General features: G+C 49.4%; 49 protein-coding genes, 1 riboswitch and 1 other annotated feature (1 of these 51 running past the window's edge). Of the genes, 14 read left to right on the top strand and 35 right to left on the bottom strand.

Annotation, left to right across the window (positions count from 1 at the left end):
• Positions 1 to 187 precede the first annotated feature (187 nt).
• Positions 188 to 835: a transcriptional regulator gene (locus ACETK5_RS03640; protein WP_100538670.1), complete on the top strand. Its 648-nt coding sequence runs from the start codon at positions 188 to 190 to the stop codon at positions 833 to 835.
• Positions 836 to 1925: 1090 nt separating this feature from the next.
• Here the strand turns inward: ACETK5_RS03640 and ACETK5_RS03635 are convergent.
• The 4 genes from ACETK5_RS03635 to ACETK5_RS03620 all read right to left on the bottom strand — a co-directional run bounded on the left by ACETK5_RS03635 (position 1926) and on the right by ACETK5_RS03620 (position 7784).
• Positions 1926 to 2537 carry an SRPBCC family protein gene (locus ACETK5_RS03635; protein WP_100538672.1) on the bottom strand — a complete coding sequence of 204 codons (612 nt, stop codon included), beginning with the start codon at positions 2535 to 2537 and terminating at the stop codon, positions 1926 to 1928.
• Positions 2538 to 2617: 80 nt separating this feature from the next.
• Positions 2618 to 3586: a helix-turn-helix transcriptional regulator gene (locus ACETK5_RS03630; RefSeq protein ID WP_100538673.1), complete on the bottom strand. Its 969-nt coding sequence runs from the start codon at positions 3584 to 3586 to the stop codon at positions 2618 to 2620.
• Positions 3587 to 3894: 308 nt separating this feature from the next.
• Positions 3895 to 4818, bottom strand: coding sequence for an NAD(P)-dependent alcohol dehydrogenase (locus ACETK5_RS03625; protein ID WP_100538674.1), 924 nt, complete (start codon positions 4816 to 4818; stop codon positions 3895 to 3897).
• A gap of 149 nt (positions 4819 to 4967) precedes the next feature.
• On the bottom strand, positions 4968 to 7784 hold the full coding sequence (locus ACETK5_RS03620) for a LuxR C-terminal-related transcriptional regulator (RefSeq protein ID WP_394054313.1): 2817 nt from the start codon (positions 7782 to 7784) through the stop codon (positions 4968 to 4970).
• 223 nt (positions 7785 to 8007) lie between these two features.
• On the opposite strand from ACETK5_RS03620, the gene ACETK5_RS03615 reads away from it, so the two are divergent.
• Positions 8008 to 8880, top strand: a complete 873-nt coding sequence (locus ACETK5_RS03615) for an AraC family transcriptional regulator (RefSeq protein ID WP_100538676.1) — start codon at positions 8008 to 8010, stop codon at positions 8878 to 8880.
• A gap of 157 nt (positions 8881 to 9037) precedes the next feature.
• On the top strand, positions 9038 to 10108 hold the full coding sequence (locus ACETK5_RS03610) for a hypothetical protein (RefSeq protein WP_243390809.1): 1071 nt from the start codon (positions 9038 to 9040) through the stop codon (positions 10106 to 10108).
• Between the two features lie 90 nt (positions 10109 to 10198).
• Here the strand turns inward: ACETK5_RS03610 and ACETK5_RS03605 are convergent, their stop codons facing one another.
• From ACETK5_RS03605 to ACETK5_RS03495, 23 genes are all read right to left on the bottom strand, one after another.
• The gene (locus tag ACETK5_RS03605) at positions 10199 to 11287 is read right to left on the bottom strand and encodes an NAD(P)H-dependent flavin oxidoreductase (RefSeq protein ID WP_100538677.1); all 1089 of its coding nucleotides are present in this window, start codon (positions 11285 to 11287) and stop codon (positions 10199 to 10201) included.
• A 306-nt stretch (positions 11288 to 11593) separates the two neighbouring features.
• Positions 11594 to 12853 (bottom strand): tyrosine--tRNA ligase, encoded by a 1260-nt coding sequence (gene tyrS / locus ACETK5_RS03600; RefSeq protein ID WP_100538678.1) that lies wholly within the window; start codon positions 12851 to 12853, stop codon positions 11594 to 11596.
• Positions 12854 to 12943: 90 nt separating this feature from the next.
• Positions 12944 to 13174, bottom strand: a binding site (T-box leader).
• A 118-nt stretch (positions 13175 to 13292) separates the two neighbouring features.
• On the bottom strand, positions 13293 to 14108 hold the full coding sequence (gene tetB(58) / locus ACETK5_RS03595; protein ID WP_100538679.1) for a tetracycline efflux ABC transporter Tet(58) subunit B: 816 nt from the start codon (positions 14106 to 14108) through the stop codon (positions 13293 to 13295).
• A complete protein-coding gene (gene tetA(58) / locus ACETK5_RS03590; protein ID WP_100538680.1) occupies positions 14105 to 15136 on the bottom strand; it encodes a tetracycline efflux ABC transporter Tet(58) subunit A in 1032 nt (343 codons plus the stop codon). Before tetA(58) ends, tetB(58) begins: the two co-directional genes overlap by 4 nt.
• 307 nt (positions 15137 to 15443) lie before the next feature.
• Entirely contained in the window at positions 15444 to 16391 is a 948-nt protein-coding gene (locus tag ACETK5_RS03585) for an ArsR/SmtB family transcription factor (RefSeq protein ID WP_100538681.1), read from the bottom strand.
• Positions 16392 to 16638: 247 nt separating this feature from the next.
• Positions 16639 to 18036 (bottom strand): family 43 glycosylhydrolase, encoded by a 1398-nt coding sequence (locus ACETK5_RS03580; protein ID WP_100538682.1) that lies wholly within the window; start codon positions 18034 to 18036, stop codon positions 16639 to 16641.
• 89 nt (positions 18037 to 18125) lie between these two features.
• Complete coding sequence (locus ACETK5_RS03575) at positions 18126 to 19868, bottom strand: glycoside hydrolase family 2 protein (protein ID WP_394054312.1); 1743 nt, start codon at positions 19866 to 19868, stop codon at positions 18126 to 18128.
• A gap of 66 nt (positions 19869 to 19934) precedes the next feature.
• The gene (locus tag ACETK5_RS03570) at positions 19935 to 20939 is read right to left on the bottom strand and encodes an aldose 1-epimerase (protein ID WP_100538684.1); all 1005 of its coding nucleotides are present in this window, start codon (positions 20937 to 20939) and stop codon (positions 19935 to 19937) included.
• Positions 20940 to 20951: 12 nt separating this feature from the next.
• Entirely contained in the window at positions 20952 to 22730 is a 1779-nt protein-coding gene (locus ACETK5_RS03565) for a glycoside hydrolase family 2 protein (RefSeq protein WP_394054311.1), read from the bottom strand.
• Positions 22731 to 22779: 49 nt separating this feature from the next.
• Positions 22780 to 23715 (bottom strand): carbohydrate ABC transporter permease, encoded by a 936-nt coding sequence (locus ACETK5_RS03560; RefSeq protein WP_100538685.1) that lies wholly within the window; start codon positions 23713 to 23715, stop codon positions 22780 to 22782.
• A gap of 15 nt (positions 23716 to 23730) precedes the next feature.
• Positions 23731 to 24702, bottom strand: a complete 972-nt coding sequence (locus ACETK5_RS03555) for an ABC transporter permease (protein WP_100538686.1) — start codon at positions 24700 to 24702, stop codon at positions 23731 to 23733.
• Positions 24703 to 24731: 29 nt separating this feature from the next.
• Entirely contained in the window at positions 24732 to 26465 is a 1734-nt protein-coding gene (locus tag ACETK5_RS03550; protein WP_100538687.1) for an extracellular solute-binding protein, read from the bottom strand.
• A gap of 627 nt (positions 26466 to 27092) precedes the next feature.
• Positions 27093 to 28046, bottom strand: a complete 954-nt coding sequence (locus tag ACETK5_RS03545) for a glycoside hydrolase family 43 protein (protein ID WP_100538688.1) — start codon at positions 28044 to 28046, stop codon at positions 27093 to 27095.
• A gap of 310 nt (positions 28047 to 28356) precedes the next feature.
• Positions 28357 to 29007 (bottom strand): formylglycine-generating enzyme family protein, encoded by a 651-nt coding sequence (locus tag ACETK5_RS03540; RefSeq protein ID WP_207797511.1) that lies wholly within the window; start codon positions 29005 to 29007, stop codon positions 28357 to 28359.
• Positions 29008 to 29067: 60 nt separating this feature from the next.
• Complete coding sequence (locus ACETK5_RS03535; RefSeq protein WP_100538690.1) at positions 29068 to 29436, bottom strand: DUF4180 domain-containing protein; 369 nt, start codon at positions 29434 to 29436, stop codon at positions 29068 to 29070.
• 2 nt (positions 29437 to 29438) lie between these two features.
• Positions 29439 to 30098 (bottom strand): TetR/AcrR family transcriptional regulator, encoded by a 660-nt coding sequence (locus ACETK5_RS03530; RefSeq protein ID WP_100538691.1) that lies wholly within the window; start codon positions 30096 to 30098, stop codon positions 29439 to 29441.
• A gap of 285 nt (positions 30099 to 30383) precedes the next feature.
• Complete coding sequence (locus tag ACETK5_RS03525; RefSeq protein ID WP_100538692.1) at positions 30384 to 31841, bottom strand: ABC transporter substrate-binding protein; 1458 nt, start codon at positions 31839 to 31841, stop codon at positions 30384 to 30386.
• A gap of 70 nt (positions 31842 to 31911) precedes the next feature.
• Positions 31912 to 32808, bottom strand: a complete 897-nt coding sequence (locus tag ACETK5_RS03520) for a carbohydrate ABC transporter permease (protein WP_100538693.1) — start codon at positions 32806 to 32808, stop codon at positions 31912 to 31914.
• Positions 32808 to 33734: an ABC transporter permease gene (locus ACETK5_RS03515; RefSeq protein ID WP_100538694.1), complete on the bottom strand. Its 927-nt coding sequence runs from the start codon at positions 33732 to 33734 to the stop codon at positions 32808 to 32810. The genes ACETK5_RS03520 and ACETK5_RS03515 overlap by 1 nt, the downstream gene beginning before the upstream one ends.
• A gap of 32 nt (positions 33735 to 33766) precedes the next feature.
• Positions 33767 to 35032 carry a Gfo/Idh/MocA family protein gene (locus tag ACETK5_RS03510; RefSeq protein ID WP_243390810.1) on the bottom strand — a complete coding sequence of 422 codons (1266 nt, stop codon included), beginning with the start codon at positions 35030 to 35032 and terminating at the stop codon, positions 33767 to 33769.
• A gap of 47 nt (positions 35033 to 35079) precedes the next feature.
• Positions 35080 to 36171 carry a DUF4832 domain-containing protein gene (locus tag ACETK5_RS03505; protein WP_100538696.1) on the bottom strand — a complete coding sequence of 364 codons (1092 nt, stop codon included), beginning with the start codon at positions 36169 to 36171 and terminating at the stop codon, positions 35080 to 35082.
• The gene (locus ACETK5_RS03500) at positions 36134 to 37477 is read right to left on the bottom strand and encodes an acyltransferase domain-containing protein (RefSeq protein ID WP_100538697.1); all 1344 of its coding nucleotides are present in this window, start codon (positions 37475 to 37477) and stop codon (positions 36134 to 36136) included. The genes ACETK5_RS03505 and ACETK5_RS03500 overlap by 38 nt, the downstream gene beginning before the upstream one ends.
• The gene (locus tag ACETK5_RS03495; protein WP_100538698.1) at positions 37455 to 38819 is read right to left on the bottom strand and encodes a DUF4832 domain-containing protein; all 1365 of its coding nucleotides are present in this window, start codon (positions 38817 to 38819) and stop codon (positions 37455 to 37457) included. Before ACETK5_RS03495 ends, ACETK5_RS03500 begins: the two co-directional genes overlap by 23 nt.
• A gap of 357 nt (positions 38820 to 39176) precedes the next feature.
• Between ACETK5_RS03495 and ACETK5_RS03490 the strand changes: the two genes are divergently transcribed.
• Both ACETK5_RS03490 and ACETK5_RS03485 read left to right on the top strand, forming a co-directional pair.
• Positions 39177 to 40199 carry a LacI family DNA-binding transcriptional regulator gene (locus ACETK5_RS03490; protein ID WP_100538699.1) on the top strand — a complete coding sequence of 341 codons (1023 nt, stop codon included), beginning with the start codon at positions 39177 to 39179 and terminating at the stop codon, positions 40197 to 40199.
• Positions 40200 to 40410: 211 nt separating this feature from the next.
• A complete protein-coding gene (locus ACETK5_RS03485; protein ID WP_100538700.1) occupies positions 40411 to 42393 on the top strand; it encodes a DUF4832 domain-containing protein in 1983 nt (660 codons plus the stop codon).
• A gap of 138 nt (positions 42394 to 42531) precedes the next feature.
• On the opposite strand, the gene rpsN is transcribed toward ACETK5_RS03485, so the two are convergent.
• Genes rpsN through ACETK5_RS03465 form a run of 4 tightly spaced genes read right to left on the bottom strand, consistent with a single transcriptional unit; the run spans position 42532 to position 44306 of the window.
• Positions 42532 to 42801, bottom strand: a complete 270-nt coding sequence (gene rpsN / locus ACETK5_RS03480) for a 30S ribosomal protein S14 (RefSeq protein WP_100538701.1) — start codon at positions 42799 to 42801, stop codon at positions 42532 to 42534.
• Between the two features lie 27 nt (positions 42802 to 42828).
• Positions 42829 to 43641, bottom strand: coding sequence for an AAA family ATPase (locus ACETK5_RS03475; RefSeq protein WP_100539496.1), 813 nt, complete (start codon positions 43639 to 43641; stop codon positions 42829 to 42831).
• 48 nt (positions 43642 to 43689) lie between these two features.
• The gene (locus tag ACETK5_RS03470; protein ID WP_100538702.1) at positions 43690 to 44022 is read right to left on the bottom strand and encodes a DUF3024 domain-containing protein; all 333 of its coding nucleotides are present in this window, start codon (positions 44020 to 44022) and stop codon (positions 43690 to 43692) included.
• 35 nt (positions 44023 to 44057) lie between these two features.
• A complete protein-coding gene (locus ACETK5_RS03465; protein ID WP_100538703.1) occupies positions 44058 to 44306 on the bottom strand; it encodes a type B 50S ribosomal protein L31 in 249 nt (82 codons plus the stop codon).
• A 257-nt stretch (positions 44307 to 44563) separates the two neighbouring features.
• Between ACETK5_RS03465 and ACETK5_RS03460 the strand changes: the two genes are divergently transcribed.
• The 4 genes from ACETK5_RS03460 to ACETK5_RS03445 all read left to right on the top strand — a co-directional run bounded on the left by ACETK5_RS03460 (position 44564) and on the right by ACETK5_RS03445 (position 49971).
• Positions 44564 to 45271, top strand: a complete 708-nt coding sequence (locus tag ACETK5_RS03460; RefSeq protein WP_100538704.1) for a response regulator transcription factor — start codon at positions 44564 to 44566, stop codon at positions 45269 to 45271.
• Positions 45272 to 45402: 131 nt separating this feature from the next.
• Complete coding sequence (locus ACETK5_RS03455) at positions 45403 to 46728, top strand: HAMP domain-containing sensor histidine kinase (protein WP_243390811.1); 1326 nt, start codon at positions 45403 to 45405, stop codon at positions 46726 to 46728.
• Positions 46729 to 46824: 96 nt separating this feature from the next.
• Complete coding sequence (locus ACETK5_RS03450) at positions 46825 to 47589, top strand: ABC transporter ATP-binding protein (RefSeq protein WP_100538706.1); 765 nt, start codon at positions 46825 to 46827, stop codon at positions 47587 to 47589.
• Positions 47590 to 47595: 6 nt separating this feature from the next.
• Positions 47596 to 49971: an ABC transporter permease gene (locus tag ACETK5_RS03445; protein ID WP_100538707.1), complete on the top strand. Its 2376-nt coding sequence runs from the start codon at positions 47596 to 47598 to the stop codon at positions 49969 to 49971.
• Between the two features lie 76 nt (positions 49972 to 50047).
• Here ACETK5_RS03445 and ACETK5_RS03440 read toward each other — a convergent pair whose 3' ends face one another.
• A complete protein-coding gene (locus tag ACETK5_RS03440) occupies positions 50048 to 50473 on the bottom strand; it encodes a DUF5946 family protein (protein WP_243390812.1) in 426 nt (141 codons plus the stop codon).
• Between the two features lie 258 nt (positions 50474 to 50731).
• Here ACETK5_RS03440 and nikA point away from each other — a divergent pair, with 258 nt between their 5' ends.
• Genes nikA through ACETK5_RS03415 form a run of 5 tightly spaced genes read left to right on the top strand, consistent with a single transcriptional unit; the run spans position 50732 to position 55609 of the window.
• Positions 50732 to 52261 carry a nickel ABC transporter substrate-binding protein gene (nikA, locus tag ACETK5_RS03435; RefSeq protein ID WP_100538709.1) on the top strand — a complete coding sequence of 510 codons (1530 nt, stop codon included), beginning with the start codon at positions 50732 to 50734 and terminating at the stop codon, positions 52259 to 52261.
• Positions 52262 to 53209: a nickel ABC transporter permease gene (gene nikB, locus ACETK5_RS03430; protein ID WP_326114561.1), complete on the top strand. Its 948-nt coding sequence runs from the start codon at positions 52262 to 52264 to the stop codon at positions 53207 to 53209.
• Complete coding sequence (gene nikC / locus ACETK5_RS03425; RefSeq protein WP_100538711.1) at positions 53206 to 54054, top strand: nickel transporter permease; 849 nt, start codon at positions 53206 to 53208, stop codon at positions 54052 to 54054. The genes nikB and nikC overlap by 4 nt, the downstream gene beginning before the upstream one ends.
• On the top strand, positions 54051 to 54851 hold the full coding sequence (locus tag ACETK5_RS03420) for an ABC transporter ATP-binding protein (protein WP_100538712.1): 801 nt from the start codon (positions 54051 to 54053) through the stop codon (positions 54849 to 54851). The genes nikC and ACETK5_RS03420 overlap by 4 nt, the downstream gene beginning before the upstream one ends.
• Complete coding sequence (locus ACETK5_RS03415) at positions 54848 to 55609, top strand: ABC transporter ATP-binding protein (RefSeq protein WP_326114559.1); 762 nt, start codon at positions 54848 to 54850, stop codon at positions 55607 to 55609. Before ACETK5_RS03420 ends, ACETK5_RS03415 begins: the two co-directional genes overlap by 4 nt.
• Before the next feature lie 82 nt (positions 55610 to 55691).
• On the opposite strand, the gene ACETK5_RS03410 is transcribed toward ACETK5_RS03415, so the two are convergent.
• From ACETK5_RS03410 to ACETK5_RS03400, 3 genes are all read right to left on the bottom strand, one after another.
• Positions 55692 to 55925 (bottom strand): aspartyl-phosphate phosphatase Spo0E family protein, encoded by a 234-nt coding sequence (locus ACETK5_RS03410; RefSeq protein WP_326114558.1) that lies wholly within the window; start codon positions 55923 to 55925, stop codon positions 55692 to 55694.
• Between the two features lie 228 nt (positions 55926 to 56153).
• Positions 56154 to 56882 carry a helix-turn-helix transcriptional regulator gene (locus tag ACETK5_RS03405; RefSeq protein ID WP_326114557.1) on the bottom strand — a complete coding sequence of 243 codons (729 nt, stop codon included), beginning with the start codon at positions 56880 to 56882 and terminating at the stop codon, positions 56154 to 56156.
• A 154-nt stretch (positions 56883 to 57036) separates the two neighbouring features.
• A riboswitch (cyclic di-GMP riboswitch) is annotated at positions 57037 to 57131 on the bottom strand.
• Positions 57132 to 57279: 148 nt separating this feature from the next.
• Positions 57280 to 57671, bottom strand: the 3' portion of a protein-coding gene (locus ACETK5_RS03400) for a YitT family protein (protein ID WP_394054310.1). The gene runs 265 nt beyond the window's last position; the window shows 392 of its 657 coding nt (coding positions 266-657); the start codon falls outside the window, past its right edge; the stop codon is at positions 57280 to 57282.

Raw genomic sequence — 57671 nt, 5'->3', positions numbered from 1 at the left:
GCCTGAAAGCAATACCTATTGCTAAACCCGCAAAACACGAGTTATACTAGCCATCATAAGGACGTGAAGAACACGCCGCTTCTACGCAAAGTGCCCCAATGAAGGATTGGGGTTGCATTGTATGGGGCGGCTTTTTTATTGTCTAGCGCAATCGCATTCCATCTATTACTAAGGAGGGAAACTGGTCATGTCACGGTTTGATCAACAATATGAGCTCTGGATACACACGAATATCTTGAATGAAAAGAATCCCCGCAGGCTCGAAATCCTTCATAAAGGGTTAGGCCACGGCACCGTAGAGTTCCTGCGCTCGGTATGGTTTCCGGCGATCGGTAATTTCAATGACTTGCATCCGGAATGGGAAGTACGCGATTTCAGCAATGGTTATCGTTATTTGGACCTTGCCTATATGCCCGGTGATGGAAGAGGAGGCATCGAAATCCAAGGATACGGACCGCATGCCCGCGATCTGGACGTCAGAAGGTTTAAGGATTTATGCCGCCGTCACTGCTTATTGGCACTGGATGGTTGGACATTCCTTCCCATTGCCTACCCCTCCATCGTCGATGAGCCAAAACAATGCCAGCAGCTCATCTTATCCTTCGTCGGCAGGTTTGTGGCGTCGGATGTGCCTGCGTCCTTAAGTTGGCTGGAAGCAGAAGCTGTCCGATTTGCGCGACGATTGCTGCGCCCGATAACCCCATTAGAACTCGCGAATCATCTTAGGGTGAGTGACCGGCACACCCGACGCTTATTGCATAAACTGGTCGAGCTCCAGATTCTGGACATAGCAAGCGGAAAACAACGAGCTCGTACCTATAAACTGCGCTTGTAATGGCAGTCACTGACGGGAGCATGAATCAGTTCTTGCAGGTACTGCAGATATTGCAGTTCTTGCAGTTCTTGCAGATATTGAAGGTATTGCAGTATCCGGAGACGAATGTTAGTTACACTAAGCGGACATCAGATACGTTATTTCGAAAAAAACAGCCACTTTAGCCGAACTTCTGGACTCAGAATCCGCTATCTACTATAAATACCACGATTAACAGCCATTTTCTATGTAATAGCGGATCTGGTGTCCTCATTTAACCCCAAACCCATCATTCGAGACTTAATAGCGGAACCTCTGTCCTCAAACGTTGCAACAGTCAGCCAAACACGAGCCCATACCTACCAACTCCGCTTGTAATGGCAGTAAGGACGGAGCATGCAACAGTCCTTGGAAATATTGCAGGTCCTGCAGTTCTTGCATTCTTGCAGTTCTTGCAGGTCCTGCAGTTCTTGCAGTTCTTGCAGATATTACAAGCATTGCAGGTATTGAGGGTATTGAGGGTATTGAAGTTCTTGCAGATATCCAAGATACAAATAAACAAACTAATGGACACCAGATCCGTTATTTCGAAAAAAACAGCCACTTTACCCGAACTTCCGGACTCAGAATCCGCTATTTACTTTAAATACCACGATTAACAGCCATATTCTATGTAATAGCGGATCTGGTGTCATCATATTACCCAAAACCCATCACTCGAGACTTCATAGCGGATCCTCTGTCCTCAAACGATCCAACAGTCAACACCCTTATTCAGCGGCCTGGTATTCCTCGGACAAACAAAATCTCAATCTACTAACACAATACAACCATCAATTCAATCTAATTGACCGATGCAATCAGTCCACAAGTCAGTTCCATCGATGGATAAAATCCAATTAATCGATACAATCCGTCCATCAATACATCCTCGTCCTTCGATTCATTCTATCCGTTCGACACAGTAGGTTAATCGTTACAAATCGGACGGGCGGTCGATCCACACAATCCATCCCTCCATCCATCCATCCATCAATTCAATTCAATTCAATTCAATCAAATCAAGTTCAATCCAATCAATTCACCCTTAGAACCGAATAACTGAATCTGTTCATTTGGGCACCATCACCCGGCTTTGTATGGTAGTCAGCATCTCATCCCAATAGCGCCTCATGATCTCTCTCATATAAACGTCATCCAGCATCTCCTGGTGAATCGCAATGGTCGTGTTTCCCGTTTTCGTGGACAACACATAAATTTGCAGCCGGGATGGGTTGTCCCACTCCTTGCGTTTCCAAGTTAAGCGCAGCTTATGGTAAGGTACGACCACCGTAATTTTGCCGGACACGCCTTCCTTTGACTCATACTCATGCCCGACCTGCAGCTCCAGAGAAGAGACATCTCCGATCCATAAGGGCAGTCCCTCAGAAGACATGAGGAAATCCCAAACTCTCTCTTTCGTCACGGCCATCGTCTTTCTGACCCCGATCTGCACCCCGGCATCTTTGGATACGCCGACCGGCACACGCCCCATGATCTGCTCATACATGACAGCGATCCATTCGCCCCATTCATCGGATATCCGATGCTGCTCAACGATATGGTTTCGGATCTGCTCGTGTGACCAGAGCGGACCCACTTCCTGCCCAAGGACTACGATCCATTCTTCCCACGAACGTTCCGTTGCCTTCATCACTTCTTGTTTAAAAATCGTGCCTGCCATCGTGCTCTCTCCTCCCTGACGCAATCTGATGGAGTTTATTATATAATACAAACACTGACAAAGAAGGTCAGTGTTTATGCTTAGGATTGATAATATTTTAATAGGGACTCCGCAATGTCGATCATGCCTGATTTCAGTTCCTCGGGCCCGATGATTCGAATCTTCCCGCCAAACGACAAAAGGTAGTAGGCAACTTGCGTGTATAACGTATGCTCATCCAGCCTGAACACCGCATCCTCCGCCGTACGTTCGACGAGGGCTTGACTGAGCAGCCAGTGCGCGCATAGATCGTCCAAAGCTTGAGGGATCCCTTGGATATGCACGGAAACCAAATGAGGATTGGATTCGGTACCTTGCCCCGACAGTAAGCTCTCCAATACATACTCCCGCGGGGAAAACGGCGTCGGACGTTCAAACGTGTTGTCGGTATGCCGGATATCGCTCATACGGTCGACACGGAAACAGCGAATTTCACCGCGCAAATGGCAATAGCCCACCGCATACCATTTGCTTTTCCAATGGACGAGCCCATATGGATCTATGGTACGCGTTTGCCTGACACCGTCATAGCCTGTTGCGTAATCGATTACCAGACTGGTTTGCCGGTCGATCCCCGCCTCGATCTCATGCAGCATGGAGGTAAGCCCGGATGCTGCGGGCGGATGGATGGCCTCGATGCTGTTCTCGTGAAGCGCCAAACGCTCCAGCTGCTCCGGATTCGTATATCGTTTTATTTTAGAAACGGCTCGATGGAGCGGATCGATGGACGGATACCCCGCTTCCCGTGCGAATGCGGCGGCATGAAGAAGCGCCTTTTGCTCATCGGCATCAAAAAACAGGGGCTCCAGCTTGATATGTTCAGGAATGTAGTACCCTCCATCGCGTCCAATCTCCGAAATGACGGGTACACCCGAAATGCACAGGGCATCGATATTCCGGTAAATCGTTCGGATATGCACGCCCAGTTCCTCCGATAGCTGTTTTGCCGTGATTCTTTTTCGCGATTTCAGTAGCCATAGAATAGCCAGCATATTATCGGCTTTAGACATCGTATGCAGCAGCCCTTCCCTTGGAATTCATATATGTGATCACATTATATATCACTTCCTAGTAGAAGGTTTAGAGATTTCTTCCTGCTATAATCCGGATGTTGATCACCGCTTCCCCTCATTCCGATGAGAAAAGCCGACCCTCTGCAGGATCGGCTAGTCAATGAGTACCATCGTGCGGCGGCACTGCTCCCTGTGTCAGCACGGTGTGGTCCGGGGGCATGCTTGGATGGCTGTCTATATCCTTGAATGATGCCTTGCTTCATCTGCTGTCATAATCATGCCCCGCCGTGAATGATGACTTTTCCTCAATGATCATGGTCCACCGTGATGACAACGCTGCCCCTCTTGCGTCCTTCATCTACGTACCGGTGCGCCTCAGCCATTTGCTCCAATGCATACCTTCTGTCGATGACCGGCTTGATCTTCCCTTTTCCAAGCAGCTCCGCAAGCAATCTCAGATCCTCCATCAGCACCTTGGCCACCCCTTGCCCTTCAACGGTTACATAGCTCCCGCCCGGGGTGAGCAAATGCTTGCATCTGGATTTCGGCAGTTTACCGACCGCATCCAGGATGATGTCGTATCGCGCTCCGCTTGTGGTCAAATCCTCTTTTGTATAATCAATGACCTGATCGGCTCCGAGCGACCTCACCAGCCCCACATTCACGGTACTGCAAACGCCGGTAACAACTGTTCCATAGTGCTGCTTAGCAAGCTGTACGGCTAACGTCCCCACCGCACCGGACGCTCCATAAATCAGAACCTTGTGCCCCTGCCGGATGTTCCCTTTTCTAAGAAAATGCAGGGCCGTCGTTCCTCCGAAAGATACGGCGGCGGCATCGTCATAAGTCACATGATCGGGCTTCATCAGCAAAAATGAGTCTTCGCGCATGCAGATATACTGGGCATACGTACCGAATCGCATTCCCCTGAATGCCAAGACCTGATCGCCTACCTTGAACCGCGTAACATCCTTGCCTATCGCTTCTACTTCCCCTGCCAGCTCCACCCCGAGTATCGGTTGTCTTGGCTTTCTCAGACCCAGCACCAATCGCATGGGAATCTTATACACAAGAGGACTGCGTAATCCCCGTACTCGGCAATCTCCCGAATTGACGGTGGTGGCGTAAATTTTGATCCGAATTTCGCGCTCTTTTGGGATAGGCTTCTCTACCTCTTGCAGCTTTAACACAGCCGGTGATCCATAAGCGGTGCATACCATTGCTTTCATGGGTTTCCTCCAAACCTGCATTTGCAATCAGTATATCTGCCGTCAGGCACTGGAACATAGATACTTAAGTATGGTTTTCTCATGAACAGCGATATCGGAAGGGAGATAGCTATCGATGAATATCCATTCTGCGACCGACCGTCAGTCACTCACAGTAAACCCAGCTCTCGTGCGCGCGCTACAGCTTCGGTACGGCGCGTGGCCTGAAGTTTATCGAAAATCATCCGGTTGTGCCCTTTCACAGTGCTGAGGGTAACAAAAAGCCTCTCGCTAATCTGACGATTCGATAGTCCATCGGCAATAAGCTGCAGAACCTCCAATTCCCGCCGGCTAAGCGGCTCAATCAGAGACTCCGCAGGCTGAACAAACCCTGGAACGAATACTGATGTAACTCCACTTTCTAGTCCTTCAACATCAAATGCATGCAGCAGCCGCTCCAGATAATCATGGATGGGCCATAACAGCTTCTGCTCCGGCCCGTCTACAGCTCCTCTTAAGGGCAGCTGCTTCGGTTTGTCTACAACTTCCCTTAACAGCTTCTGCTTCGGTTTGCTCACGGCTTCCCTAAATAGCTTCTGCTTCGGTTTGCTCATAGTTGCTGCGCTTAGTAACTTCCGCATCGGCTGCCCTTCATCGATAAACATCCGGATGAAGCCGCCCGGCTCGCCCATCTCCAGCACATCCGCAATAACCTGTGCCGCTCTCCGTTTCTCCCCATGGGCGTGAAGGGCTAAAGCCTGCAGCACCATCACCTTAAGCTGCTCGTCCGCCCATCCCTTAACTTCCATATCTGCTCGTAAATGTTCAAGTATTACCAGTGCTGCCGCCGTATCCCCCTGTGCGAGCAGCACTCGGGCTTGGCTGAGCTTGAGATCATACTTCTGGGCAAGCTGCGACGCTGAACGGACATTCCCTTGCTGCAGCATGGCTAGCACTTGTGCCTCGGCAATATGGGGCAGCTGATGCGCGAAATGATGCTGACGGGCGAAGTGATCCGCCTTGGCTAACATGGCAGCCGCTTCGCTCACCGCTCCCCGTGTAAGCTTCAGCCTTGCGAGAAACACCTCGCAGGCCACGACCCTGTCTGTATGCTCGAACTGCCCGGCCAAGGAGAGGGCCTGCTGCCCATGCTGTTCCGCTGCATCCAGGTCATTCCACTCACGGCATATTCGGGCCAGGCCCAAATGCGCTTCGCATGCTGCCGGCAGTGGAGGGTCACCTGCCAAATGCAGAACACGCCGATACGTCTCGGCCGCAACATATAACTGATTCTCCGCTTCCTGAATGATTCCGAGTCCGAGCGTCGCCATCATGTCGATCATCATGTGCCCAATCTTCTGACTGATGGTTACGGCTTCCTGATACGCCTTGCCAGCCGCGGCCCGATCCCCCTGCAACTGGTAGGCGTATCCCAGCGTCCATATCGTGGCCGTGCGGACAGGCAGATTATGCGGATTCAAGAATTCCAAAGCCCGGCGCGATTCGGCCATGATGGTATCCGGCTGATGTTTGCTGACAGCAAGGGTGGCACGTATAGAGGCGATATGCCCTATAAGATCCCGGGTATAATCGTCCTCCGCAGCATGCAGATGAGTCTCGGCGGCTTGAAGTTTAGGTTCGATACCGGTCATTTGGCCGACCATTAACATCGCAGAAGCATGCATCACGTTTAAAGCGGGCCTTGCATCCAATTCCTCCTTAGGCAAGGAATCCAGCCAATGGAGCACAGGGCCTATCGCTCCACGGAAAACCAGGGGCATCCCCTCCCCTTCAATCAGACGTGCTGCCCGATCCACATCCTGCGCGGCAATCGCATGGTGGAAAGCTTCCAGCAGAAGTTTATGACGTTCATGCCATTCACTTGCACGACGATGCAATTCGGATACATCCCTCTCTCCGCCAACCGCAGAAGTGCCCTTTCGAGATAGACGCTGCCGCAGTGCATCCGTGAACAGGTGGTGATATCGGTACCAGCGCCTCTCCTTGTCGAGCGGAACAATGAATAAGTTAACGCGCTCCAGGTACTCCAGGGTCTCTTGCCCGGAGATGGCGTTCAGCGGAGAATCCCGAGCTTCGCTCATCAGAACGTATTCGCATAATGAACCGCACAGCCGGTCAAGGATGGAGGTGTACAGCAAAAAATCCTGAATGCCCTCAGGCTGCTGCTGCAGCACTTCTTCGACCAGATAGTCCAGTACATCACGGTGCTTGCCGCCGAAGGATCGGATGAAGGTGGCCGCGTCTTGATGGCCCTGCAAGGACAACGCCGCTAATTGCAGGCCGGCAATCCAGCCCTCCGTGCGGGATTCAAGGAGCGCAGCATCCTCCGCTGACAAATCCAGTCCCATGACGCGTCGCATGAATTCAGAGGTTTCAGCGGATGTGAAACGCAAGTCCGATGTCCGCACTTCCGTCAACTGGTCCCGGGCACGTAGCCGGGCCAAGGGCAGATCGGGATCGTGACGGCTGGCGATAACCACATGCATCTGCGGCGGCATCCGCTCAATGAGAAAGCCCAGAGCGCTGTCGATCGGTTTGGAATCCACCACATGGTAATCATCAAGAACCAGAATGAAACGGTCCGGTAGGATCGCAATGTGATTAAGGATGGCCGTGACGATAGCTTCGACCGGCAGAGGAACAGGGGACGGCGCTTGAAGTTTGCTCATGACGCCCTCTCCGATATCAACCCCGATGGTTTGCAGGGCAGCCGCAAGATAAGCCAGGAATCTTGCCGGCTCACGGTCTCCCTCCTCCAATGACAGCCAGGCGGCTGGCAGCGGGGAGCCTTCGGTCCATTGGCTGAGCAGCGTGGTTTTACCGCAGCCTGCAAAGGCGGAAATCATAGTCAGCTTTCGTTGCAGAAGCAGCCCCTCGTTCAAACGCTCGATCAAGCGGGGACGAAGAACAGCCTTGGATCGGGGAGGAGGTATATACAGTTTTGTAGACAAAATAGGCGTGGACATCATAACCCCCGTTATGCCGTCATTGCAGCATTTTTTAACATATATATTATGATAAAATGTTCGACGGCTTCCCGGAATTCCCTCTTGTACGTTAAATCCATTCGCTTAGGGTTTGAGTATCAGAAGCATGATTTGCAGGGTTAGGCATACGATGTATCCGAAATGCTTGAGGCCCTGTAATTGATCCTATCATCCCTATCATTCATGCAAAAGGAGGTTTCAGATGAAAATTCACCATTCGATTCCCTGGCGTGACAATTTGTATCTGTTCAACTATCGAAGCGTCCATACAGAGCCGGTGGAATATTTTCATTATCATGAAGGATTGGAGATCCTGTACATTCACGAGGGCGCCGGAAAATATATCGTCAATAATCAAACGTACTCGCTGAAGCCTGGCACCCTGGTGTTGATTAAACCTTTTCAAATTCACCATATTAAAGTCATCGTACCGCCGAATTACATTCGCAGCCTGCTGAAAATCAAAGCGTCCGTCATCGAGCGTTTCCTCACCGCACTCCCACAGCTGACAACCGCTGTTTCACAATTGCTGGAGCATCCGTGGTCCAATCAGGTGTTTCATCTGTCGTCCAAGGATGCCTTATATTTGGAAAATCAGTTTTTGCAGCTGCATGAGATGCTGGCCAGCGTTCCGACCAAGGTTCAGAAGGAAGTTGTCGCCTTGTTTTTATTTCATTTCTTCACCTACTTCAATAGCCATATTTACTCGCCGGATCGCAGCGGGGGCTTCAAGTATCATACAGCCGCTGGTTCGATCGAGCCTGTCGGCGCCATGGTAAGGTGGATTGACAAGCACTATCATCTATCCTTTACGATTAACGAAATGGCTGCAGAGCTTCATTTCTCCCCCAGTTATTTGTCCAAGCTGTTCAAAGAGCAGATGGGCATGACCATCATTGAATATACAAACAACAAGCGTTTGGATGAAGCCAGAACGCTTCTTGGCTTGCCGTCTCTGACAATCGAAGACATCAGTAAACAGACCGGATTTAACTACCCCTCGTATTTTATCGCGATGTTCAAAAAAAAGTACGGCATGACGCCCCTTCAGTATCGAATGCAGACGAAATTATGATATTTTCGAACAGCAATGTGATATTGGGATTGGATTATAATTAGAGCGCTTAAACAATAGTTCTGATTGTGAGGTGATGTGTTTCGCACAGAAAAAACGCAAGGCAAAAATGCGACGGTACGATGAATAGTGTCCAAAATAGCGGGGAGGTTTCATGATGATCAAGCCATCATTCAAGTTTGGCATGGTATCTTTATTTTGCTTCATGCTTGTATTCGCATTCTACCCTGGTCACATTGTAAAGGCGGCAACCAAAACGGTCCCGGCCGGTGACGTTGCGACGCTGCGGAGCTACTTAGCCAGTGCGAATCCCGGCGACATTATCGAAGTGTCCGGGAGCTACTCGGTGTCGGATGGAACCATTGCAACCTCCAGGAGCGGATCGTCAGGCAATTACATCACGATTCGCGGCACGGGCGGCGGGGCTACCTTTCATTTCACGGCATCGGCGGGAAATGCCGCATTCCATATCAAAAACAGCTATTACAAGCTGGAGAATGTGACGATTAACTCCAATGCCAAATCGAACAAAGGGCTTCTAATCGAAGCCTCACATGGTTACGTAACCAACGTAACGGTCAAAAATACGACGGCAGAAGCGTTCAAGATTCGGAAAAACAGCCAATACTGGCTTGTCTCGAACAGTACCGCACAAAGTGCGGGGCAAGGCGGAAAATTCGGCGAGGGCTTCTATGTGGGGGATGCCGATCAGAACTGGACCACACTGCCGAATCCGGATCGAAGCGGTTATATTACGTTCCTGAATTGCAGCGCCATACAGACCAAAAACGACGGCTTTGATTTCAAAGAGGGCACGCATCATATCAAAGTGATCGGCAGCACGGTTGACTTTCAGAATACGGTACCGGAATCAACCGTGGGCAACAACGGAATATTCATGCGGGCCAATGATGTACAGATTATCAACACCACGGTCAAAAACAATGCAGCCACGGGCCAGGCGTTCAGAACAAGCAAAACCACGGCCTCGGACGGAGTGTCCTACGGAAGCAATTTGGAGCTTAAGAACGTAACCGCATCCAATATGTCGGGAGCGATGATTTACACGAACTATACTTCGAACAAATTATATACCGACTATACAATGACCGGGGTTGCCGGGGGGCTCTACGCTTCCGGTTCCAAAACAGCGACGTCTTCCAATCCATCCTCCTTCGTGGAGATGACGTGGAGCGGCGAAGGCGGAGATACTTACGGCGGTTTCTAGCAAAAAGCTTTACAGGCCGCCTCAAGGTTTTTCCTTAGGTGGCCTGCTGCTTCATGTTTTCCTAAGCGTATAGCATAATCCGCTCTCATTTTAAATGATCGGATTCACGCAGAACAACAGTGCTTCCCGGATCGTCTCGGCCACAATATCCGCTGCCGTTTGTCCCGAAGTCAGCCCTCTTGTGCCTTGCCCCGCCCACAATGACATATACTCCGGATTATCTTGGCGATTAGCTGCGTTTCGAATGTCACGGGTCACCGTATTCTGCGTAGGAAAGGGCAGCGGCTCCATGCCGCTCTCGTCCCATTGCCTGATGAATGCATTGCGGATGCCCCTTGCAGGCCGGCCCGAGAACGCTTTGGTGATCACCGTGCTCTCTTCCGTACTCCGAAGCAGCGCTTGTTTGTAAACCTCATGCGCACCCGATTCAACCGCGGTCAGGAATCGCGTCCCCATCTGAACGCCTTGGGCTCCAAGAACAAGCGATGCCGCGAGTCCGCGTCCATCCATCACGCCTCCGGCGGCAATCACGGGAATCTTGACGCGATCCACGATTTGCGGTACCAAGGCAAACGTTCCGATTTGGGCACCCATCGTGTGCTCCGAAATGTCAAACGTTCCACGGTGTCCGCCCGCTTCGCTGCCTTGGGCAACGACGGCATCACACCCTGCCTGCTCAGCCAATATGGCTTCACGGACCGTGGTTGCCATCGCAACAACCCGAAGCTCGGCTGCTTTCGCTTGCTGCATATGAGGCTCATCCAGAATCCCGAATGCCGTACTAATGACGGGCACCTTCTCTTCGATCAGAACCGCGAATTGCTCCTCGAACCAATCCGGGGTAGTTACGAGATCCTTGCCTGCATGGGGAATGCCAAGGTCATCCCGCATCCGGTTTAGCTCCTGTTGAACTTCTCCGATTCGCTCTTGGCCATCCGGGGCACTGGGCGCAAAAAGATTGACGGCAAAAGGCTGATCCGTCCGCTTGCGAATCTCCTGAATGCTCTGGCGAATGGCAGCCGGCTCCATATAAGCCGCACCCAGCGTCCCGAGTCCGCCTGCGTTGGATACGGCGGCGACCAGCTCAACTGTCGTCGGTCCCCCGGCCATTCCTGCCTGAAAGAGCGGATAACGGATTTGGAACAGCTCACACAGCTCGGTCTGCAGTTGAATGTTCATGATATCATCTACCTCCTTTAACACTACAGATATTATCCTATTAAAAGAGAGAAACTTTCAAATAAAAGAATAACGCCAATCGACGAACCCTCTCAAGACAGACCTCATATAGCAAATGTTTACTGGCGAGATCAGGAGGGTAAGCCTCCGAAGTTATTCTTTCCCATCTCTAGTAAAAAGGCCAACCAGAAGATTCTGGCTAACCTGTTAATGTAAAAGCCGCTAAGCACCTTGAAACGTGTTTAGCGGCTTTTTACGGGTGTTTTCGTCCAGGGACACCGTTCTCCCCGATGGTTATACCGTCTTCTAGGACATTTTCACCAAGCTGTAGTTTTTCTTGCCTTTGCGAATGATGATGAACCGGCCGCCAATCGCTTGGTCGGCTGTCACCTCGTGACCGACGTCGCTGATACGCTCGCCGTTCATCGAGATGGCGCCTTTGGTGATATCCTCGCGAGCTTGCCGCTTGGAAGGCTCGATGCCCAGATCCACAAGCCAGTCCACGATATTCTTCGTTTCCGGCGTGGCTTCGAATGTCGGCATCTCCTTGAAGCCCTGCTCAATCTCATCGGCCGTAAGGGATTTAATATCGCCGCTGAACAAGGCCGCCGTAATGCGCTTGGCTTGCTCCAGCATCTCCTCGCCGTGCACGAATCTCGTCATTTCCTCAGCCAGCATTTTTTGCGCTTCGCGTTTATGCGGCTCGCTCTGCACCTTTTCGGCCAGCTCATCAATTTGCTCTTTGGTCAAGAACGTGAAGTACTTCAGGTATTTCACAACGTCGCGATCGTCGGTGTTCGCCCAGAACTGGTAGAACTCGAATGGCGTTGTTTTGTTCGGGTCGAGCCAGATCGCGCCGCCGGCCGTTTTGCCGAATTTTGTGCCGTCGGCCTTCAGCATGAGCGGAATGGTCAGGCCGAATGCTTTTGCCTCAGGTCCTTCCTTCTTCCGGATCAGGTCCAGGCCGCTTGTAATGTTGCCCCATTGGTCCGATCCCCCGATTTGCAGCTGTACGTCTTCATGCTGGTACAGATGCAAGTAGTCAACCGACTGCAGGATTTGGTAAGAGAATTCCGTGAATGAAATGCCGCTGTCAAGCCGGCTCGCAACCACGTCCTTCGCCAGCATCGAGTTAATGCTGAAGTTTTTCCCGTAATCGCGCAAGAATTCGATAATGTTGATTTTATGCGTCCAGTCGTAGTTGTTGACCATGCGGATTTGATTGTCGCCCTCGGTTACGAAGAGCTTTTTCATTTGTCCGGTCAACGCGTCGACGTTAGCCTGAACCTGCTCCAGTGTCTGCAGCGAGCGCTCGGTTTGACGTCCGCTTGGATCGCCGATGGTGCCGGTCGCTCCCCCGATCAGAATGACCGGACGATGGCCGGCAAGCTGGAAGCGTTTGAGCATGATGAAGGGAATCAGGTGACCGATATGCATGCTGTCGCCCGTTGGATCTACGCCGCAGTACAGCGAGATTGATTTTTCATTCGTAAGCTCCCGGAGGCCTTCGGCATCCGTCTGTTGGTTGATCGCATCGCGCCATTCCAGTTCGTCGATAATATTCACAGTGTTTACACTCCTTCAATTCAGTAATTTCCTTATAACGAAACGCCCAACTCGTTGAAAAACAAAAAATCGCCCCTTGTCTGTTATAGACATAGGGACGATTATTAACCGTGTTACCACCCAGATTGCACGAATGATCTGCACGCTGCCGCGCGTCATTCATGCCGCTCATTAGACGAGATATCGTTCGTCGTTTCCGCTCGGCATTACCCGAGATACTCCAGAGTGTAATTCGCCGCCTTGGTGTGTACCGGGTTCCATCACCCCCCGGCTTTCTAGAACAGGGACCAAGCTGCTACTGGGCTCTTTCAACGTATGTCGCTTATAAGATTACAGACAGTATAGTGAATTCATAATTCGATGTCAACCTGCGTTTCGGACAGATGTCCTGCTTTCCCCGGCAGCATGGGTAAACACCGGTAGTTTTGCCCTCTTGGTATCAAGTGCGGCGCATGTACGCACGAACCGTAATGGGAGCAAATATGGCCACGATGACCGCGGCGCCAACCAAGGATATCGTGAGATCCCAGCCCACAGTGCCGGCGTTGGTGAGATCCCGAACGGCTGTCACAAGATGCGAGATCGGATTCATATTGACGAACCACTGCAGCCAGCCCGGCATCGTATCCACCGGCACGAACGCGTTGGAGAGAAACGTGAGCGGAAACAGCACGATCATCGATATCCCCTGCACGCCGGAGGCGGATCTTGCAATCACGCCGCAGAAAGCAAAGATCCAGCTAATGGCCCATGAGCACAAAATGACGACCACCCCCGCAAGAGCAACATATCCCAAGCCGCCCTCGGGCCGATATCCCATAATATATCCCATCGTAAAGGTAAGCACCGTTGCAATGGTATACCGAATCGTGTCTGCCAGCAGGGCACCAGCCAACGGTGCGATGCGCGCAATCGGCAGCGATTTGAATCGGTCGAATACGCCTTTATCCATATCCTCGCGCAGCTGAACGCCTGTGACGACGGAAGTCGTAATCACGGTCTGGACGAGGATGCCGGGAATGATGACGGGCAAATAACTCGCCACGTCACCGGAGATGGCGCCTCCAAAAATATAAGTGAACATCAGCGTAAAAAGAATGGGCTGAAACGTGACGTCAAACAACTGCTCGGGCGTGCGCCGGAGCTTCAGCAGCCCGCGGTAGGCCATCGTCAACGAATTTCGGATCGTCTGCCCCAAACTCGTGCGGTTCTTAAGCTGACGTTCCGTCCCAGGCTGAATCATGGTGCTGCTCATACCCGTGCCACCTCTCTATCATTGGTTTCATAAGACCCTTGGGCAGCGTCTTCCTTCACGCCGTGGCCTGTGATCGTCAGGAACACCTCATCCAGGGTCGGCTTCTGCACACTCATCTCGGACAAGCCGATTCCTGCCGCGCGCAGCTCGATCAGCAGATCTGTAACAAGACCCGCATTAGCCATCGGAGCCGTAATCTTTCCGGCTTCCGGCGATACATTGGCATGGACGCCCAGCATTTGTTCCACGGTATGGCGGGCGCGATCCATGTCCTGTGAATGCTGGACGGTCAAATGCAGCGAGGAAGTGCCTACCGACATCTTCAGTTCATCCGCCGTCCCCTCGGCCACGACCCGGCCGTAATCGATAACGGCGATGCGGTCTGCCAGTTGATCCGCTTCTTCCAGATACTGCGTGGTCAGCAATACCGTTGAACCGGTATTCACCAATCGGCGGATCGTATCCCACATCTGGGAACGCGTCCTGGGATCCAGCCCCGTCGTTGGTTCATCCAGGAAGATGAGCGGCGGCTGGGCAATCAGGCTTGCGGCCAGATCCAGTCTTCTCCGCATGCCGCCGGAGAAATTTTTCAGCGGCCGTTTCGCGGCTTCCGACAAACCGAATTCCTCTAGCAGCTCATCGGCCTTGCGCCGTGCCTCCGTACGCCCCAAACCAAGCAAACGGGAGAAGATAATTAGATTCTCCGTGGCGCTGAGCGATTCGTCCACCGACGCGTATTGGCCGGTTACCCCGATCAACTGACGAACGACCTGCGATTCCGCCTGCACGTCATGTCCGAAGATTCGGGCCGAACCCGCATCCGGTCTTAGCAAGGTCGCCAGCATCCGGATGGTGGTCGTCTTGCCTGCCCCATTCGGACCAAGCACTCCGTAGATCGTTCCGGTACGCACGTTCAGATCCACGCCATCCACGGCACGGTTATCGCCGAATGTTTTGACCAGCCCGTAAGCCTCAACGGCCAAGTCGCCAGGTGTAGGCTCTATTTTCTTTCTGTATCCATGCTCCATTATGATTTCCTCCTCTTTGTTAATGGATGATGTTTGAATCGTAGCACCCCTATTTAAACGGAATGTAAACCGGGAGATGAATGGGCTCTTCTTATGAAATGATCCTCAATCGATAAGGATCCATGGTGTACTCCGACTATTACTGACGGTAAACAAAAAAAGCGACAGCACAGAAATACCTTCTGCACTGCCACTTTTTCCTTTATAAAAACGGGAAACCTCTCCGTCAAAAAGGCTACCGCCCTAAAGCTTGCCTCTTCTGCCTCTACCTCTACACTAAGCCTTCGGCCATTTCCAAAAAGCATGGTTAAAGGTCTTCCCCATCCTGATCCATCGTATATTTTACCTGCATGATGATATTCTGTTCGTGATCTCCAAACTGGCGGCCGAACAGATTCAGCCCTCCTTGATTCACGGCATCGGGCTTGATGCCGATGCGCAGCCGCAATTTGGGGCTCGCGGCAATATTCAGCTGATCCAATGTAACGCTTGATACCTTCTCCATGTCCAGCGTCGTCTTCTCATCATCGACGCGCCATGTTTTGAGAAACCCGTACTGCGTTGCCCAATCGTACCACCAATTCGGGTTCAGCTTGCCGCGCCGATCCCCGAAATCGCCGGGGCTTGTCCACATGCCGATCTCCACGCCATTGACCCACACCGAAATATTCGAAGGCCAGTTATGATCATAATTAGGGGCCTCGGAGCACATCTCCATGGACAGTTCAAGCGACTCGATGCGGGCTCCGGCCGGAATATCCATCGGCATCAAATATTCCAGGTATCCCTTGCGAAGCCAGATGATCTGGGCATTGACATGCTTGGGATGGTAAAAGCTCGCCGGCTCGTCTTCCTTTATGATATACCCGTCGGCATTCGCCATTCCGCATGTAGGCGATACTTCGCAATCGCTGTAATGGCCGATCGGCATATCGACCTCATAGACATGCGTGACTCCCTTAGGGACCGAATTCTTCAAATTCAACGCAATATGGATATCATCATAATTCCGGCTGCACACTTTCATTGCCCCGCGCGAAGCCGGAAGCAATTCCGTATTGATTAATTCGGCCGCTTCCAGCACTTTGATGTTGCTCGCCACCGTCGAAACGGGAAGTTTGAGTTTCTCGGCGATTTCGATGATATTCAAATTCTTGGAATTCAAAAGCCTTAGAATATCAACCCGAGAACGCGTTGACAAGGCATGAGCTACCGTGACCAGTCTTTCCGGGTCGTTAAAACCAAGTTCCAGCACAAATCCGCTCTCCTTTAAACATATTCATTACCATTCATCTTATCTCTTAGTGAAATGAAAAACAATCATGCTTGCAAAGGCTTGCATCCACCATTCCCCTGCCTTTTGCCATAGGACATAAGTCTAGACTGGTCGAAGAAAATCATTCCTTTCTTAGCCAGAAATGGCCTCCGGGAGAACCGGAAGCCATCCATGATCAAGCTTGTTACGCTTTATTTTTTCGGTCCACTAAGCCATCCGCTGTGTCCTAATTCGCCGGCTTGATGTCGAAAAAGTCGATTTCTCCGTATCCTTCGCCTTTTGAGAAACGTATCTTGTTCACGCCGGCCTTTAACTGAACCCTTGCCGTGGACAGGCCCCAATTCTCCCAGCCTTTATTCGTGATATGGAACTTGCTTGGCGTTCCGGCATTCACGCTGAGCATAAGATGGGACCAATTCCCACCGGCCGTTCCGTTCGCCGTGCGGGCCAGCAGAACGTATTCGCCTGCGGATGGGGCATGCACCGAGAATTCCACATAGCTCTCCGGCGTATCGATATGCCCGGCCTTCATCCCTCCCGAGCCGTTAGGACTTTGGGATGCATAGGCGACACCGCCGAATGTTCCCTCCTCACCCTCGTAGCGGGTATGTGTTGCTTCGCCGGAAGGCAGGGTTATCGGAGCATTCGGATTCGCAGGAACGCCGAGGTTTGGCGTATGGTCGGCATGCCACGTGAATTTCTGCGTTCGAACCTCGCGATTCCACCCGGCATTATTGTATTTGGCGACATGATAGAGTATCCAGTCCTCCGTACCGTCGGGCGACTTGGTAAACGAATGATGACCCGGTCCGAACAGACCGTTACCGGACTTGAATATAGGCTGGCTGCGTTTGCTCCATGATGCCGGATTCAGCAGATCGCTGGTTGTGCTGGCCGTTATGAGACCCAGGCAATAGTCGTTGGTCCAGCTTCCGCTTGCCGAGTATACCAGGTTGATGAGACCGTTACGCACAACCACCTGAGGCCCTTCGTTTACATGTGGGGAATGATTCGTTTCCCAGCTGTGCGTAGGCCTTGCGATTTCAACGCGGTTCGAATCAATCGTCCAAGGATTGCTCATGCGGGCGATGTACAGATTCTGCCGCACATTAATGTCCCCTTCCCAGCCGGACCAGATAAAATACAGCTGACCGCCTGTTTGCAGCACCGTGCCGTCGATCGCCCATTTGTTCGTCGGGTCCGTAATCTGGCCTTTGTACTGCCAGGTTCCCTGCGTCGGGTCCGCCGACGTGTTCTCCATGACATACATGCGGTGGTTGACGTTATCCCCGTCATCCTTGGCATAGTAGATATACCAGGCGCCATTGATGTAGTGCAATTCGGGAGCCCAGATGCTGCAGCAGCCCGTTTCCACGACCCTCGTCGGAGCTGCATCCATAGTGGTAAGCTGTGCGGACTTCCATATGGTCACATTTCCGCCGGTCGTTTTTGTGAAGTAGTAAAACCCGTCGGTGTGTTTATATACCCATGGATCTGCTCCCTCCTGCATGACCACGTTGTAGAAGTTATTTTGAAGCGTAGCCGCATGTGTCGCCTGACCCATAGGAAGAATAAGGAATGCGCATATCGTGAGCCATAATTTATTCCGGTAATTCACCTTCATCCTTCGTCACGTTCCTTTCGGATAATATGCAATCATACACCACACAGAAATGTAACACCGCCTACTTCGATAACGGTCATGACAACAGCTCAATCTTCAATCGCGGCCTTACGGGAATTGATGCGGCGAATCACGTCGGGATCGAATTTTGGACGTCTGTCATAGGTATACAATCCGTTCACTTCCTGCTCCACGTCGTACAGCTGGGTATAACAAAAACCGAACATCATCGGATGATCCAGCAGAACATTCGTTAAGCCCGCATAACGCGTTAGAAACGCTTCTTCGGATGTCGGCCTGTCGCCGTAACCCCAGGACTTCTCGTCTTTTTGGTCCGGATTCCACCATATGCCGCCATATTCGCTGATGAAATAAGGCTGGCCTTCATACTGCTGCCGATTCGGGAAGCTATTGTAAACCTCTCCACCGTTCTTCATCGGCTCATATCGCTTCTTAAAGGTCTCCGGGTTCTGGTCGTAATCATGGATATCGAAAATATCCGTTACGACATGGAAGTTGCCGCTCGTATCAATCACGGGACGCGTCGGGTCCATTTTCTTCGTGACCTCGTATACAATGCGCAGTACGTCGTTATTTTGCTTGGCACCGTCACGGTCCCATGTCTCGTTGAAAGGACACCAGCCGATGAGGGCCGGATGATTGAAATCGCGCTCCATCCCTTCAAGCCATTCCGGTAGGAAATGGGACAATCCCTCCGCCGTGGTAATGTCGAGCCCCCAATTCGCATGCTCTCCCCACACCAGATATCCTAACCGGTCTGCCCAGTATAGAAAGCGCGGTTCAAACATCTTCTCGTGAAGCCTTGCGCCGTTAAAACCCAGTCCCATCGAAATTTCGATGTCTTTGCGGAGATCCTCATCGCTCGGAGCCGTATAGACTCCATCCGGATAGAAGCCTTGATCCAGCACAAGGCGCTGAAATACGGATTTGCCGTTGATGCGGAATGCCATTCCGTCCAGCATAACGGTTCGGAGCCCGAAATAGGATTGGACGGTGTCGCTCACCTGATCTCGTCCTTGCAAGGTTAATTCCAGATCGTACAGCCTGCCCTGCCCCGCTTCCCACAAGTGAACCTCCGACAGTGGAAGGGTAAGTTTGACGGAATGCCCGGATACAACAGCGCTCGCATTCCCTACGGCTCTCCCCTCGTACAGGGCGGATGCGGACAGTTTATGGCCAGCTGCGTTCCCGTTGATCCTAAGCTCGAGGTGGGCACAGCCATTATCCGGGTCACCCACCAGCTTCATGTCGGACAAATAGGCCTCCGGCACTTGCTCCAGCCATACCGTCTGCCAAATCCCCGTCGTACGGGTATAATCACAGCCATGTGAGTGGAAGCGTCCGCTCTGTTTCCCGCGCGGCTGGCGTCCGGAACGGACGTCATCCTCCGCACAGACGGTAATTACGTTCTTGCCCGGTATCACATGCGAAGTGATATCAAAGCTAAAGGGCGTATATCCCCCGCGATGCGATCCTACGGATACACCGTTTACCCATACTTCCGTCTCGTAATCCACAGCCCCGAAGTGAAGCAGGATGCTGCCTTTCCATTCTTCAGGCACGGTAAAATCCCGTTTATACCATACGGCTGCCATGAAATCCTTATATTCAACGCCGGACAGCTTGCTTTCGGGACAGAAAGGAACGGTGATCGTTCCGAACAGATCATGTCCCGGCTCATGGAATCCGCGCTCCTTCCCGCTTCTGCCATGATCGATTTCGAATTGCCAAGAACCGTTCAGATTCATCCAGTCGGGTCTCACCCATTGTGGACGGGGGTACTCCGGACGCGGCAGTGTTAATTCAGACATGTTTAACTCCTTCTTTTATGTTGAATTTGTTTGCATTTATCTCTTGGCTGGCTGTCACGTGCGGCTTTAGCCTCGGCTTTCCTTGACATACAGCCTGCTGGTCTCTTCCCAGATTTCATTCGGCTCCAGGCTGAAACACCCGATTTCTTCGGCTTCCATATCCATATTGGGTGCATTGACCAAATTGATCTGCGGCTCAGGGCAGAAGAAACCCTCGGTCGCTTTGTTATTCCAGATCATCCATTGTTTATAGGAGGTCCCTACGTCATAAACCAGCGTTACCTTCTCCGTCCCATCGGTAAGCTCCATCCGGTTCCTTCCGTTTTGAGGCGCGGCGGTATAGTGATTGTCCATGCTTTCAAAGAACGGATAGACGCCGGAACCTTGCATGGCCTGCTCATTCGCGGACAGCTCCTGGTGGGAGCTGGTGGGCAGCATGCGCCCATCCAGCTCCCATCGCTTCCCGACGGTCAGCTTTACGCGGTAATCCCGGGCGTGGCCTTGCCCGGTAAATGGCGCGTTAACGGACGTATGAAACGCCAGCAAACACGGCATCGCTTCTTGGCCTGTATTGGTGATCGTTACCCGCTGGGATAACCCCTGCTGGCTTAAGCCGTACCGAAGCTGAATATGGAAGCGGAACGGGAAGCTTCGGAATACCGGATGCCGTTCATCCACGCGGACAGACACCGTCACATAAGCCTCCTCCCCGGAATGCCCGTATTCATCGACCTCCCATGGAATGTTGTACAGAAATCCATGCAGATGATGACCGGTTGCCTCTTCATTGACCGGGAGCTGATGGACTTTACCGTTCCACCGGAACCGGCCATCTTGATACCGGTTCGGGGGAAACAACACCGGAATGCCATGAATCATCGGTCTTGCTTTGAAGCCCGGCATTTCCTCCAGCGTCGGTTCATGGAGAAACCGGTAGTCCTTATCGAGGTCCCGGAACGATATCAAATTCCCGCCGATATCCGGGAGCATGACCGCTTCATAAGCTCCTGCCCGCAGGAATACGGCTTTCTCGTTATGGTATACGCCTTCATAGGCATGCGTCGCGTCCATTTTCTCCACCTCCTATTGGCCCGTCATGATTTTGCGAATGGTTTCGAGCGGCGCCTTCGGCTTACGGTCATACGTAAGCAGGCCGTTGATTTCCTGCTCGACGTCCGTCAGCTGCGTGTAGCAGTATCCCTGAACCACCGGGGATGAGAACATCGGATCCACCACGGCTTTGAGCCGGATCAGGAAGTCCTCCTCGTTCTCGGCTCCGGAATACCCCCAGCCCTCCCATTCGCTCTTCTTGAAGGCAATGCCGCCAAACTCCGATACGAGAATGGGTTGGCCGTCATAAGAAGCGCCGCCGACGAATATTCTTCGGTTCGCCGGCATCGCTTCCACCGCGGACGCGGCTGTTGCATACCGTTCTTCCAACACTTCCTGGCGGCACTCATAGTCGTGAATGGTAACCAGGTCCGTGGTCATATGCTCCCATCCGTCGTTATATACAACCGGTCTGCTATCGTCCAACGACTTGGTTAGATGGTACATGGCGAGCCCATGCTGCTGCTGGCGCTTATCCATCTGGACATTGGGAACACCCCAGCTTTCATTCAGCGGGACCCAGGTTATGATGCAGGGATGGTTATAGTCCCGCTCGATGATCTCCTGCCATTCCGCCGTGAAGTGGCGAACATACGACTCGGAATATTCGTACGCGTTGGCCGCCTCGCTCCATAGCAGCAGGCCAAGCTTATCGCACCAGTACAGGAACCTGGGGTCCTCCGTCTTTTGGTGCTTTCTTACGCCGTTGAACCCCATCTCCTTCGTCAGCTCCACGTCGCGCTTTAATGCCTCGTCCGACGGCGCCGTCAGGATTCCCTCGGGGAAGTAACCTTGATCCAGCACCAGCCGCTGGAAATACGGGCGATTATTCAGGCACAGTTTGCCGTTCTCGATCGATACCTTCCGCATCCCGAAATAGCTGGATACTTGATCGACGACGTTCCCATCTTGAACAAGGCGGAATTCGATATCGTACAGGTTGGGATGCTCGGGGCTCCACAGGCGTCCCAGACCATGGTCCGTAAAATCGCTCAGCCCGATAGTCCGCAGCTGCTCCGGGTTTCGGATTGCATATTGATCTTCGACAACCAATTCACCTTTATACGATACGGTGATCTGCAGTTTGAGGTCCTCCGTCGCCTTATAGCCCTCAAGGAAGGTCCGGATGCGAATTTCGTTGCGGTCGATGTCGGGCGTCATCATCGTTTTGCTCAGATGTACCGGGGACACCGGCTCCAACCACACGCTTTGCCAGATGCCGGTCGTACGGGTGTAGAAGATGCTTGCCGAATGCTCAAGCCAGTATTGCTTGCCCCGCGGCAGGGTGACGTCGCGGCTGAAATCCTCCGCCCGCAGCACGAGCGTGTTGCTTCCTTTCACGAGCGAAGCCGTAATGTCCGCCTGGAATGGTGTATGCCCGCCTTCATGCATGGCTACTAAGTGCCCGTTTACCCACACTTTGGCCATATAATCCACGGCACCGAAATGAAGCACGATCCGTTTTCCGTTCCAGTCCTGCGGAATTTCGAACGTTCTGCGGTACCACACGACATCATGAAAGGAAGGATCTTCGATGCCGCTCAGCTTGCTTTGGAACGTAAAGGGAACGTTGATCTTCCTCGTAAAGGAAGCCTGCGCTTCCGCCTGATACCACCCTGCATCCTCGCCGATGGCTTCATCATCAAAACGGAAATCCCATTCGCCATTGAGGGTTAACCACTCTTTGCGCTGAAACTGGGGTCTCGGATATTCATGGCGAACCTTTTGTGCCTTGCTAACTTCTGTCAACATGATGCAACTCACTCCTAATGATTCAATCTCTATCTATACGGTTGAAGATCTAGCCTTTAATCGAACCCACATAAACGCCTTTCACGAAATACTTTTGCAGGAACGGATACACCATTAATATAGGCACCGTTGAAACCACGATCGCGCAATATTTAACCAGCTCCCGGAACGCGGTCGAGCTCTGGGCGCTGTTAATAACGACTCCGCCCGCGCTGCCGATCGTGGTGGCCGTCGAATCATTGGCGACCAGAATCTCCTTCATTAACAGCTGTAACGGAAACAGTTCCCTGTCCTTCAGCAGGACCATGGCATTAAACCATGAGTTCCAATTGCCAACCAGATAGTACAGGAAGATAACGGCCAGCGTGGCTTTCGACAGCGGCAGGATCACGGTGATGAGGATGTTGGCCTGGCTTGCGCCATCAATCAATGCCGCTTCTTCCAGCTCTCTCGGAATCGATTGGAATCCGGTTCTTAAAATGATGATATTCCAAGTGCTTAAAGCAGTCGGCAGAATCATCGCCCACAGATTGTTGTACAAGCCGATGTCCTTCATTAACAGAAACCAGGGAATCAGTCCTCCGCCGAAAAACATGGTGATCGTAATCAGAATCATGATGAAATTCTTGAAATACAAGTCCCGCCTGGAGAGGACGTACGCGCCCAATATCGTCATGACCATATTGACCAAAGTGCCCAGTCCCACATAAATGATCGTATTCATGTACCCCTTCAGCAGGCTGTTGTCTTTAAACACCAGCTTGTAACCATCGAGCGTGAATCCCAGCGGCTTTAACAATACCCCTTTATGTGCCATCAAGGCGCTGGGATCGCTGACGGAAGCAAACAAGATATGCAATATGGGATAAAAACACACCAACGTTAACGCGGTTAACAGCGTATAGTTCGTAAAGTCGAATATGCGGTCTCCTATGCTTTTATGCTTCCTGCTTCGTTTCACTTTGAGTTGCTTGATATCCTCCATAACCTTCCCTCTCTCTTACCATAAGCTGGATTCAGACCTGCGTTTTACGATGGTATTTGTCATCCATAACAGCCCGAAATTCACGATGGAGCTTATTAATCCGACGGCAGTGGAATAGCTTAGGCTCGCTTCCCTCAAGCCCCTGCGGTAAACATAGGAAGCGATGACATCCGCCGTATCGTAGATTAAAGGATTATAGAGCAGGATAATTTTCTCGTAACCGGAAGCCATCAATCCGCCGATCGCAAAGATAAACAGGATGATGATGACCGGACTGATCTGGGGCAGCGTAATGTACCACATTTTTTTCACCCTGCCGACCCCGTCGATATCGGCCGCTTCATATAACGAAGGATCGATGGAGCTCATCGCAGCCAGGTAAATGATGCTGTCCCATCCGATGCTCTGCCAGATTCCGGAGAAGGTATAAATCGGACGGAACAAATTGGAATACCCGAGAAGGGATGAGTAGTCTTTTCCCGTTATGAATGAGAGCAGCTGCGTGACGACCCCTTCATTGGCCGTAAAGATGTGAATGATCCCGCACACAACCACCAGTGAAATAAAATGCGGCATATACGTAATGGTTTGTACGGTCCGCTTAAATTTGGAAGAGCGAACTTCATTCAGCAGCAATGCCAGGATAATCGGTGCCGTAAATCCAAACACGATGCCCCACACATTCAGCAGGAGCGTATTCTTGACGACTCTCCAAAAATAGGGTCCGGAGAAAAAATCGATGAAATGTTTGAATCCCACCCAATCGCTATCCGCGAATCCCAGCAAGGGCTTGAAATCCTTGAATGCGATCATGACGCCCCACATCGGCCCGTAGCAGAAGATCAAGAACCACGCCACGACGGGAAGGGCCATCAGATAGACGAACCAATTCTTTTTCAGATCCTTTTGAATCAACCGTTTGGTATTCTTGGGCTCCGAGGGCGTCTGGACATGGTCTATTCCCCTGTTTTTCCGTAATATCTCCATGAATCAACCACCTGTTCTTATTATGAAAACTATCGTTGGTTATACCGATCCAAGGCTGCCTGATGGAGACTTAAGAATTCGTCCAGCCCCATGCTTTGCGCTTCCTTCAAAAATTTATCGTAAGCATCAACCGGCAATTCGCCCATAATGATCTTCGCAAAGTATTCTCCGCGCAGCGTGGACAATTGGTTTCCAAGCTCGGCTTCGCGCGAGGCTTCTTCTTTCGTGAAGGTGATCGGCGGCATCGCCATGCTGGTATCCATGTTTTCCGTCCAATTCTTTCGGATATCTCCGGAATAGCTTCCTTTCGCCGAGATCAACGGGTTGGCATTATGCTCATCGCGAATGTTCGGCCAACTGTGCCAGCGGTATTTCCAAAGTGTGACGTCGACCGGCTGACCGTCCGGATCATTGTAGATGTAACTGTTTTCAGGGTAATAAGGCATTCCTTGTTCATCCACCAAATGCACCGTGCCGTACTCGCCAAAGTTAATGAGCTCCCAGCCTTTTTTGCTGAAGTTGAAATCCAGCCATGCCATTGCAGCTTCGACATTTTTGCTCTGAGTGGTGATGGCTGCACCGGTTCCGGTTCTTTTGAAGTTTTTATAGGTGGTTGCGGATTTGTCCCCTTCATTCAGAACAGGATTCAGCGCCCCCACGAAATCAATATCGTTCTGCACTTTCCAGTAGCTCCACATCGTATCCGGTGAGTCCATCATGACGGCCGTATCGTCGGATATCGCGCTGGCCATCCGTTGATTGAAATCGGCGGTAGCCCAATCCCGATTCAGCAAGCCTTCCTTATTCCACTGCTGCATCGTCGCGAGATATTCCTTGGCTTTCGGTTGTGCAGGACCCCATGCGACTTTGCCGTTCTCATCCAGGAAGGTCCAGTCCCAGACGCCATATGCGCCATTAATGATGCCGGTAAAGATTTGGCCGTACGTCGATCCGTAATTCAGCGGTGCTTTATATCCGACTTCCTTGGATTTCTTCAGAAATTCATACCATTCATCTATCGTCGTCGGGACTGGAAGTCCTGTCTTATCCAGCGCTTCCTGCTTGATTAACGTGCCGAACCAGATCCATTCGGAATATGGAGCGATCCCGTAGAAGCCCAGCAGCCTGCCATCATCGGTTACGGTCGTTTTTCTTCTCGTTTCGTCCGAGTTGCGCCATGCCGAATAATTCGGGGCATGCTTTTCCATCAGGTCGGTCAAGTCGAGGTAAGCGCCGTCGTTTACCCCCGCTTCCAAGCCTCCCGGATAACGGCCCGGGTCAATGATGATATCCGGCAGCTCGCCGGAGGAGATCATCAAGGTAAAGGCATCCGCTTCCTGCCCGACGGGCGGCGTAATGAAGTTCACCTTAATGCCGGTGAGCTTCTCTACCTGCTTCTGAACCAAGTGATTATTCATATCCGGGATGTTGGAGTTGGCAGGCATCCATACATCCAGCACCACATCGCCTTTAACGGGATAAGCAGAATAATCGCTAGGAATGACTTCTTCGAAAACGTCGCCCAGATATGTATCGTTCAGTGTGCTGTTGACCTCATCGATTTGCTCCTGCGTCGGTGCTTTATTGCCGCGTATGTCCCCGCTGATATCTTCAAACGTCACCTCATTCTTCTCTACGCCTTCCTCTTGGGTTACGGTATTATCGGGCTCGTTATTTGCCTTGCCGCTGCAAGCGGTTACCGTCGAAATGATCAAAATGGATATGAATAACAGAGTGAAATAACGCTTCATCGTTCTGTTCATGCTTAACCTCCCATGATATGAATAATTGCGAGCACCCCCAGCATTAGCGCCTGAGAGGATCAATATTCCGTGGTTTTTTCAGGGGTGCCAGTTTAAGGCTTGCTATCTTTCGTTCTTCAATCTTCGTAGTGTCTAAGCCCCCCCCGGTCTGAAATGCAACTCCTCCTCTTGGCCATTCCAATGGATCCCCTCTCACATGTAAATTGACGGCATTACCAGTCCCTACACTTTCATTTAATACAATTATCCTGTATCTTTAACCGAAGTATAAGCATACTACTTCATTCTGTCAACGCTTTCATACATAATTTCAGTAATTAAAATTAGTCATTTTCTTTATTCTTTGTTTTGTTTATCGAGATATCGGAAACAATCCATAAACTGATAACCCTTATCCCAAAAGGAATATCCGATTAAAAATGCCGTTTTTGTTATGAAATCACGTTCCCCTCACGATTCACTCTCATTCGTAATAAACCCCCATTCATTACAGATAATCTGTAATGAATGGGGGTTTATCGAATCCTGTGAATATTCACTTACACCCTTGCGGCATCTGACGCACCTTTGCCGTCATCATCGATCCTCTCGGGATACCTGTTCGTTTACGTTATGAAGCCGCATACATTATTCTCCGGACGGTATCGCTATGGCCTGCGAATCACTGGCCGGGACACCGAAGTCCGGGGTTCCATCTTGCTTCCAGCCGAATTTCTGGATACGGGTCGAGCGTAAGGCCGTATCTGCTCCAGGCTCTGGAAGCGCATGGTAAACAATCCAGTCCTCCTTGCCATCCGGTGATTGCGTGAAGCTGTTGTGACCGGTAGCGTACACCCCGTTCTCCACGCTTTTGCAAAATACAGGCTCCATGGATTTAGACCAGGATAGCGGGTCCATCGGATCCGCAGTTTCATCCATCGTGAGCATTCCCAGCGCATAATCCTCGGACCAGGTAGTGCTGGCCGAGTACACCAGGAAGATGCGGCCGTTCCGCTGAAGGACGACGGGTCCTTCGTTAATGGCCATTCCGCCTTGTTTTTCCCAGGACAGGGTCGGGGCGGTAAGTAATACATGATCTCCCGTCAATGTCCAAGGGTTTGTCATGCGCATGATGTATAGAGCGGAGCCATAATCCGGGAAATGACCGTACCCCGCATACAGGAAATAAAGCTGATTGCCTACGGTCATGACCGTACCGTCCAGGCCGGGTACGGGGGTCGGCAGCGCGCCCTTCCATGTCCATTCGCCTTCCATTGGATCAGGCTCCCCGTTCTCCAGCACGCATATTTGGCGCGACTCGTCGCCTCCCCCGTCATTCGCTGTAAAATAAATGTACCACTTGCCGTCCAGATGGTGGATTTCCGGCGCCCACAGGTTATAACTATGGCGTCCGCCGGCTTCCGGAGACCAGATCGTTTTCTTCCGTCCCTCTGCAAGTCCGGTCAAGGTTGCCGATTGTGTCAGCTCCAGATATCCGCGTCTCGTTGCCATAAAATAGTAATAGCCGTCCGTATGCTTCCATACCCAAGGATCGGCTGCTTGCTCTACGATCGGATTGTTGAATGTTGGTCCATGTACCATTTTCTTATCCTCCTTATCCCTTGAATTTCCTGGTTTTTGATCAACACTACGGCAATTCACCCCTGGCACCCCTTAACTCCCCACACCCCCCACGAAAAGTTAAACCCAATCTTACTGATGTCTTCCAGCCTTGTCTATACGCAATTATACGAAGATTTATCGCGTTAGATTATGTAACATATCTAGTTATAGTGAAGGATTGACCTAGCATCTATTACTATCTGGAGAAAATTGACGGCGTCTCGATACGTTTATTGGAAATTCATTAGGTGCTGCACGATCAAAAAAAGCTGGTCCCGAAGGATCAGCTTTATCGTGAAATCGATCTCGCCAGTCGAAACCCGAGATCCTCAATCCGAAACGTCGGGTGGCTTCGCCGGCGGCATGTCGCCCCGCAGCCCCTGGCCTCTTCCGCCCAGCTCCCGCCGCGGAATACTCTGTATGAGCCGTATACGTCCGGATCGTATACATCCCAGCACCACTCCCACACATTTCCGAGCATATCGTAAAGCCCCCACGCATTGGGCCTCTTTTTGCCTACCTCATGCAGGGCGCCCCCGGAATTCCCTTCATACCAAGCGATGTCATCAAGCTCTCCGTAACGATAGCCATCACTCCCGGCTCTGCACGCATATTGCCATTCTGCTTCCGTCGGAAGACGGTAGCCATCCGTTTCCCAGTTACACTCCACACACGCACCATCTTCCGTGACCGAATAACATTCGTTTAGACCTGAACGCCGAGATAGCACGTTACAGAAGTGAATTGCATCGTTCCATGATACATCGACGATCGGAACCCGCGTGACGTCAGCAAAACCTGCCCACGGTGGCATAAGCGAGAAATACAGCGCCTTCGTAACAGGAACCGGTGCAAGCTGAAAAGCGTTCACCTCGACCGTCCACGAAGACTTTATACGGTCGTCCCTTAATTGAATTGCGCCTGCTGGAATGTTCTGCATCGGATATCCTTTTAGATAAAACCCAGGTACTGACAACCGTCTTCCTCCCGTTTTCGTCTCTTAGCTCAACCTGCTTAACCGTTCTATTCCTTGTTGTTCGCTCGGCAAGAAAAAGAAATCGTTCCCCTTATTGCATTCATAAATGAAGTCTTGCAAGCTTTGGCTTGGATAAACAGAAAAATCTCCGATAATCGCAACCTTCACATGATAATTGATATACTTCTGAAGGATTTCGCCTGCAAGGCGCGTCTTCAAATCGAAGAAGGCTTCGCTGAATACCGATTGGTTCATCACCATACGACGGCTGCCCGTTTCATATTGCACGGTTGCCATAAGATCCAATGCGGATTGCACATCCTCTATTAATATCTCATTGCTGCGTACGACCGCTATCGTTCCTCCATCTGTTTCAATCTTCTCTATATTCATAGTCACCCTCCTGTTTGGGTAAGTCTTCTTACATAATCCTCACATATGTACCGGTTATCCTCGTCCTTGACGGGCGGAACGTTCGCTACTCTAAAAAAGCTCAGGCCAATAACCATCGCCATCAGCCCATAGGCGGCATCGCGGGAATCTTCAACGGACATCTGCCCCGTCCGGTTGCCGTACTCCATGATCTTGGCGATGCCTTGGAGATCAGCCTCGTAACTCTTCGATACAACTTCCTGCAAATTGCGATCCAGCATGGCTTTTGAGAAAAACTGTACAAAGAGCTTAGCTTGATCAGCATAAGGGATATACATCTTGTCGACCCCCTCCAGCTGCGACACATTAATCATTCGATCCGCGTCATCGCTGAGCGGGGGAAGCATAAACTTCAGGGCAAGATCCATCATTTCTCCCGGTGTCATCGTATGCTCAATGCCGGATTCGATCTTCAGCCCATAGTATGCCAAGAACGACTTGAAAGCTTCGATCGTCAGATGATCCTTATTCTTGAAATAATATGTGACAACTCCTTTGGAACAGTTTGCATGATCGGCCACCTTATCCAGTGTCATGCCGTCAATTCCATACATGCTGATGCAGGTTAACGTGGCATTAACGACCTCTGCCCTGCGCTTCGGTCCCATTCCTAATTTGGGCATAATTTCTTCACCTGTATCTTTGTTGATTTTATTTATACTGAACAGTCGGAATAAAAAAAGTGTACATAAGAATGGCACTTATTGTCAATGAAGGCTTTGGATCAGACCCAGTGCGCAGCCTTTTTTGTTATAAAACTCCTATGAATGAAATCCTCATATATAAATAAAGAGGTATTTCCTTATTCAGAAAATACCTCTTTAAGTTTAAACATCTGCTATCTCAATTCAGCCTCCTAGCTTGCAGTTTAGCCTGTTAGAAGTACAACAAAAGTAGACATTACGCTTTTATTTCCCAGCCAAAAACTCGTCCAACTGACGCTGGATCTCAGCGACGTAGTCATCAATGCCCGCCGCCTTCAGCTTCTCGATGGCTTTGGGATACTCCGTCTCAAAATCGACGAAACCGGAACGGATAGCGGCTAAATCCTTACCCGCGACTTCTTTCAGGGCCGTCTCGATTAACTTGACCTTTTCGTTATTGAATCGGAATCCCAAGGATTCGGATCGAACAGCCTGATCATCCCAGCTCTTATACTTATCGATGGACTCTTGTGCTACATTCGGCCCGAACAATTGGTAATTTTGATTTCTAAACATCCATTCATAGAAGAACTCGCTAGCGGTGAGTTTATTGATTCTTCCATCCACAATCTCGTAATCCTTGCCTTCAACGCCATAGAGAGCAAACAGATAATTCTCCTGGGATTTATAAATCCAATTCACGAACTTCATGGCTCCTTCCGGATTAGGAGCATTCACAGGTATGCCCAGCACCTCTCCGCCTGCAGCCGTCACATAACGCGGTTTATCCTCGGCTAACAGATACGTTTTAACCTCGGCCTCCGGCGCATTGGCTTTGATGGCATCGACAATTTCCATTTCCTTGCCCAGAGATCCTTCAACCCATAAGTATAAGCCCGTCTGCATGCGGGAGTCTCTCTCGTTGTATTTGATGGTCAAATCCTCTGTATATAACCCCGCATCATACATGCCGCGGTTAAACTTCGCGACTTCCTGGAACGCTTCCGTTTCATAGTAGCTGTATGCTTTTTTGCTTTCTTCCCCGAATACAACCAAATCTTCGACGGCGATCCAGTTATATTGTTCATCGGTAAAATATCGGGTCAACGGTTTAAAGATAATATCGGCGGGCCCCTTCATTTCAGGGAATTTCTCTTTCGCCCTGGTTGCGAATTCCTTTAAATCGTCAGCCGTCTTCAAGTCCGTCATCCCCACCGCTTCGAGGATATCCTGACGAACGGCCACCAGCTGGTACATGGCGGAGGATGGTGCATATGCGGATGGAATGCCATGAATCTTCCCATCGATCGTTGCACCCTGAAGCTGCTCCATCGGCAGGACTTTTAGCATATCCTGGCCATATTCCTCGATTAAATCATCCAATACCATGGCTTGTTTCTTGTTGACGATCGTAGAAAGGTCCGGGAGGCCATCCCAATATAAATCGATCGGTTCATTTGCGGCCAGCATGATATCTTTTTGTTCCCAATACTGAGCCCACGGCACAAATGTGACTTCAACCTTCAAACCAAGATCGGCTGCCATCTTCTCCGCGAATTCGTTATCCAGAAATTCGCTCATCCGATCGCTTCGCTCCCCCGGATACAGAATCGTGACGGTTTCAAGCTCGGCTGCCCCCTCTTTTCTGCCGCTGCATCCCGCCATGACCGAAACGGACGCAATCAATAAGACCAACAAGATCAGCATGTTCCTTGCTTTCATGAAAGACCCTCCCTAATAAAATGGTTAATCTATGTTAAAAGCCGGTATCGGCCAGTAACCACGCAGGCGTCTATTCTTTGACCGCACCGGCCATAATCCCGTGCACGAAGTATTTTTGAATGAAAGGGTACAGGAATATGATCGGACCGATCGTAATGACCGTAATGGCCATCTTCACGGTCTCCGCTGGCAATGTGATGTTACCTGACGCCCCTGATGGAATACGTCCCGAGCTTATCGCATTGACGTTCGACAGAATGTTGTAGAGGAAATATTGCAGCGGAAATAAATCGCGTTCGTTAATAAAGATCAGAGCGTGCCACCAATCATTCCAATATTGAAGCGCATACATTAATCCAACCGTCAGCAATGCGGTCTTGCTTAATGGGAGGGCTATTTTTACATAGATCGTAAAATAATTGGCGCCGTCCATCTCGGCAGCTTCATATAAAGATGGAGAGATGCTTGCAAAGTACGTGCGCATCAGGAACATGTTCCATACGCTGAAGATGGAAGGCAGGATCAAGGCCAGAATGCTGTTCTTCAATCCATAATAATTGACGCTGACCATGTACCACGGAATTAAGCCGGCCGAGAAGATAATCGTAAAGTTGCTAATAAATGCGAGCACGTTGCGGTATCTCAGCTTTTTGATCGATAGGGAAAATGCAATCATGCTGGTAATCAGCAGAGCCCCTACCGTACCCACAGTGGTTACAAACAGGGTTACCCCGTAGGATTTGAGCAGTTTCATCCCACTATTAACAAAGATATATTTATAGGTATCCAAGCTGGGACTTAAGGGGATCATCGAATAGCCGTTTCTCGCAACGGCCTGTTCCGAAGAAAAGGATACGCTTAAGGTTAAAACAAGGGGATACAGACACACGAGCGCGAATAAACCGATGAAAACATAGGCAAAGGCTATTACCAATTGATCGCCAAGCAATCTATTCTTTTGTTTCATCAAAATAGACCCTCTCCGTCATTTATTTTCTTAGCCGATTGGTTTGCAGCCGTAATCAGGATCAGTCCCATCAAGGACTGGAAGAGCCCGATTGCCGTAGAGTAAGAAAAGCCCAGCGTGCGCATCGACTGATAAACGTATGTATCGATAACCGTTACTTCTTCAGCCAGGACCGGATTGTTGCCGACGATGCCGTAAATCATCCCAAAGTCCCCGTAGAAGATTCTGCCGACGCTCAGCAAGCTCAAGACGATGATCGTTGGTTTCAGCATGGGCACGGTCAAGTAAAAAATCCGCTGCAATTTGTTGGCGCCATCCACCTTAGCCGCTTCGTACAAGCTTCCATCAAAATTGGACATCGCTGCCATATAGACAATGGAACTGTAGCCGCTCCATTTCCAAACGCTCGACAAAATGATGATCCATTTCCAATATTTAGGCTCGGAGTACCACCTTATCGGCTCGGCTCCAAAGAACTCCAGTATATTGTTGGCAACGCCCACATCCGTGGAGAAGATGCCGTACAGAATCGCCCCAACGACGACCCACGATATGAAATAAGGAAAAAACATCATGCTTTGAGCGACTTTTTTGTAGGTTTTATGCCGGATTTCATGGATCAGAATGGCAATGCTGACGGGAATGATAATGCCTAATATGAGACCAAAAAAGTTGATATACAGCGTGTTATAGGTAACCTTCCATCCCATGCTGTTTTCCGAGAAAAAGTATTTGAAATTGTCCAGACCTACAAATTCACTGCCGAAGATGCCATCAACCACATTAAAATCGGTAAAGGCCATCCATATCCCGGCAAAAGGGATATAGGAGAACATGATCAGCACGATCAGGGCAGGCACGCACATCAGATACAGTATTCTGTTTTTCGTTATTTCATATAGAAACCCCTTAACCACGGAACCCATTTCATCACTACCTTTGCAATGTGATTAAACGATTATGCCAAAATGCTCTGCTGCAGCCTCTCCTTAAGTTGATCCAGATCGACCACGGTACCCGTAATTCTCGCCTCTTCCGCGGCATAGGCCATGATATGGCTTTCGACGGACATGTCGATGGAGGATCTGCTGCTGAAGTCGGCATTCCCCAGATTCTCCAAAAAGTCGTTCATCAGACCGGTATCGCCGCCGTTATGTCCACCGCTCACCGTTGCCGGCCGAATGACGGTTTGCTGAACGGGTTCTGCCATATTGGAGTTAAAGCGGGTGACTTCGATAATGTTCAAGTTATCGTCGCCTCGAATTTCCCCATGCTCGCACATGATTTTGAGCGTACGGTACATTTTGTTGGTGAATCCGCTTAAATTAAACGTTGCCGTTACTCCGTTTTTGAACTCGATCACGGTGACTTGATGGTCGCACACATCATTGTCAAGCCGATAAACACAGCGTCCGTAAGGACTCGTTGCGAGCGCTTGGAGCAGTCCATCTTCGCTCTGATCCGCCGAAATGACGGTAGCGGGCCATTGGCCCCTTATAGGCAAATAGGCTTTTCTTGCATCGAATCGGCAGTTTGCTGCTACCTTACAGTCAAGGCATCGTTCCGCACTGCCTGCCGGTGCATTCTCCGCCTTAAAATAAGTCAGGCTGCCATAGGAAGAGATCCGTTTCGCTTGACTGTCCACCAGCCAGGCCAGAATATCCATATCATGGCAGGACTTCTGCATGATAATCGGACTGGCCAGGTCGCTTCTCCTCCAGTTGCCTCGTACAAAGGAGTGCGCCATATGGAAATTGCCGATATTCTCGTTATGCTGAATGGTCACGATCTTGCCGAGCTCTTGGCTATCGATGATTTTCTTGATTTCCGCAAAGAAGTTCGTATATCTGAGTACATGGCATACAATCACTTTCCGACCTGTTTCATTGGCTTTTCGTTGTATTCTCAAGCTTTCTTCCGGACTTGGCGAAATGGGCTTTTCCAGCAAAATATCATAGCCAAGATCAAGCGCTCTCATCGTTTGCGCGTAATGATCACGGTCCATGGAAGAAACAATGACGGCATCGCAAATTTTGCCGAGCCGATAAAATTCATCCACGGATTCAAATTGTTTCTCCAAGGGAATCTGAAACTCGTCCGCTGCCGCCTTTCTTCTGCTGTCATCCGGTTCAACGACCGCAACAATGTCCTCGCTTGGGTATGCATGCCTTGCGTAGATCATGCCTCTTTGTCCTGCGCCGATTAATGCTAACTTCAAATCCATAACCTCCAGCAAACTCGTATTTGTCCTAACCATCTTGTTCGAAACATCTATTCCTGTTCTGGAACCACAGGATCTTCCAAGGGATAATATCCTTCCGGATAATAAGTATCCCAAATATTCATGAGCGGATCCTCATCGGATAGTTCGACTTGTATTGTGCCTGCCTCATAATACCCATCCTGCTGCGGATTCTGTATATGTAGGGGGATATACGACCGGTCTTCGAAATAGAGTGCTATACTCAGCGTATATCTTCCCGGTAACATATCCTTCAAGGGGACCATCTCGTTATGGACAAGGTCCCCGGTTAACCAGGAATGCGTGGCTGCGTGCAAGGGATATTCGTAGGAAACCTCCCCCTGCTTTAACTGCACCCATAACTGAAATTCCCGATAAATTCTCGAACTGCCCCCGTTGACAAACCAGAATCGCAGCGGCAAACTCCCACGGCTATATACGGTTTCCGGATAAGTCAGTCTACGTAAAGCCAGATGATATCCAAGCCCTATATTCAGATTGGAGAGGCCGGCGTGCCAGCGATATGCCTCGCGTCTGGTATGAGGGCCGCAAATGTCATCGGTTACATGAAGGACCACCTGGTAGCGCTTCCATGCCTTCTGCAGCTTATGTATGGCAAAGGCCTCACAGCATTCGATCCAATTCTCCTCACTGCACTTCACCAGCAGGCCAAACCCTCGACTGCGTTCTCTTAGATGCTGAATCAGTCTGTCATTCTGCAGTTCGGCTAGCAGCGTCTGCACCTCAAACGACTCCATATAAGCGTTCCATTCTTCCTTACTGTCAGCTAAGGTTGATATCAGAACGGCTGTTAAGCGTCTGTCGGAGTCAATATAGCTCCCGACTTTTCGGATCAAAGCCGCAAAACAATCAGGCGCGTAATCCGGAGCCCAGATCGGCAATTCCGGTACCAGGACAAGAATGGGATTTTGGGCCGTATGCAGTGCTTCATGGATCGCTTCAAGCCTGTATTCTCCTCGAACCGGCTCAAGCGTTCTCCAGGAAAAGGAGACGTATTCGAATTGCCCCAGGCTTGTATCAAACTCCCTGTTCAATAGGGGTTGCGGTCGGATTTTTACGGTTTTATACTTCTCGTAGTTTTCGAGCGAGTATTTCCCCATCCTCTTCTCTCCTTTGCAAATGGCTGTCAACGGTTCTGTGAAATTGCTCGATATCTGCATCGGTTATATACGGCCGGCTGCCAATCCTTTCAATATCTTCCCTTAATACAATCATGCTTAATGTGTTAAAACGGGCTCCCGTTTCCATATACGCCGCTGCTGCTTTTTGCAGTGAGGTTGTATATTCGCCGGGGCTTCGGACCGGATCTGCCCTCCTGTCACCAAACGCTTCATAACGCAGCATGCCGTCCCCTTCCATGGTCGGATAGTTATAGAATTGTTGTTGAACGAGGACGATATTGCTTTTTTCATGGTCCAGGATAAGCGACAGCCTTGTATCATAAAGCCAGCTTGAGCTCCAGAAGCCTTTGACGGGTAACTCCGGAAAGTACTGGTCATAGAATGCAGCAGCCATCTCCATGGAACTCTTCAGCCTGTCCGGTGTGTATCCGGGTCCGGATGGAATGTGAAGCGCTAACAGCGTATCCCCTTTTTGAAGTACCGGTTCCCATTCTTTCTTTAGGATCGGCGTCGTTTCTCTTTCAACGAATCCCATGGGATTTATCCGATTAGCAATAACAAACTCGGCGTTCTCGTGCCATTCCGAGGTGAAGTTTCCTTGAAGATCATATACATCATTGATGCCGTTCCGTTGTCCATCACTGCGAAATTCTTCGCCTGCGTGCCGAAGGGCCATGACCTCCTGCGTGTTCACATGACGGAACATGGTGAAGGGATCCTCAAATCGGTAGGGGATAAAATAAAACCGGTCTAACAAAAAGATGGAGCAGGTATAAAAATTCATCACCCATGGAAAATCATGAACCTTGGCATCGCCGTGCAGCACCAACTTTTCCAATTGAGGCTTCAGGGGCTGTTGAGGGATCTGCTCGTAGTAGGCTTTAGGTACGGAACGCGCCTCCAGCTTGTTCATGGAAGGAACAACGCAGGCCAGCAGCAAAAGAAAGGAGTATAATTCTCCGTATTGCTTCATGCTTCCTGGTGTCATATTCGTATAATGAGTCTCATCACAGCGATTGCGCAAAGTGCACATATCCTCCACTAAAAATTGGGTGAAGTGAAATAGTACGGCGTCCTTTTCTATCGCCTCAACCCCATGAATGAGCCATTGCCGGGTATGTTCAGGAATTTGATGCTGCTCAAAGATTCCAGACAGGAAATCCCTGGGAATGAGATGGGGCTTGCCATCCGGTTGATAGCGATCGTATTTCGCTTCCAAGCCTTCCGGCAGGTAATCAAAATCACAAATGGTTGTACACTCTTTAAAATTCATCCGACTCTCCATATGCCTTCCTCCCTTGTTCAACGAATAGCTTGCCCATCGGGTAATAGCCGTCGTTGTTTCCCTCGATGGCCAGCTGGATATTCCCGATTTCCTTCACACCGGTTTCGATGCCAATCTCCAAACGATATTCACCTTCGGACATATTACCGGGTAAACCCAAACTTTCTTCCCAAACAATATCTTCGTCCGGCAGCCACTCCCTGATATCCTCCCCGCTGTGCAGCGTATAGGTTTGATCCTGGCCAGTAAGCCTCACGACCAGCGGATAATGATTATAGATCGGGGCTACTCCTACATTAGCCCACAATGCACTGATTTTTAGCTGACCACCCGCATTCACCCTCGAATCGTACGTGAATTTCCTCAATTCAAAGCGGTATCCCATCTTGTTCAGCCAAGCCTTAACCTTCTCTTTCCACGGTTCGGGGACTACCGTTCCTTTATTGTTAAAGGAAGAGATGTGCCACTTCAGCGTTTCTTGAATGATATAATCCATATCCCAGCCCTGAAGATACCAATCATTCATGTGCCAGCATGCTTCAAATAGAATCGGAGCCTTCTCCCAGGCATCTCCCATCTTGAAATTCTGAATATTCTGGGGATAGAAATCCGTCATATGAGACCACTGATTTCCATGAAAGCCGCCCATATCACCCAAGCAATCGACGCGAAAGCCCACTTTGGCTTTGCGCTCTTTTACAATGCTGATCGACAGGGGATCATGCAGCAGAGCTTGGAGAGGCGTTATTTTAAATCCGTCCAAGTAGGCATCTGTAATGCGTTTAATGGCCTCCGGCTTTAAAAATTCGGTCCCGCCGCCTTCTCCCCAGGCCCCTACAATCGTCAAATCAATTGAGCTTATGACCGGGTGTCCGTCAAACCGTGCGGCAAACGCCTGGATAAAGCTAGACCAATACAGCACATATGGTGTGGTCTCTGGGTCTACTCTCCAGAACGGAAAGTCGGGCTCCTCCGGATATTCCGCACGATACCAAGCCGGTATATCATCTTCTTCGCTTAACGCGTATGGGGAACAGCGAACCACGGCCGTACAGCCCATCGATTTTGCGTAGTCCAGCTTTTCCTCAAGGACTTCCCACCTGTATTCCCCTTGGCGAACTTCCACGTCCCGCCAGCGCACGCTGCAGAAATACACTTTGCTGTCGGGATGATTATACGTTCTGCTGTCTTCCGTGAACTTATATTTCTTGTGCTCTTCCCTTCGATTGTCGCAGATCCGATCCAGGTTCCCCATTAACCCCGGTGCTGCTGTAAAACCAATGCCCGGGTTGTTTAGGATGTCTTCTAACCTAATGGGGTAAACCGTTACTGCTTTGTCCATGTTCTGATCAGCCCCCCCGCCGCCTGCTTACCATACGTCGTTGTTTTGTTACGTTAATTTTACGTAACAAAACAACGTAAATTCTTGCAATCGTTTCGTGATTTCATGTTATATCATCCCTATATATCCTTGCAATAACAATTTTTAATTTTTTAAAATTTCAGGTAACATAGCACGACAGAAACATGTTATGATTGATTTTAATCATGAATACATATAAACTTAGAGAACGTAACAAACTCACGTAACACGAAACGCAACATAACGATCAACGAGTCCATCATTGTTTACCGTGTAACATTCCTATAAACTCTAAATGGTGACTATTCGTAACTTAAAAGGAGAATGTGTTTATTTATGAGTACCATTCGGGATGTTGCTAAATTAGCAAATGTATCTACTGCCACCGTATCCAGAGTTTTAAACAACGATACAAAATATAAAATCACGGACGAAACCCGGGAACGAGTTTGGCAGGCGGTTACGCAGTTGAACTATAAAATCACTTCAAGTCCCAAGCGAAAAGTTTCAACCAAGGATCATTCCGAAAGTAAGTCGCATATCAAAATTGGTTGTGTACTAAGCGTTACAAAAGATAAATACAACGATCCTTATTTCATGTCGATCTTATCTGGTGTGGAAGAGCGATTGCTGAGTGCGGGATATAACATTTCCTTTATTCGGACTGGAATCGAACTGAATGACAGCAAGATCCTTTTCAATACCTTCAGCGAACCGATTACCGGTCTGATTCTTATGGAATCGTTGAACAGCGAAACCTATGAGTATATACGCAAGCAGGTTCCTTATATCGTGGGGATTGATACCGAGCGCGGGGATATCGATAATGTGGGCTATGATCATTACAATGTTGCTTCGATGGCCGTCAATCATCTCATTGACAAAGGCCACACCCAGATTGGTTATATCGGGGGAAGCGGATTAACGAATAACCTGAAAGACAGCCGCCGTTACCGAGGCTACTACGCCACCATGCATGCTGCCGGAATGTCGGTGAATCCCGATTGGGTTATTGATTGCATGTGGGATGAAGCGGTCTGCATTGAAAAAATAAATCATTTATGTAAAACCAAAAATGGCCCGACCGCCTTCTTTGCAGGCAGCGATCTAATGGCCATGGCCGCCCTCAACGGCTTGTATAACAACGGCATTTCCGTTCCTAATGAAGTGGCTGTCATAGGTTTATCCAATATCGAGGTATCCAAGTATTCCAATCCTCCTCTGTCAACGATCGATGTACCGACAAAAGAAATTGGCATGGTTGCCGTCGACAACCTGATCGACAGAATGAACGGAAATCATCTGCTCCCCAAGAAGGTCATTTTGCCTACCCGCTTGGTCGTACGCAGTTCCACTTAAAGGGAGACTAGGAAGTCGAAATGAATACATTCATCAACGCATTGCACATGAAGCACCGGACACGGTGCTCTTTTTTTCTGGGGTGTAAGAAGTTAGGAAGCTGCATTGGAAAGGAGGTGAGAGCTTCGGATTCGGTAGAATGAATCCAATGTTAACAAGACGTTTGGACTTGCAGCTTTATGACACCAATCATCCTGTGAGGAGGTTTGACATGAAAGCATGGGGTATTCACATGAAAATGACGTTCGCTATTTTTACGATGACGGCCATTCTCCTTACCTTGTCCCCTTTTTCCCTCTTTATTTCGACTGCAGAAGCCGCTTCGATCGTTGTCGATGGTGATCCGAGTGACTGGGAAGGGCTTCCGGTGATTTCCACGAATTCGGGAACCGCTAGCGTCTTAAAGGCTTCCCACGATGACAAGAATCTTTATCTGCTTGTGGAAGGCTCAGGACTTAGCACGACAACGGGGAGCTTCTGGCTGAATACGGATCAGAATGCTACGACCGGATATCAAGCCTTCGGATGGGGGACGACCGGCATTGAATGGCTCTTCGAAAATCAATCGCTTTACCGCTACTCCGGGAATGGCAGCAGCTGGAATTGGGATTGGTCTTCCACCCTCCCTTCTTCTCAATACGTGCGCACCTCATCTATTATTGAAGCCGCACTCCCTCTCGCCACACTTGGACTTGCAGCAGGCAGCAGCGTGAACATGGGTTACCTGGACAACCATTCGGATGTCAATCGCCTGCCAGCGCAGAACCAGCCGCTTCCCGTTTATACGCTTAATGAAGGTAATCCCGGAGAAGAAATGATCGAATTTCACCCAAGCGAGCTGAATGATCCGCTCAATAACCCGTTTAAGGGTTGGGCTCCTTCAGCCAAATCAACCCATTACCCTCAGGACCACCGTCTCGTGTATGCCGGTGTCACCTGGAAGGAGCTAGAGCCAACAAAAGGCAACTATGATTTCAGTGCGATTGAAACGTCCAATCATTTCGACTATTGGCAAAGCCGCGGCGTCAAGGTGGTGCTGCGCTTTATTCTGGACAGTCCTTCGGGCGCGCCTCACCGGGATATTCCTGACTGGCTGTACAATGACATGGTGAGTTTGGGACAATCTCCAGGTAAGGCCTACCAAGATGAAACCGGTGGTATGGGAGCCGGCAACAACACGGGGTTCTCCCCTAATTACAGCTCCGATTATCTAATCGCCCGCCACAAACTTGCGATCGAAGCGATTGCGGAGCATTACGACACGGCTGACAGCCCGATCGCTTTTGTGCAAATCGGTTCACTCGGCCATTGGGCGGAATTCCACACCTGGCCTTATATCGGACCTAATGGGGAAAGCAACTATACGGGCGCATTTCCTCCGAACCCCATTTCCAACCAGTACATTCAGCACTATATCGATGCGTTTGCCGATCAGGAGGAGCATACGCAGCTATTGATCAGACGAAGCGTCGAATTGGCCAATAATAATAACAAGGGTCTGATTCTCGGCATGTATAATGACGTGTTCGGAGATCAGCCGAGCTTTGATTCCGAATGGGGATGGTATACCGGCACACAGAACGGTTATTGGGATGATATCGGCCAGCAGCAGCCAAACCATGCCAACTTCTGGGACACTCGCGTCTCTGGCGGCGAATTTTACGGGGGCGCCTATGGTCTGAATGCTGCGCTCACGACAGGGAGCGGCTTTAATGAGACGCTGCGGCAAACCGAGCTTAGCAAACCAAGCTGGCTTGGACCGAATTCTCCAGCTTCCTTGGCGCTGGGCAATCCTTTGCAGGGCAATATGGATACGCTGAAGAAACGAATGGGCTATCACTTTGTTGTGAACAAGGCTGCATATCCGCAAGTGAATACCGGAGACACGCTCGATGTATCCATCGTCGTGGAAAATAAGGGGGTTCAACACTTCCCGTTCCACTGGCCTGTTGAAGTTCAACTGCGCAGCGGGGGCCATATCGTAGCACGCCAGTCCACTTCTGCGGACTTAAGAACCTGGAGGACTGGTTTGCATACGGCCTCAGGCTCTATCTCCACCAACGCGCTGCCACACGGAACCTATGAGCTGGCCATCGCGATTCTTAATCCGTCCACGAACCAACCCGGGGTTGATTTTGCTAATACGGAACGCCTTTCAGACGGAGCCTATAAGATCGGCACATGGACAAAATAAGGAAAGCCGCGGGCTGATCCGAAACGATGAACAACAGCTATCGGGAATAACCCGATAGCTGTTGTTCACCTAAGAATTCCAATAAAACCGTCCCTTTACTGAGTTCTGTACAGATTAGGTAACCGTGAACCTGTCATGCTACCAGCTGGACTTCTTCACGCCCGGAATTTGTCCCTTATGGGCCAGTTCACGAAACACGATTCGGGAAACGCCGAATTTACTGATGTAACCTCTTGGTCTGCCGCTGATTGCACATCGATTGTGCAGCCTTGTTGCGGAAGAGTCGCGTGGCAGTTTCTGCAAGGCCTCATAATCGCCCCTTTCTTTCAATTCCCTGCGTTTCTGCGCATATTTAGCAACTATCTCCTGTCTTTTTAGTTCCTTCACGACTTTGGATTTTTTCGCCATTCGTCATCATACCTCCCTTTATTTAAGTTAAGAACTTGCTGCAGCAGGCTTATATTCATCGCAAGATTCTTGGATATGTCTCCTTTGCAGCGGTTGCCGCTCTATAATCGCTTTTCGTTTGGCTTTCAAAATAATTTGCTCAATGTCGGCAAAGCTGCAGCCTTCAAGCTGCTCGCTAACTTCAGTTATAGCTGCCTCATCACATTGAAATTCTCCAATCAGGATTTGGATATATTGCTGCCTCTTTCCCTTGTCCGGTAACGAATACGTCATCTTTGTATCGAATCTGCGCCATACCGCCTGATCCAGATCCTTCTCCAAATTGGTGGCCGCCATCATAATGCTCTTATCCCCAAAGTCATCGAGACATTGCAGTAATGTATTGACGGCACGCGCCATCTCCTTAACTTCATCGTTGTTGTCCCTCGTCCTTGCAATGGCATCGAACTCATCAAGAAACAGCACGCAGGGGAACATGCCTGCATAATCGAATATTTTGCGGATATTGCTGCCCGTTTCACCCAGGTGGCTATGGATGATCGCATCCAGGCGAACCAGGACAAGCGGAAGTTCGAGAACGTTAGCCAGATAGAAAGCCGTTAAGGTTTTTCCGGTTCCAGGGGGGCCGTACATTACGACTTTGTTAGGAATGGGAACGTGAAACTTCTCAAATTCCTCCCTCATTCCCAAAATCGAAACAAACTCATCCACGATTTTTTGATTAAACTCGGACAAGATCAGATGCCTTGCCCTTTTGGCGCAATCCCTAGGCGAATAATAGGTTGCCATATCAATTCCCTTGGCCCGGGGAAGACGCGGGCCAGCATTGCTTTTGCTCATTGTCGGCTGCTGCTCCTTCACTGCATGAATCATGGTATTTAAATGGGGTTATGTGACCCAGATGACCTCTTGCGTATCCATTTCCACCTGCTCCAGCACATCTTCAAAATCATTGCTGGGCGGTATGGAAGATAGGGGAGCCCACTCATTGCCGTTTTGTCTGGCGTATACGCGCCATCCATTTTCCTTCAGGCAAAAATGAACCAATTCGGTGGAATCCCATTTTCGTTGAAGCCAATCAGGTCTTTCTTCCGATAGAATAACGGTCCTCTCATTGAACCGGTAGGTTAAGCGTACCTCCGCTCTTAAATCACCAGGAACCTTAAGAGCGATATAAGCTTCAAGAATGGCGCTTATTCTCTTCTTCGTAAAGCTATCCATCGACGCCTCCTATCGATCCATAGTTCGTGACTGGATTACTTTTTATAATGTAATCGCTGCTTAAACCTATCGACACGCCCGCCGATTTCGGCATTCTTCTGTTTCCCCGTAAAGAAAGGATGCGATGCAGAACTCGAATCCACACGTATAACCGGATAGGTATGACCGTCTTCCCATTCCATCGTTTCCGAAGAAGTCTTCGTAGAAGCGCTAAGAAATTTATAACCTACGCTCGCATCCAGAAATATGACCTTTTGAAAGGTTGGATGTATTCCTTTTTGCATTGAAATCCTCTTTTCCTTCCGAGTCGCTTGACTCTTTCTTCCATTAATCGTAAACATTACGAATAAGTATATGAATGAATATAAGATAAATGATCTCCGCTGTCAACCTAATGACTGGATTCAGGCATGGAAACGCTTCTTCACTGCACACCAAGCCTTCAACTGGTAAGATTCCCCTTGTTTTCCCTATCCTTCATTCCGGCCCATGCTATAATGGATTCACCATTTCAAGCATACGGAACAGGGGCGACTTATGAATGAATTCTGCTAAAACAGTACTGATCATTGAAGATGAACAGGATATCTCGCGCATTGTGAATGACTATTTACGTGTTCAGGGATTCAGCACGTTCATCACGGAGAATGCCGGCGACGGATTGCAGGCAGTCCGCCACCGGCAGCCGGATTTTATCATTCTCGATCTGACATTGCCTGATGCTGACGGCATTGAGGTGTGCCGCAAGCTCCGCACATTGACGGCTGCGCCCATCCTTATTTTAAGCGCCCGCAGCAGCGACACGGACAAAGTCCTTGCCCTGGGTTTTGGTGCCGATGATTATATGACCAAGCCCTTCTCGCTCAGTGAACTGGTCGCCCGCGTTCAGGCACATTTGCGCCGAATCGCGGATCCGAAGCTTCAGGTATCCCCACAGCAGCGATTGCAATTCGGCGCCCTTTCGATTGATAAAAATGCCCGCAAGGTCATGGCCGGACAACTGGAAATTTCTTTATCCGCCAAAGAATTTGATTTGCTGTACTTTTTGGCTTCCAACCCTAATCAGGTGTTTACCAAATCGCAGCTGCTGGATCATGTATGGGGGTATTCCGCTTATGTCGAGGATAATACGATCACGGTCTACATAAGAAGACTACGCGATAAACTGGAACGAACCGAAATCAAATCCTCCTACATCAAAACGGTGTGGGGCGTCGGTTATAAATTCACTCCCGATGGAGATGAGTAGCCCCTATGGACTGGAAAACTTGGTATTCAAAACGACGCTGGGCTGCTGGTATATCTATCATCACGATCATACTCTCTGTCGTCTGGCTCACTCTTATTAGCTCCTCAAACAAGCCGGCTCTGTCAACAATCATGAAGCACATTCGCGTACTGACGAATCCGATCGTCCATTCCCTGGAAAATGAGCATGCGGAATTGCTGCTATCCGATGCCCCGATCCGGCGGCAATTAACCGACTGGATTCAGGAGACGCGGGTCGGCCTCAAGGTTGTTTTTCCTGATGGAACGGTGACATATGATAGCGAAAATTCATCGAAACAACGAATTAATCCACGCTTCGAACTGGACTATACGCTTCGTATTTCCGATAGGAAACCGCCCTACTATCATCTCGCTTTTCCGCTGCAGGATGCCAGCACCAAAACCTTTGTGGGTTACGCCCAATTTGCGGTCCCGGCTTCTGCCTTGGCCCCAGTAATGCCCTCCTTCGACTCATTTAGCTTTGTGCCATGGATCATGCTCTCACTGGCGCTTTTGACGCTGCTTTATTTATTCTTCTCCATCGGACGCCGGGTGCGGCATGACCTGATCCAGCCTGTTGCCGAGCTTAAGCCTTACGCGGAAGCCATATTGAAGGGCGATTACGAGCAGCGCGCCGAATGGACAAGCGGCAACGAGGTCGGGGAGCTTTATGCCGTATTTGATCTCATGCGTGAAGAGATCCGTCATTTACATATCCAGCAAGCTGCGCACAACCAGTCGCATAAAGAACTCATATCCAATCTGTCTCATGACTTGAAAACTCCGCTGGCGACAATCAAAGCATATATTGAAGCCATTCGCGAAGGGATGTGCCCCGATCTGCCAAGTGCGATGACTTACCTTGAAGTCGTGCACGCAAATACTAGCAAAATGGCCGTGCTCGTCGACGATTTGCTGCTGCACGCGCTGCATGATCTGGAACAGATTGCTGTACATCCGATCGATCAATACAGCGCTCCAACGCTGGAGCCTATCTTTAGGGCATTGAGCCATTACATACGAACGATGGGCGTACGCTGCGAAGAGCCTACTGCAATTCCTAACTTACTTGTCCGCTTCGATGCTGTACGGATCGAGCAGGTCATTGCCAATCTGGTCACAAACGCACTGAAGCATACGGAACCCGGGGATACGATTCGTCTCGCTGTTGAAGAACAAACGGAAACATCCTGCTTACACATCATCGTCTCCGATACTGGCAGCGGGATATCCCCGCAGGATATGCCTTTTATTTTTGAACGGTACTACCAGGGTAACGTTTCACAACGAACTGCCGGCCAATTGACCGAGCGCCAAGGGGTCGGACTTGGTTTGTCGATTTGCAAATATATCATGGAGGCGCATGGAGGCGCGATCTCTTTTCACAGCCAACAACAGCAGGGAACGACCTTCTGCTTAACTCTACCTCTCAGCTGACTCCTGTCATACTTTATTTATAATTTGATAACAAATGTGCAAGATTCGTCCTCTATACTTTGATGGCAGTGGGAGATAAAGAGAGGAGATCATATTATGCTTTCAAGCAAAACCGTTATGCTCCAAGCCGGTCATTTATGCAAAACCTACACCACCGGCAAGGAACAATTTCATGCCATCCGCAATGTCGATCTGTCCATATATGAAGGAGACTTTACCGTCATCATGGGCGATTCCGGGTCGGGAAAGTCCACCTTGCTGTACTTGCTCAGCGGACTTGATGAAGTAACCACCGGAGAAGTCAGTTTGCAGGGACAGAGCCTGGACCAATTTTCAGCCAAGGAGCTTGCACGTTTTCGGGCAAATCGGATCGGCTTTATCTATCAAAACAGTAACCTTGTACCGGATCTGTCGCTGTTCGATAACATTGCCCTCCCTGGATATATCGCTAATCAGGACAAGGAACAAGTACGGCAAAGGGCACATGAGTTGATGGTTAATCTGTCCCTTGGTAAACAGAGCAGCAGGCTGCCTTCCCAAGTATCCGGAGGTCAGCAGCAGCGGGCGGCAATCGCAAGGGCGCTCATCAATAACCCGGACATCATCTTCGCCGATGAACCTACCGGCAGCCTGAACTATGAACAAGGCGTTACGGTGCTTGATATATTGAGCCGGATGCATGCGGATGGTCAATCGATTGTCATGGTCACCCACGACATGAAGGCAGCCTGCCGCGGCAATCGCCTCATCTACATTCGCGACGGCAAGATCGGCGGCACGCTGGATATGGGGCCCTATACGCCGGAACAAGCGTCCGAACGGGAAGCGATGATCTTTGCTTATGTCACCGGGAGGAGGTAGTCAGAGATGCGATCTATATTGATACTGTGCTGGGGCAACCTGCGCAAAAGAAAAATGCAAAACACGCTGATTGCATTGCTTATTGCCCTATCCGCTCTATTAGTCAGCACCGCATTCACGGTCTTGATGAATACGGAAAATGTATTCAACGATCGCCATACGGCTGCTCAGGGTGCCCATGAAGTCATAAATATGACCCGCGGGCTGCATGACGAACAAATGGTGGCCGACTGGTGGTCCAGCCAAGAAGGCGTAACCGCCTCCAGCTTAATCCCTTACAAGCCGTGGACGGGACTGGTCTTTAACGGGGAAGAGTTGCCCAATCTTTATCTGTATATGATCAATACCCCTCCGATGCCGCACGGGGTCAACAATCCTCTTCCCGGTTCAGGCCCTGAGCATCTGACCGTTCCGGAAGCCGGCGAGATCTGGATCCCCACCTCGCTTGCCTACAAATACGACATGCACATCGGCGATGAATTGATGTTCACCTCAGGGGCGGTACCCGTACCATTCACGATCGGCGCCATTGTCATCGACATATCCCATGGCGGTCCTTTCTCGACCACGGCCCGCATATGGATGAACGAAGCCGACTATCGGTCAACCATGGGCAGCTTGGATACGCCGGAACACTACATGTTGTCGCTTCGCTATGCGCATCCCGAACAAAGCGGGCAATATTGGCAGCGCTTTGAGCAGGCGCTCGGATCGCCGTTTTTGGAGGAACGCGTTTCGTTTGCCGAACTGTCGGCCTTTTACTTTATCATGAACAAGGTGATCGGCTTTGTGATGAGTTTCCTCGGTTTGGTCATGATCGTCGTCGCCTTGCTTACGATCGGCTTTACAATCACAGACACGATCCTTGCCAATTACCGCACGATCGGCATTCTCAAATCAATTGGCATGACCTCCGAACGAATCATCGGCACTTATATGCTGCAGTACGGGTTCATGGCGGTTATCGCCTTGGTACCCGCTCTGATTGCAAGCCGCCTCCTTTCAGATGTCATCATCCAGAATTCCCTGTCTTTCCTCAAATCCGACACAGCAACTGTTCCCGTTCAAGCGGCAGACGTTGCCATCTGGACTGGCCTCGGCCTATTGCTCATCATCCTTCTATGCGTCCTTCTGTATGCTGCCAAGACACGCCATATCGAGCCCATTCAAGCGATCCGTTACGGCATGTCGGAGTCTTCGCACAGCCGTACCCATCAGCATGGTGGAAGACTGCTGGATCGATGGTCCGTACCCACGGTCATCGGCTGGAAGCATGTGAGCGGCAACAAAAAAAGCGCAGCACTGATCTTTCTGCTAATGAGCATCACGGTGGCTGTTCTCGTCTTTGGCGCCGTGCTGGTAACCAGTGTCTATCGCATTAGTGAAACGTCGGCTCAGTGGGGTTATGACGATGCGGATATCGCCATTATGGTTATCAATGGGGAGCATTTGGATCGAACTGAAATGCAATCTTATATCGAAAACGACGCTCGGGTTCTCAACCTGAACTGGTCCGGGTCAGCCACCGGCGCCATCGCTGAGACCGGGAGGGATGGCAACCCTCAACAGACGTTCAGCCTCCCTTTGACGGTCGTGGAAGGAAACATGGACGAGATGGGTTACGCCTCGCTGGCAGGACGTAATCCTGCACTGCCTAATGAAATTTCTATCGGAATCAATATCGCCCGTAAATTGCAAAAAGATATCGGCGACGTACTCACGATCTACATTGAAGGAAAACCGCATCAATTGCTGATCACCGGCACGTTTCAGTCCATCTCGAATATGTCGAACACCGCTCGAGTCACCTCGGACCTGGTGGAGCAGCTAAATCCGGACGCGGGGTTTATTCAGCTAAAGGACAATAAGGACAGCGATGCGGTTGTGCAGCAGCTGAACGAACGCTATGGCCCCTCCATCCAAGCGCTGAAGCAGGAAGTGCTGCTTGATTCCGTATTCAAAGAAGCTGCGGCAGTTTTGCTCATTCCGATGAGCATGCTGGCCCTTTTGTTCATGGCCGTCACTTGTCTTATTGTTTATACGACTTGCCGTTTACACATACGGAAGGAAACGAAAACATACGGCATCTATGCCTCGCTTGGCCTGACTGCAACCGACATCCGTCGCGCCCTGACAAGCGGCATTGCCGGACTGGCTGCGCTCGGTGCGCTTGTTGGTATCGCTTGCGGTGTCTACGCATTGCCGGCCGTGCTGCGCGGTCTGCTCTCTACTTATGGGATTGTCAAGCTGCCGCTTATCATGGAATGGCCTCTGGCCATTGGCCTGGCTCTAATCGCACTTGTTATCGCCGTCAGCGGCTGCTGGTTGGCTTCGCGAATCCTCCGCCGCACCTCCCTTCGGGTGTTGGTAATGGATTCATGAGGACAAAAGATGACCTCCGAATTTCGGAGGTCATCTTTTTTACTTCTTGCCTTAGTAAATCTTAATGTTGTTTCTCTTATTTTAATTCATATCGTATTTGTTCTTTCCACTTGATGATATTTGCGATGGCGTTTGTTCCACCGCCCAAGTAGATATCTTCTATGGTCATTGACCAAAATTTAGATTTGCGTTTTCTTTCGTTATTCGGAAGAGGGTTTGTTATTTTACCCACCTTGGTTACTAACTCTCGATTTTTCTTGAGTATATAGGCGGTATCCCAATCATGATCATAAGCATCCGTAAATAAATCAACCAGCAATCGGTAACCTTCCTCTGTATAGTTGGAAGGATGCTGCAGCATATAACATGAAACAAGCCAAAAATGTAAAGCATATAACGCTGGATCACGATGTTCCCAGACAAGAGGAAAACCGAATAATTCATAGCATGAAAACCCATCGATCCCCTTAGCTCCACACTCCATACATCTTCCAGACTCCATTACTGTTCGATTATCAACCACTTTTACAATCCCCCCATCAAAAACCCTACTTTCCCCAAGATTAATAGATTGACGTTACGTAAGGTCAACTTATTGCATTCAATCCCCTGCCGAATCTTAAAACCACCAGTAAAACAAGGGGATTTGATCCTTTTCCCCCGACACCTTGAAATCCAAACAGAAAATTTTCTTGTCACAACAGGATCATTAAGCTATTATTTAGATCGTAATGTTTACGAATAAAGGAGCGATCATCATATGTACATAAGAAATCACTTTCTGAAGCTTGGCATCCTATTGGTATGCATCAGTTTGATCAGCGCTTGCGCCCGGCCCTCCCAACGCGCCGAGGAGAAAAAGCACATTGATTTTCTCTATAATTTCTCAACGAAGTCTTTAGATCCTCATGTTGATTCAAGTTATGTTCCGTTACGGGCGGGGATAACCGAAACGCTGGTACGGCTGGATGAAGAGAATCTGTCGATCGCGCCTTGGCTGGCGGAAAGCTGGGAAGGTGAGGATGGTCAGCACTGGACGATTAAATTACGGGAGAATATTACGTTCCATAACGGTCATGTCATGGATGCTGATGCGGTGAAGGCTTCCCTTGAACGGGCATTAAAAGAGAGTGTAGCTATTCAGAATGCACTCAAAATCGAAAAGATTGAAGCGGACGGTTACACACTGCAAATCACAACAAAGCAACCGTTTCCCGAGTTTGTCTCTGAGCTTGTTAATCCTAATGTATCCATTATTGACGTAACGGAAGAAGACATTATAAACCGTCCTATAGGAACCGGTCCTTTCGTATTAAAGTCGTTCTCGCCGGGGAGCAAGCTGGAGCTTGAACGCTATGACGACTATTGGGATGGGGCTTCCAACCTTGATTCCGTGACGTTTGCCTTTAACGAGGATGCCAATGCCCGTTCGCTAGCGCTCCAATCCGGTCAGGTGGATATCGTGTATCGCCCGGAGACAGAAAGCTTAGAATCATTGCAAGCCCAGGGTGGAATTAAAGTGGAGTCGACTGCGACGTTCCGCGTGCATCAAATGACCATGAATATGGAACGCGAAAGTTTACAGGACGTTCATGTTCGCCGCGCGGTGGATGCCTTGATTGATCGGCAGAAGATTGTAGATACCATTCTGTTAGGCTACGCTGAACCCGCTATCGGCCCATTTTTACCTTCATTGCCCTTTGCCCCCACTTACGAACAGAGCGAAACGGGTGCAGACATCGCTGTGAAGCACTTGGAGAAAGCGGGATATTCACTTGTGAATGGGAAAATGCAAAAAAACGGTGAACCATTGACTTTCACCTTATTGACCTATAGTGCAAGAGCAGACTTGCCTTTAATAGCTCAAGTTTTTCAGTCGGACGCCAAACAAATCGGAATCGACGTTGAGATTCGCCAGATCGATATCCCCGAGGAGTATATGGCTTCTAACCGCGATTGGGATCTCGCTACGTACAGTAATCTAACGGCCCCGCGCGGAGACGCCGGTTATTACTTAAATGCAACGTATCACCCAACGGGCGCTCTCAACTTTTCCGGTGCTCAAAGTCCTGAACTGACGGCCATTATTGATCAACTCAATCAAACCGTGAACCAAGAAGAACGTGCTTCGCTTTCGGAACAAGCCGCTGATTATGTTCACAACAACATGATTAATTCGTTTGTTCTGCATCCTTCGACCATTGTTGCCTATAACGAACACAAAGTGAAAAACTGGCTGACTACCCGCAGTGAATATTACATGATTACAAACCGGTTGGATGTGAATTAAATGCTCCGAATCCTTACTCGTAAATTCGCGGAAGTCTTATTTTTTTTGTTATTTATTACGTTTATCAGCTTCTTGTTCATTCGACTTGCCCCTGGCGATCCGGTCTTAACCATTTTGAACGTGGATGAATTATCCGTAAGTCAGGAGCAGGTAGAGGCCCTAAGAGAGGAAATGGGATTCAATGAGCCGCTGCTTGTCCAATATGGACTTTGGCTGGTTAAATTTGTTCAGCTTGATTTCGGCAGCTCTTATATCACGGGTCAACCCGTAATGGACGTCATTTTAACGGGACTGCCGGCTACACTCGAACTAGCGGTCGGTGCGTTGATCGTTATGCTGGTCGTATCCATCCCGCTCGGATCGCTGTCCGCCCTTTACCGGAATAGCTGGATAGATCAATTGAGCAGAATCCTATCCATTCTTGGAGCCGCCGTTCCAAGTTTTTGGCTTGGCCTTATTTTTATCGACTTATTCGGTGTGCGCTTGAACTGGCTGCCCATTATGGGAAGAGACGGATGGATTACCCTGGTCTTGCCGTCATTGACGCTTGGTTTGGCGATTTCCAGTGTATATGTTCGTTTACTCCGCTCCAGCTTGCTTGATTCGCTTAGCCAGGAATTTATCCGTGCCGCGAGAGCGCGAGGTCTGTCGGAGAGGAGAATTTTTTTCGTGCATGCCTTCAGGCACAGCCTCCCTCCTGTCATTACCTTTTTCGGCGTCAGTTTAGGAAGCTTGATCGGCGGGGTGTTAGTCATTGAAGTTCTATTTGCGTACCCAGGGGTAGGAAAGCTTGTCGTGGATGCCATACGCCAACGAGACTATCCCCTTATCCAGGGCTACATTTTAATGATGGCCATTATTGTTTTTATGGTAAACACAGGCGTGGATTTGTCTTACCGATATTTAAACCCTGAAATGAAGCTCAAAGAAAGGGGGATAAAGGGATGAAAGGCTTGTCTTCACCATTGCCAAAGATAAAAAAGCCGGGCTGGCAAGGGAGCTTCGCACTGGCTAGTCTGTTCCTTGTTTTATTGGTTATCGTTTACGCATTTATTTTCTTAAGACATGATCCAACATTAACAAACTTGGATCATCGCCTTCAAGGATCGAGTCTTCGGCATCCGCTCGGAACAGACCAGCTCGGCCGGGATGTTCTTACCAGGCTCTTGCTGGGAGGACAACAAACGATGGGTTTCAGCTTACTGGCTCTGATGGTTTCTCTTGTGATTGGAGTCCCGTTTGGTCTTATTTCAGGATTTAAACGAGGGGTCGTGGATCGTATTTTCATGCGTATTGCCGATGGATTTCTGTCTTTCCCCGATACGATTGTCGCGATTGTTCTGAGCGGATTGCTTGGAGCCGGGATCAGCAACCTTGTGCTTGCCATTGTGATGGTAAAATGGGTCAGTTATGCCCGGCTTGTTCGCAGCACAGTATTATCGGAGTCCCAAAAAGATTACGTTCTGATTGCTCGAACCAATGGTTTATCTTCGGGCAAAATCATGCGCAAGCATTTATTTCCTCATATCGTGGGACATGTTCTTGTACTGGCAAGCCTTGACCTTGGGAAGATTATCCTGCTCATTTCCGCCTTTTCATACATTGGACTCGGGGCTCAGCCTCCCACTCCGGAATGGGGAGCCATGCTTAACGACTCTCGGCCCTATTTCCAATCAAAGCCTGAATTAATGATATATCCCGGTTTATCCATTGTATTCGCTGTACTGCTAACGAATATGCTGGGGGATTATTTACGCGACCATTTTGATGTAAGAAAAGAGGTGCGATCATGACGCTGTCCGTCGAGCAAGTTTCCATAAGCAGCAAAGACAAGAAGATTATCGATAACGTCACACTCTCCATCCGTGAAGGAGAATGGTATGCGCTGGTTGGACAAAGCGGCAGTGGAAAATCCCTGCTCTCCCTGGCAATTGGTCAAATGCTCCCACCTAATTTGCGGGTCGAAGGGAACATATACTATAAAGAACTCCATCTTTTGTCTCTATCACCTAAACAAATGAGAACCGTTCGCGGCTCGAAACTAGCCTATATTTTTCAAGATTACCAAGGTTCATTTACACCCTTCAGAACGATTGGCCAGCATTTTGAAGAATACCAGAAAGCTCACGGTATCTCCGATTCCAAAACTCGGCGGCTCAGCGCATTCGCTGCACTAGATTCCGTAGGGTTAGACGAATCCATGTATCATCGGTATCCGTTTCAATTAAGCGGAGGGCAGCTTCAACGGGTCTCCATTGCTATGGCGCTTCTGCTGTCGCCGGATTTATTAATTGCCGATGAAATCACCACGGCGCTGGACAGTGTGTCCGGCCATAAGATTTTGGAGCTCCTTGCAATGAAACAAAAAGAGACAGGCTTTGCCATTCTATTCATCACCCATGATTGGCGCCATGTCAAACGTTATGCCCACCGTCTGGCTATCATGAAAGAGGGCCAAATCATTGAATCGGGCGAAAAAGACTTTGTTCTTGCGCATCCTCGGCACGAGTATACCCAAACATTGATCCATGCGGCCCCAACGCTAAATCACCGACTTTCATCGGGTGTACGGGAGGCGGAGATTGTATGAAGCTGTTATCTGTTAAACAACTTACGAAATCATATCAGGGACAGAAAACTGCCATTAACAACCTCTCCTTCGAACTGAATCAGGGGGAATGTCTTGGTCTTGTCGGGGAAAGCGGCTGCGGCAAAAGCACGCTCGCCCGCTGCTTGCTGCGAATCGAGACGATCGACGAAGGCGCGATTCATTTCAAGAATGAAGCGATTGAACAGCTTAATGAGCGGCAATTGCACCCTTACCGACAAAAGATGCAGATCGTGTTCCAAAATCCATCCGCTGCTTTGAACCCCAAGCTCAAGATAAAGGATTCACTGATAGACCCGTACGAGCAGTACCGGAAGAAGCTCAGTCTCCGGCATTTTTCCTATACCTCTAAGGAGGCCTTCGTCAAGCAGCTTCTTGACGCCGTTGAACTACCCGAGCGTTTAGCGAATCAGTATCCGCACGAATTAAGCGGAGGACAACGCCAGCGTGTAACGATTGCGCGTGCGATAAGCATCGAACCGGAACTTGTCGTGTTAGATGAACCTACGGCAAGCCTGGATGTGATCACACAGGGGGCCGTTCTGGCTTTATTGACGAAGCTTCGCTCTTCTTTAAATTTGTCTTACTTATTTATTTCACATGATTTGGCTGCTGTAGCCCAAATGAGCCAACGAATCTTGGTTATGAAAGACGGCAGGCTTGTGGATCAATTCAACCGCGATCATTTGTTCTCGGATGAACGGCATCCGTATACCCAGGAGCTTATTTCGATCTTTTAGATAGAGTACCCACACGCGGCTGCTTGCAGAAATACATAAGGCACAGAAGGTATCTTCTGTGCCCATTCTCCTCTATCTCTTGTCATTGTCTCTCAAATACGCTGACTTCCCCCTTGTGCCCTTCCTCTTTCTTTTGGATAAATTCCTCTTGGTTTTTTAATTGCATGTAACGAACAATCAGCTTATCCAACGACTGTGAAATGGCGACAACATCTTGATGCACCAATTCGAAGCTGCTAGCCATTCGCTCAAGCTCTCTTCGGAGAAGTTCGAGTTTTTTCGCTACTTGTTCGAGCTCGCTCTCGATAGAAATCATCTTGTTCACCCACCCCCGTCGTAACAAGTGATTGATGACCGTTGCCACAGTTCCTGGGACAAACTTTTTCAAACCATAAGATTTGAAGCTCTTATCTTATCGATAACGCGAATCAGCTACAGCTACAGCTACAGCTACAGCTACAGCTACTTATCATTATAAAATTCGACGTAAACAAAAAAAATACCCAGAATTGGGTAATCTTTGTCTTAAGAATTTTTATGACGGTTATGTAAATTTTTTAAGAAATGCTCCTTTATGGTTGACTCTCGTTTTTGCATATATCTTTTTAATAAAAGTACGAACCGTGCTTTGACTAATACCATAAATATCAGCAATTTCAGGTACATTTTTATTCTCCAGCCACCCATATGCTATTTCTTTCTCTCGATTCGTTAATTCATATTGGTGAAAGTGAGAATAGATCAGCTCCCTTTGCAGAATGGGATCCTTTTGAGGTAACTTTTCTTCAATATTCTTGGCCAAGTGTTCAATGAGTGGTATGGCAAATGTAACCTCGTGTAAATAATGAAAACTTAGGCCCAGGTAGCCTATGATCACATTTTTTATTCGAAGGGGAGTACAAACACACGCCAATTCTGAAAACAAGCGATTACTATGCTCGGCCCCAACTACGACAGAAAGCGTTTGTTGTTCCATGGATAATGAAATGGCATTATTTCCTGCGTCTTCCATTGCCAATGAGGTCCCACTTTTCATATTATTTCTCTCGAGAAAACTTTTTAACGAACCTGTTCCGCAATAATCGATGACGGTTCCATCCATATCTGTTATAACAAATAGATAGGGTATAGACAGCAAATCGTTCATATTCCTTGTTTCCTCTTGGAGCAAATAAAGAATTTCTTTCCGTTCAATCAACCTTTCTTTTATTTCAGTCATACTGAGGATATTAGGAAAATGATTGTTTGCTTCTACCAGTGTTCTTTGACCCATTATTTTCCCTTCTTCCCTTGTAAGAATAAGCGATTAATAATGGAATCGATCTCCTATTCATCGCCGCGGCTGCATTCGGCAGCTCCTAGCGAAAAATAAAAAACCCCCATCCATTATGATAACCACAACAAAACAGACGGAGGCTTCCGTCGTATTCGGTAACTGGCTGGCATCGCGGTCTTAAGTAGCTCCACATTAGCCCCTGTAGCTTTGCGTCGCCACTTTTCAGTGGGTTTGCTATTATCGTACTACGAAGTGTGAATTTGTCGAATATTCAAACATGTTATGACATATTCAAACTATAACTTACATTGTTTTTCATTTAATATAGGCCGCACGACCCAAATTTCCATATTTTTGTTATATTTGTCAATCACTCTTATGTCCATACACAGAATCACTTTTTGCGCCAAGCGGGTTCATAGATCGACTTAGGAGGAGGAAACTGATGAATCCAGTTAATGATCCGGGTCGATATCCACTGGCATACAACTGCAAGGATAATAATTTTCCAATCGATCACATAGGCCGTGAAGGCGAATATGATTCCATTCATCCAGAACAATGAGGTACCGGGGTTAATTCTTTTATACTTATAAATGGCTAAGGCAACATAACCGATTCCCCCATTCGATACCCTCTGCTTTATGAGGATGGCGACACCTGTTCCGAGAATAACCGAGCCAAATAGAAGATCGATCCATACGTTGCCGAACGGGGGTTCTAAGAACACCTCGAAGAAATTAACGGAAACGGACGTCACCGTTATAACAAATATGGTCCCGAAGG

It is taken from the genome of Paenibacillus ilasis, assembly GCF_043195395.1.
GTDB lineage: Bacteria > Bacillota > Bacilli > Paenibacillales > Paenibacillaceae > Paenibacillus_AQ > Paenibacillus_AQ lautus.
Note: the sequence above shows the minus strand (reverse complement) of the source record. Positions and strands in the feature narration are given on the sequence as shown.

Coding starts and splice junctions, on each gene's coding strand:
- ACETK5_RS03640 (WP_100538670.1), top strand. CDS start 188: ATGTCACGGTTTGATCAACAATATGAGCTCTGGATACACACGAATATC.
- ACETK5_RS03635 (WP_100538672.1), bottom strand. CDS start 2,537: ATGGCAGGCACGATTTTTAAACAAGAAGTGATGAAGGCAACGGAACGT.
- ACETK5_RS03630 (WP_100538673.1), bottom strand. CDS start 3,586: ATGTCTAAAGCCGATAATATGCTGGCTATTCTATGGCTACTGAAATCG.
- ACETK5_RS03625 (WP_100538674.1), bottom strand. CDS start 4,818: ATGAAAGCAATGGTATGCACCGCTTATGGATCACCGGCTGTGTTAAAG.
- ACETK5_RS03620 (WP_394054313.1), bottom strand. CDS start 7,784: ATGTCCACGCCTATTTTGTCTACAAAACTGTATATACCTCCTCCCCGA.
- ACETK5_RS03615 (WP_100538676.1), top strand. CDS start 8,008: ATGAAAATTCACCATTCGATTCCCTGGCGTGACAATTTGTATCTGTTC.
- ACETK5_RS03610 (WP_243390809.1), top strand. CDS start 9,038: ATGATCAAGCCATCATTCAAGTTTGGCATGGTATCTTTATTTTGCTTC.
- ACETK5_RS03605 (WP_100538677.1), bottom strand. CDS start 11,287: ATGAACATTCAACTGCAGACCGAGCTGTGTGAGCTGTTCCAAATCCGT.
- ACETK5_RS03580 (WP_100538682.1), bottom strand. CDS start 18,036: ATGAAGGTGAATTACCGGAATAAATTATGGCTCACGATATGCGCATTC.
- ACETK5_RS03575 (WP_394054312.1), bottom strand. CDS start 19,868: ATGTCTGAATTAACACTGCCGCGTCCGGAGTACCCCCGTCCACAATGG.
- ACETK5_RS03570 (WP_100538684.1), bottom strand. CDS start 20,939: ATGGACGCGACGCATGCCTATGAAGGCGTATACCATAACGAGAAAGCC.
- ACETK5_RS03565 (WP_394054311.1), bottom strand. CDS start 22,730: ATGTTGACAGAAGTTAGCAAGGCACAAAAGGTTCGCCATGAATATCCG.
- ACETK5_RS03560 (WP_100538685.1), bottom strand. CDS start 23,715: ATGGAGGATATCAAGCAACTCAAAGTGAAACGAAGCAGGAAGCATAAA.
- ACETK5_RS03555 (WP_100538686.1), bottom strand. CDS start 24,702: ATGGAGATATTACGGAAAAACAGGGGAATAGACCATGTCCAGACGCCC.
- ACETK5_RS03550 (WP_100538687.1), bottom strand. CDS start 26,465: ATGAACAGAACGATGAAGCGTTATTTCACTCTGTTATTCATATCCATT.
- ACETK5_RS03545 (WP_100538688.1), bottom strand. CDS start 28,046: ATGGTACATGGACCAACATTCAACAATCCGATCGTAGAGCAAGCAGCC.
- ACETK5_RS03540 (WP_207797511.1), bottom strand. CDS start 29,007: ATGCAGAACATTCCAGCAGGCGCAATTCAATTAAGGGACGACCGTATA.
- ACETK5_RS03535 (WP_100538690.1), bottom strand. CDS start 29,436: ATGAATATAGAGAAGATTGAAACAGATGGAGGAACGATAGCGGTCGTA.
- ACETK5_RS03530 (WP_100538691.1), bottom strand. CDS start 30,098: ATGCCCAAATTAGGAATGGGACCGAAGCGCAGGGCAGAGGTCGTTAAT.
- ACETK5_RS03525 (WP_100538692.1), bottom strand. CDS start 31,841: ATGAAAGCAAGGAACATGCTGATCTTGTTGGTCTTATTGATTGCGTCC.
- ACETK5_RS03520 (WP_100538693.1), bottom strand. CDS start 32,808: ATGAAACAAAAGAATAGATTGCTTGGCGATCAATTGGTAATAGCCTTT.
- ACETK5_RS03515 (WP_100538694.1), bottom strand. CDS start 33,734: ATGGGTTCCGTGGTTAAGGGGTTTCTATATGAAATAACGAAAAACAGA.
- ACETK5_RS03510 (WP_243390810.1), bottom strand. CDS start 35,032: ATGGATTTGAAGTTAGCATTAATCGGCGCAGGACAAAGAGGCATGATC.
- ACETK5_RS03505 (WP_100538696.1), bottom strand. CDS start 36,171: ATGGGGAAATACTCGCTCGAAAACTACGAGAAGTATAAAACCGTAAAA.
- ACETK5_RS03500 (WP_100538697.1), bottom strand. CDS start 37,477: ATGGAGAGTCGGATGAATTTTAAAGAGTGTACAACCATTTGTGATTTT.
- ACETK5_RS03495 (WP_100538698.1), bottom strand. CDS start 38,819: ATGGACAAAGCAGTAACGGTTTACCCCATTAGGTTAGAAGACATCCTA.
- ACETK5_RS03490 (WP_100538699.1), top strand. CDS start 39,177: ATGAGTACCATTCGGGATGTTGCTAAATTAGCAAATGTATCTACTGCC.
- ACETK5_RS03485 (WP_100538700.1), top strand. CDS start 40,411: ATGAAAGCATGGGGTATTCACATGAAAATGACGTTCGCTATTTTTACG.
- rpsN (WP_100538701.1), bottom strand. CDS start 42,801: ATGGCGAAAAAATCCAAAGTCGTGAAGGAACTAAAAAGACAGGAGATA.
- ACETK5_RS03475 (WP_100539496.1), bottom strand. CDS start 43,641: ATGAGCAAAAGCAATGCTGGCCCGCGTCTTCCCCGGGCCAAGGGAATT.
- ACETK5_RS03470 (WP_100538702.1), bottom strand. CDS start 44,022: ATGGATAGCTTTACGAAGAAGAGAATAAGCGCCATTCTTGAAGCTTAT.
- ACETK5_RS03465 (WP_100538703.1), bottom strand. CDS start 44,306: ATGCAAAAAGGAATACATCCAACCTTTCAAAAGGTCATATTTCTGGAT.
- ACETK5_RS03460 (WP_100538704.1), top strand. CDS start 44,564: ATGAATTCTGCTAAAACAGTACTGATCATTGAAGATGAACAGGATATC.
- ACETK5_RS03455 (WP_243390811.1), top strand. CDS start 45,403: ATGAAGCACATTCGCGTACTGACGAATCCGATCGTCCATTCCCTGGAA.
- ACETK5_RS03450 (WP_100538706.1), top strand. CDS start 46,825: ATGCTTTCAAGCAAAACCGTTATGCTCCAAGCCGGTCATTTATGCAAA.
- ACETK5_RS03445 (WP_100538707.1), top strand. CDS start 47,596: ATGCGATCTATATTGATACTGTGCTGGGGCAACCTGCGCAAAAGAAAA.
- ACETK5_RS03440 (WP_243390812.1), bottom strand. CDS start 50,473: ATGGAGTCTGGAAGATGTATGGAGTGTGGAGCTAAGGGGATCGATGGG.
- nikA (WP_100538709.1), top strand. CDS start 50,732: ATGTACATAAGAAATCACTTTCTGAAGCTTGGCATCCTATTGGTATGC.
- nikB (WP_326114561.1), top strand. CDS start 52,262: ATGCTCCGAATCCTTACTCGTAAATTCGCGGAAGTCTTATTTTTTTTG.
- nikC (WP_100538711.1), top strand. CDS start 53,206: ATGAAAGGCTTGTCTTCACCATTGCCAAAGATAAAAAAGCCGGGCTGG.
- ACETK5_RS03420 (WP_100538712.1), top strand. CDS start 54,051: ATGACGCTGTCCGTCGAGCAAGTTTCCATAAGCAGCAAAGACAAGAAG.
- ACETK5_RS03415 (WP_326114559.1), top strand. CDS start 54,848: ATGAAGCTGTTATCTGTTAAACAACTTACGAAATCATATCAGGGACAG.
- ACETK5_RS03410 (WP_326114558.1), bottom strand. CDS start 55,925: ATGATTTCTATCGAGAGCGAGCTCGAACAAGTAGCGAAAAAACTCGAA.
- ACETK5_RS03405 (WP_326114557.1), bottom strand. CDS start 56,882: ATGGGTCAAAGAACACTGGTAGAAGCAAACAATCATTTTCCTAATATC.